This is a genomic window from Roseomonas chloroacetimidivorans (assembly GCF_049629625.1).
In the GTDB taxonomy this organism is placed as follows: domain Bacteria; phylum Pseudomonadota; class Alphaproteobacteria; order Acetobacterales; family Acetobacteraceae; genus Roseomonas; species Roseomonas chloroacetimidivorans.
Window position 1 is genome coordinate 1 of record NZ_JBNBZS010000034.1, and the last position, 55,275, is coordinate 55,275.

54 protein-coding genes and 1 pseudogene (1 of these 55 only partly in view) are annotated in these 55,275 nt (G+C 67.0%); 20 read left to right on the top strand and 35 right to left on the bottom strand.

What is annotated here, in order from left to right; genetic code table 11:
• A partial coding sequence (locus tag ACO1BU_RS21835) for a hypothetical protein (protein ID WP_424138086.1) occupies positions 1-644 on the bottom strand: 644 nt, incomplete at its 3' end.
• A gap of 229 nt (positions 645-873) precedes the next feature.
• On the opposite strand from ACO1BU_RS21835, the gene ACO1BU_RS21840 reads away from it, so the two are divergent.
• Together ACO1BU_RS21840 and ACO1BU_RS21845 are read left to right on the top strand one after the other, a co-directional pair.
• On the top strand, positions 874-1,509 hold the full coding sequence (locus tag ACO1BU_RS21840; RefSeq protein ID WP_424138087.1) for a nucleotide-binding protein: 636 nt from the start codon (positions 874-876) through the stop codon (positions 1,507-1,509).
• Positions 1,510-1,551: 42 nt separating this feature from the next.
• Positions 1,552-1,848: a hypothetical protein gene (locus tag ACO1BU_RS21845; protein ID WP_424138088.1), complete on the top strand. Its 297-nt coding sequence runs from the start codon at positions 1,552-1,554 to the stop codon at positions 1,846-1,848.
• Between the two features lie 385 nt (positions 1,849-2,233).
• Here ACO1BU_RS21845 and ACO1BU_RS21850 read toward each other — a convergent pair whose 3' ends face one another.
• Positions 2,234-3,157, bottom strand: a complete 924-nt coding sequence (locus ACO1BU_RS21850) for a replication protein RepA (RefSeq protein ID WP_424138089.1) — start codon at positions 3,155-3,157, stop codon at positions 2,234-2,236.
• Between the two features lie 327 nt (positions 3,158-3,484).
• On the opposite strand from ACO1BU_RS21850, the gene ACO1BU_RS21855 reads away from it, so the two are divergent.
• The 3 genes from ACO1BU_RS21855 to ACO1BU_RS21865 all read left to right on the top strand — a co-directional run bounded on the left by ACO1BU_RS21855 (position 3,485) and on the right by ACO1BU_RS21865 (position 5,179).
• Positions 3,485-3,697: a hypothetical protein gene (locus tag ACO1BU_RS21855; RefSeq protein ID WP_424138090.1), complete on the top strand. Its 213-nt coding sequence runs from the start codon at positions 3,485-3,487 to the stop codon at positions 3,695-3,697.
• A 320-nt stretch (positions 3,698-4,017) separates the two neighbouring features.
• Positions 4,018-4,311 (top strand): transposase, encoded by a 294-nt coding sequence (locus tag ACO1BU_RS21860; protein ID WP_424138091.1) that lies wholly within the window; start codon positions 4,018-4,020, stop codon positions 4,309-4,311.
• A 46-nt stretch (positions 4,312-4,357) separates the two neighbouring features.
• Positions 4,358-5,179: an IS3 family transposase gene (locus tag ACO1BU_RS21865; RefSeq protein WP_424138144.1), complete on the top strand. Its 822-nt coding sequence runs from the start codon at positions 4,358-4,360 to the stop codon at positions 5,177-5,179.
• A 447-nt stretch (positions 5,180-5,626) separates the two neighbouring features.
• Here the strand turns inward: ACO1BU_RS21865 and istB are convergent, their stop codons facing one another.
• The 5 genes from istB to ACO1BU_RS21890 form a co-directional block, all read right to left on the bottom strand.
• Positions 5,627-6,400 (bottom strand): IS21-like element helper ATPase IstB, encoded by a 774-nt coding sequence (istB, locus tag ACO1BU_RS21870; RefSeq protein ID WP_073140728.1) that lies wholly within the window; start codon positions 6,398-6,400, stop codon positions 5,627-5,629.
• A 17-nt stretch (positions 6,401-6,417) separates the two neighbouring features.
• Positions 6,418-7,959 carry an IS21 family transposase gene (gene istA / locus ACO1BU_RS21875; protein ID WP_424138092.1) on the bottom strand — a complete coding sequence of 514 codons (1,542 nt, stop codon included), beginning with the start codon at positions 7,957-7,959 and terminating at the stop codon, positions 6,418-6,420.
• Positions 7,960-8,134: 175 nt separating this feature from the next.
• Positions 8,135-9,358, bottom strand: a complete 1,224-nt coding sequence (locus ACO1BU_RS21880; protein WP_424138093.1) for an MFS transporter — start codon at positions 9,356-9,358, stop codon at positions 8,135-8,137.
• Positions 9,355-10,812: an FAD-dependent oxidoreductase gene (locus tag ACO1BU_RS21885; protein WP_424138094.1), complete on the bottom strand. Its 1,458-nt coding sequence runs from the start codon at positions 10,810-10,812 to the stop codon at positions 9,355-9,357. Before ACO1BU_RS21885 ends, ACO1BU_RS21880 begins: the two co-directional genes overlap by 4 nt.
• Positions 10,813-10,867: 55 nt before the next feature.
• The gene (locus tag ACO1BU_RS21890; protein ID WP_424138095.1) at positions 10,868-11,290 is read right to left on the bottom strand and encodes a PadR family transcriptional regulator; all 423 of its coding nucleotides are present in this window, start codon (positions 11,288-11,290) and stop codon (positions 10,868-10,870) included.
• 128 nt (positions 11,291-11,418) lie between these two features.
• Between ACO1BU_RS21890 and ACO1BU_RS21895 the strand changes: the two are divergent.
• The 4 genes and pseudogenes from ACO1BU_RS21895 to arsJ all read left to right on the top strand — a co-directional run.
• A pseudogene (locus tag ACO1BU_RS21895) lies at positions 11,419-11,595 on the top strand (ArsR/SmtB family transcription factor); the annotation flags it as partial.
• Positions 11,596-11,763: 168 nt separating this feature from the next.
• Positions 11,764-12,279 carry an arsenate reductase ArsC gene (locus tag ACO1BU_RS21900; protein ID WP_424138145.1) on the top strand — a complete coding sequence of 172 codons (516 nt, stop codon included), beginning with the start codon at positions 11,764-11,766 and terminating at the stop codon, positions 12,277-12,279.
• 1 nt (position 12,280) lies between these two features.
• Positions 12,281-13,324, top strand: coding sequence for an ArsJ-associated glyceraldehyde-3-phosphate dehydrogenase (locus ACO1BU_RS21905; RefSeq protein WP_424138096.1), 1,044 nt, complete (start codon positions 12,281-12,283; stop codon positions 13,322-13,324).
• On the top strand, positions 13,324-14,550 hold the full coding sequence (gene arsJ, locus ACO1BU_RS21910) for an organoarsenical effux MFS transporter ArsJ (RefSeq protein ID WP_424138097.1): 1,227 nt from the start codon (positions 13,324-13,326) through the stop codon (positions 14,548-14,550). Before ACO1BU_RS21905 ends, arsJ begins: the two co-directional genes overlap by 1 nt.
• 232 nt (positions 14,551-14,782) lie before the next feature.
• On the opposite strand, the gene ACO1BU_RS21915 is transcribed toward arsJ, so the two are convergent.
• From ACO1BU_RS21915 to cueR, 7 genes are all read right to left on the bottom strand, one after another.
• A complete protein-coding gene (locus tag ACO1BU_RS21915) occupies positions 14,783-15,097 on the bottom strand; it encodes a hypothetical protein (RefSeq protein ID WP_424138098.1) in 315 nt (104 codons plus the stop codon).
• A 176-nt stretch (positions 15,098-15,273) separates the two neighbouring features.
• On the bottom strand, positions 15,274-15,606 hold the full coding sequence (locus tag ACO1BU_RS21920) for a four-helix bundle copper-binding protein (RefSeq protein WP_424138099.1): 333 nt from the start codon (positions 15,604-15,606) through the stop codon (positions 15,274-15,276).
• Positions 15,607-16,039: 433 nt separating this feature from the next.
• Positions 16,040-16,927 (bottom strand): cation diffusion facilitator family transporter, encoded by an 888-nt coding sequence (locus ACO1BU_RS21925; RefSeq protein WP_424138100.1) that lies wholly within the window; start codon positions 16,925-16,927, stop codon positions 16,040-16,042.
• 10 nt (positions 16,928-16,937) lie between these two features.
• Positions 16,938-18,062 (bottom strand): nickel/cobalt efflux transporter, encoded by a 1,125-nt coding sequence (locus tag ACO1BU_RS21930; protein ID WP_424138101.1) that lies wholly within the window; start codon positions 18,060-18,062, stop codon positions 16,938-16,940.
• A 10-nt stretch (positions 18,063-18,072) separates the two neighbouring features.
• On the bottom strand, positions 18,073-18,351 hold the full coding sequence (locus ACO1BU_RS21935; RefSeq protein WP_424138102.1) for a metal/formaldehyde-sensitive transcriptional repressor: 279 nt from the start codon (positions 18,349-18,351) through the stop codon (positions 18,073-18,075).
• 193 nt (positions 18,352-18,544) lie between these two features.
• Positions 18,545-18,928: a DUF411 domain-containing protein gene (locus ACO1BU_RS21940; RefSeq protein WP_424138103.1), complete on the bottom strand. Its 384-nt coding sequence runs from the start codon at positions 18,926-18,928 to the stop codon at positions 18,545-18,547.
• Between the two features lie 83 nt (positions 18,929-19,011).
• A complete protein-coding gene (gene cueR / locus ACO1BU_RS21945) occupies positions 19,012-19,500 on the bottom strand; it encodes a Cu(I)-responsive transcriptional regulator (protein WP_424138104.1) in 489 nt (162 codons plus the stop codon).
• Positions 19,501-19,797: 297 nt separating this feature from the next.
• Between cueR and ACO1BU_RS21950 the strand changes: the two genes are divergently transcribed.
• On the top strand, positions 19,798-22,110 hold the full coding sequence (locus ACO1BU_RS21950) for a heavy metal translocating P-type ATPase (protein WP_424138105.1): 2,313 nt from the start codon (positions 19,798-19,800) through the stop codon (positions 22,108-22,110).
• Between the two features lie 53 nt (positions 22,111-22,163).
• On the opposite strand, the gene ACO1BU_RS21955 is transcribed toward ACO1BU_RS21950, so the two are convergent.
• Positions 22,164-22,565, bottom strand: a complete 402-nt coding sequence (locus ACO1BU_RS21955; RefSeq protein ID WP_424138106.1) for a hypothetical protein — start codon at positions 22,563-22,565, stop codon at positions 22,164-22,166.
• 318 nt (positions 22,566-22,883) lie between these two features.
• Between ACO1BU_RS21955 and ACO1BU_RS21960 the strand changes: the two genes are divergently transcribed.
• From ACO1BU_RS21960 to ACO1BU_RS22000, 9 genes are all read left to right on the top strand, one after another.
• Entirely contained in the window at positions 22,884-25,043 is a 2,160-nt protein-coding gene (locus ACO1BU_RS21960; protein WP_424138107.1) for a multicopper oxidase domain-containing protein, read from the top strand.
• Between the two features lie 5 nt (positions 25,044-25,048).
• A complete protein-coding gene (locus ACO1BU_RS21965) occupies positions 25,049-25,831 on the top strand; it encodes a copper resistance protein B (protein WP_424138108.1) in 783 nt (260 codons plus the stop codon).
• Between the two features lie 96 nt (positions 25,832-25,927).
• Entirely contained in the window at positions 25,928-26,662 is a 735-nt protein-coding gene (locus tag ACO1BU_RS21970; RefSeq protein WP_424138146.1) for a response regulator, read from the top strand.
• On the top strand, positions 26,659-28,032 hold the full coding sequence (locus ACO1BU_RS21975; protein ID WP_424138109.1) for a sensor histidine kinase: 1,374 nt from the start codon (positions 26,659-26,661) through the stop codon (positions 28,030-28,032). The genes ACO1BU_RS21970 and ACO1BU_RS21975 overlap by 4 nt, the downstream gene beginning before the upstream one ends.
• A gap of 140 nt (positions 28,033-28,172) precedes the next feature.
• On the top strand, positions 28,173-28,544 hold the full coding sequence (copM, locus tag ACO1BU_RS21980) for a CopM family metallochaperone (RefSeq protein WP_424138110.1): 372 nt from the start codon (positions 28,173-28,175) through the stop codon (positions 28,542-28,544).
• 74 nt (positions 28,545-28,618) lie between these two features.
• On the top strand, positions 28,619-29,128 hold the full coding sequence (locus ACO1BU_RS21985) for a DUF305 domain-containing protein (protein WP_424138111.1): 510 nt from the start codon (positions 28,619-28,621) through the stop codon (positions 29,126-29,128).
• A 117-nt stretch (positions 29,129-29,245) separates the two neighbouring features.
• On the top strand, positions 29,246-29,443 hold the full coding sequence (locus ACO1BU_RS21990) for a heavy-metal-associated domain-containing protein (RefSeq protein ID WP_424138112.1): 198 nt from the start codon (positions 29,246-29,248) through the stop codon (positions 29,441-29,443).
• A 122-nt stretch (positions 29,444-29,565) separates the two neighbouring features.
• Entirely contained in the window at positions 29,566-29,946 is a 381-nt protein-coding gene (locus tag ACO1BU_RS21995; protein WP_424138113.1) for a copper resistance CopC family protein, read from the top strand.
• Positions 29,943-30,830, top strand: coding sequence for a copper resistance D family protein (locus ACO1BU_RS22000; protein ID WP_424138114.1), 888 nt, complete (start codon positions 29,943-29,945; stop codon positions 30,828-30,830). The genes ACO1BU_RS21995 and ACO1BU_RS22000 overlap by 4 nt, the downstream gene beginning before the upstream one ends.
• A gap of 29 nt (positions 30,831-30,859) precedes the next feature.
• On the opposite strand, the gene ACO1BU_RS22005 is transcribed toward ACO1BU_RS22000, so the two are convergent.
• Together ACO1BU_RS22005 and ACO1BU_RS22010 are read right to left on the bottom strand one after the other, a co-directional pair.
• Positions 30,860-31,609, bottom strand: coding sequence for a class I SAM-dependent methyltransferase (locus ACO1BU_RS22005; protein ID WP_424138115.1), 750 nt, complete (start codon positions 31,607-31,609; stop codon positions 30,860-30,862).
• The gene (locus ACO1BU_RS22010) at positions 31,606-32,697 is read right to left on the bottom strand and encodes a GNAT family N-acetyltransferase (protein WP_424138116.1); all 1,092 of its coding nucleotides are present in this window, start codon (positions 32,695-32,697) and stop codon (positions 31,606-31,608) included. Before ACO1BU_RS22010 ends, ACO1BU_RS22005 begins: the two co-directional genes overlap by 4 nt.
• A 393-nt stretch (positions 32,698-33,090) precedes the next feature.
• Here ACO1BU_RS22010 and ACO1BU_RS22015 point away from each other — a divergent pair, with 393 nt between their 5' ends.
• Positions 33,091-34,536, top strand: a complete 1,446-nt coding sequence (locus ACO1BU_RS22015) for a calcium-binding protein (protein ID WP_424138117.1) — start codon at positions 33,091-33,093, stop codon at positions 34,534-34,536.
• Between the two features lie 83 nt (positions 34,537-34,619).
• On the opposite strand, the gene ACO1BU_RS22020 is transcribed toward ACO1BU_RS22015, so the two are convergent.
• The 18 genes from ACO1BU_RS22020 to ACO1BU_RS22105 all read right to left on the bottom strand — a co-directional run.
• Positions 34,620-35,057, bottom strand: coding sequence for a c-type cytochrome (locus ACO1BU_RS22020; protein ID WP_424138118.1), 438 nt, complete (start codon positions 35,055-35,057; stop codon positions 34,620-34,622).
• Positions 35,058-35,125: 68 nt separating this feature from the next.
• The gene (locus ACO1BU_RS22025; RefSeq protein WP_424138119.1) at positions 35,126-38,362 is read right to left on the bottom strand and encodes an efflux RND transporter permease subunit; all 3,237 of its coding nucleotides are present in this window, start codon (positions 38,360-38,362) and stop codon (positions 35,126-35,128) included.
• Positions 38,359-39,936: an efflux RND transporter periplasmic adaptor subunit gene (locus tag ACO1BU_RS22030; RefSeq protein WP_424138120.1), complete on the bottom strand. Its 1,578-nt coding sequence runs from the start codon at positions 39,934-39,936 to the stop codon at positions 38,359-38,361. The genes ACO1BU_RS22025 and ACO1BU_RS22030 overlap by 4 nt, the downstream gene beginning before the upstream one ends.
• Positions 39,933-41,255, bottom strand: a complete 1,323-nt coding sequence (locus tag ACO1BU_RS22035) for a TolC family protein (protein WP_424138121.1) — start codon at positions 41,253-41,255, stop codon at positions 39,933-39,935. The genes ACO1BU_RS22030 and ACO1BU_RS22035 overlap by 4 nt, the downstream gene beginning before the upstream one ends.
• 1 nt (position 41,256) lies before the next feature.
• Entirely contained in the window at positions 41,257-41,664 is a 408-nt protein-coding gene (locus tag ACO1BU_RS22040) for a FixH family protein (RefSeq protein ID WP_424138122.1), read from the bottom strand.
• Positions 41,665-41,834: 170 nt separating this feature from the next.
• Entirely contained in the window at positions 41,835-42,200 is a 366-nt protein-coding gene (locus tag ACO1BU_RS22045; RefSeq protein WP_424138123.1) for a hypothetical protein, read from the bottom strand.
• Positions 42,201-42,421: 221 nt separating this feature from the next.
• A protein-coding gene (locus tag ACO1BU_RS22050) for an IS630 family transposase (protein ID WP_424138124.1) occupies positions 42,422-43,482 on the bottom strand; the annotation gives its coding sequence in 2 pieces (ribosomal slippage) (positions 42,422-42,996 and positions 42,996-43,482; 1,062 coding nt in all).
• Positions 43,483-43,895: 413 nt separating this feature from the next.
• Positions 43,896-44,198 carry a hypothetical protein gene (locus ACO1BU_RS22055; protein WP_424138125.1) on the bottom strand — a complete coding sequence of 101 codons (303 nt, stop codon included), beginning with the start codon at positions 44,196-44,198 and terminating at the stop codon, positions 43,896-43,898.
• Positions 44,199-44,304: 106 nt separating this feature from the next.
• On the bottom strand, positions 44,305-44,577 hold the full coding sequence (locus ACO1BU_RS22060) for a hypothetical protein (protein ID WP_424138126.1): 273 nt from the start codon (positions 44,575-44,577) through the stop codon (positions 44,305-44,307).
• Positions 44,578-44,600: 23 nt separating this feature from the next.
• Positions 44,601-47,846 (bottom strand): efflux RND transporter permease subunit, encoded by a 3,246-nt coding sequence (locus ACO1BU_RS22065; protein ID WP_424138127.1) that lies wholly within the window; start codon positions 47,844-47,846, stop codon positions 44,601-44,603.
• Between the two features lie 13 nt (positions 47,847-47,859).
• Entirely contained in the window at positions 47,860-49,122 is a 1,263-nt protein-coding gene (locus ACO1BU_RS22070) for an efflux RND transporter periplasmic adaptor subunit (RefSeq protein WP_424138128.1), read from the bottom strand.
• Positions 49,122-50,426, bottom strand: a complete 1,305-nt coding sequence (locus tag ACO1BU_RS22075; RefSeq protein WP_424138129.1) for a TolC family protein — start codon at positions 50,424-50,426, stop codon at positions 49,122-49,124. Before ACO1BU_RS22075 ends, ACO1BU_RS22070 begins: the two co-directional genes overlap by 1 nt.
• An 86-nt stretch (positions 50,427-50,512) precedes the next feature.
• Positions 50,513-50,842 carry a hypothetical protein gene (locus tag ACO1BU_RS22080; protein ID WP_424138130.1) on the bottom strand — a complete coding sequence of 110 codons (330 nt, stop codon included), beginning with the start codon at positions 50,840-50,842 and terminating at the stop codon, positions 50,513-50,515.
• 190 nt (positions 50,843-51,032) lie between these two features.
• Positions 51,033-51,659: a cation diffusion facilitator family transporter gene (locus ACO1BU_RS22085; protein ID WP_424138131.1), complete on the bottom strand. Its 627-nt coding sequence runs from the start codon at positions 51,657-51,659 to the stop codon at positions 51,033-51,035.
• Between the two features lie 232 nt (positions 51,660-51,891).
• Complete coding sequence (locus ACO1BU_RS22090; RefSeq protein WP_424138132.1) at positions 51,892-52,791, bottom strand: MBL fold metallo-hydrolase; 900 nt, start codon at positions 52,789-52,791, stop codon at positions 51,892-51,894.
• 197 nt (positions 52,792-52,988) lie between these two features.
• Positions 52,989-53,726, bottom strand: a complete 738-nt coding sequence (locus ACO1BU_RS22095) for a cytochrome c biogenesis CcdA family protein (protein WP_481133231.1) — start codon at positions 53,724-53,726, stop codon at positions 52,989-52,991.
• 13 nt (positions 53,727-53,739) lie between these two features.
• A complete protein-coding gene (gene lspA / locus ACO1BU_RS22100; RefSeq protein WP_424138133.1) occupies positions 53,740-54,258 on the bottom strand; it encodes a signal peptidase II in 519 nt (172 codons plus the stop codon).
• Positions 54,251-55,275, bottom strand: the end of a protein-coding gene (locus ACO1BU_RS22105; RefSeq protein WP_424138134.1) for a heavy metal translocating P-type ATPase. It continues 1,099 nt past the right edge of the window; 1,025 of the gene's 2,124 nt are visible here — the last part of the coding sequence; its start codon lies beyond the right edge, outside the window; it ends in the stop codon at positions 54,251-54,253. The genes lspA and ACO1BU_RS22105 overlap by 8 nt, the downstream gene beginning before the upstream one ends.

A 55,275-nucleotide genomic window follows, 5' to 3' on the forward strand; every position in this document is an offset into this window, starting at 1 on the left:
CCGCCAACCGCCGCCGCGTGCTTCATCTCCGTCGCGCCGCAGCCGCGCTCGCCATTCTCGCCGCAGCGTAGGCTGGCAGCATCAGCCAGCCTGCGAGTGCACTTCTGGCGCGAGAGCTGACAGATCCCACCCACCGCACCAGCGTCTACAGGAACAACGGGCTCGAACAGGATCACCGGGGCATCAAGGGCCGGATCCGATGTATGCGCGGGTTCAAGAGCTTCATCTCGGCAGAGCGCTTCTGTCGCAGCTACGATGAACTTCGCAACCACTTCCGCCCTCGCCGCCGCTACAACCAGCATGTCCCCGCCAACCGCCGCCGCGTGCTTCATCTCCGTCGCGCCGCAGCCGCGCTCGCCATTCTCGCCGCAGCGTAGGCTGGCAGCATCAGCCAGCCTGCGAGTGCACTTCTGGCGCGAGAGCTGACAGATCCAGATATTCAGCGCCCGCATGGCCACGGCCTGGGTGACGGCGAGGTCGGCAAGGATGCGCTTGGCCTCGGCCGCGCGTAGGCCGCTCTTGATCATGCCGATCCGCTTGATCGGCTCGGCCCGGAACACCTCCACGTAGGACAGGGCCGATCCGACTGGCCGCCGCACCGCCCTGCGGCGCGGGCGGCTCACCGTGGCGTCCAGCTGCGACATCTCATCTGCTCCTTTGAGCAATACATAAGGCCAAATGAGCGGTGGTGCGAGGGGTTTCCCAGCTGCGGCTTGGTGACGTAATCCTCTTTCGAGCCGTAAAGATCGGCCACCTTGACGAACTACATACATACAGCTTGCAATACGACCAGTCTTCTAGATGAACATCCATGTTGACAAAGTTCCATAAAGATGGCTTGCCCTCTCCCGGCCTGCTGAAGGGGGTGCTGGTATGGACGTTGTGGTCGCCGCCTCAAGGAAGGGCGGCAGTGGGAAGACGACGGTTTGTAGACACCTTGCCGTCGAGGCCGAGCGCGCCGGGGATGGCCCTGCGGTCATCTTGGATGCCGATCCTATGGGCGGCCTTAGCGGCTGGTGGAATGCCCGGAAGGATGAGACCCCCCGCTTCGTGCCGTCCTCCCTGGACGACCTGCCCCGGACGCTAGCGGCGCTAGAGAAGAGCGGCGTCCCGTTGGTGTTCATCGACACGGCACCGGCCGCCGACGCCGATCTGCGCGCGGTGGTCTCCCACGCCTCGCTTGTTATCGTTCCCGTGCGGCCGTCCCCCGATGACCTCCGGGCAATCGGGAGCACGATCGACATCGTCGAGCGACTCGGGAAGCCTATGGTCTTCGTGGTTAACCAAGCGACCAAACGGGCGAACATCACGGGGCAGGCGGCCATCCGGCTCAGTCAACACGGTACTGTGGCACCCGCCATTGTCCATCACTCAGTCGCGTTTCCGGCGAGCGGAGTGGATGGCCGAACTGTACAGGAGGTGGACCCGAAGGGCACGCCGGCGGCTGAAGTCGCGGAGCTCTGGTCATACCTGCGCGCGCGCCTTGCTCGGCAGGCACCTGGGCAGTAGAGACGGCCAGCCATACAGCAAACAATACATATAGGTGTCTTCATGGCTACAAAGCCTGCTGACCTTTCCGCACTGGAGATCCCGCGTGTTGAAAAGGGCGCTGCGGTCCCGCTCGCTTCCAAGCCGGTCCCGGCGCCGGAGCCGCCCCCGCCGGCGGCCGTGCCCGCCACGGCGGAGATGCCGCTCGGTGAGGTCCGTGAGCCCAGCACCGCGGCCACCTTTCGGTTACCCATCAGCCTGCAAGAGCGCTTGCGCGAGGCGGCCCATCGGCGCCGCATCACAAAGACGGACATCGTGGAGCGCGCTCTCAACGAGTACCTGAAGGGCATGGGTTTCTAGGAGAGGGCGCCTGAACCTTCTGGTGCCGGCATCGCATTGCTAGATGTATGTATGCGCAGCAATCAATGCTAGCAGACATTCATAATGGACGTGTTGGACTCATGAAGGAATTGAGCCGCTGACGCTGGTGGAACACGCCGTCCTGGTAGGTGAGGACGTCGGCTAAGACAGCGTATGACTGCTGAACCGTCGCGGCTGAGGGCCAGCTTAGGGCTGAGTCCAGAGGACATCTACACGGCAAACAGAGCAGTCACGCCTCTCACCCCGAGGCACCGTCTCATCATGTTGCTGGATTTCTGTATGGCTGTATTGCAGTCAATAAGGACATCCATTCGGGCCTACGAGTGCATTGGACTGTTGAAGGACTTCCGTGGGCTGCGGTGGCCTACTTGATGCGCGGGGCGACCGGGGGCTTGGAGGGGTGCAGCAGCAGCCCGGTGTCGGTCACATCGATCCGGGCGTCCGGATAGACGGCCATCGCCAGCTTCAGGTTGTCGAGGAATCGCGCCCTGAAGTTGTCCAGTCTGTTGAAGGCGACGCCGAACTGGGGCTTGAGCGCCCGCCACGAAACGGGAGTCGGCGACTTCAAAGAGTGGAGCCTGTAGGCGGCCCATGCGTAGAGGTCCAAGGCCATGCTGTTGTTGTTGAGGGCGCGTATCGCGGCCTCTTCCAGCGGCACGGGGTGACGCCGGAGTTGTTCGAAGAAGCCCTCGCTGAGTCGGGCCTTCTCCGCAAAAAGAGAGCCCTGACCCGGTGCACCTTCCTCGTCCATGTCGACAAAGAAGGCCGTGTCCACAATGGTCTGCTGCATCATGCCTGCAGCGGCGCCGGTGCGGACGTGAAAGCTTAGCTTGCACATGGCCAAGCGCTCGGCTTGCTCACGCACTTGGTCGGCTGAGCGACCGCCGATGGGAACCCCGAGCCGCTTCATCCACTGCGTCAAATGGGCGCCGAGTTCTACCTCCCGACTCCCCGACTTTAGAGCCTCGGACTGGAGATAAAGTAGGATAAGTCGGGCGCGGCTTCCGAAGGGGACGCCCACATGCACGGGCTCGCCGCCAGGACCGGGACGCATGCCTGGCTCGACGACGAGGGTCACGCGTTCACCGCTGACCTGCCAGCCTTTGCTGTCTGGAAGACGTCGATGGGGTAGGGCGGCTTGGCACCATCCCGAGAACAGGTAGCCTACCCCCTGCTCCTCGTCGGATAAGTAGGCAGCGGCCGCCTCAACCTCGTTGCGCCCGAAGTCGTCGATCAGCAGCGTGGCCTGCTTCCCAGCTTCCTCAATGGCTTTGTGAACAGCGCCCATGGGTCGGGAATATGCAGTATAGGGGCTGCTTTGTCGCCTTGGGATTTTGAAGGGCCGGCTACTAGGGAAGCTATTTGAAAAACTACTTGTAGTTGGACCTTCAAGAATCCTGTGGGCAGTTCCGGCAAGCCTTTGACCTGGTACAACGCTTCCCAGGAGGGCCTCCTTCAAGAGTCCAACCCAAGCCCTTCAATAGTCCAACGGCGCCTGTGGGAACCAGGGCGCTGTCGACGTGTCGGAGGCATCCCGACTCGGGCCACCAAAGTTCCCACCTCATCCGTCGACGCAAGTGCAGCCAGAGACCCGCTCCCAAAGGATGATGGCTGGGTGCTGCGCCTCTTAACCCTCGAGCGAACCGGGATAGGGGAGCGGATAGCCGGCGTGCTGGACGGCCTTGCTCGCGGCGGGACGGGAGGCCCGGACTATGCCGCCGCTCTGGTCGCCACCCCCGATGGCGACTGCGCGGTCCTCGCGGACACCGCCAGGGGTGCCAGGCGTGTGGAGCGCATCCGTTCCGGGCTCAGCAGAGCAGGGCGCTGACCGGCTGGTCCTACGCCGCCCACCGGAAAAGCCAGCAGATCCAGGCACAACAGCCTTCTCTGGCCAGGTACACGGGCACGATAATCCTCCATTATCGTGCCTGAGGGGAAAGGCGAGGGGGATTGCCATCGAGGCGCCGGCCCGGGCAGACTGCGCGCGGGCGGGAGGATGGGCGCGGGGGCGCCGCCGCAGCCGGCCGAAGAGGGTAGGGTGTTGATTTGCGTTGAGATCTGACCCGGGAGTGGAGTGAACCCCTGGAGCTGGACCACTGGGGCACCCGGAACTGATACGCTGGCCGGACCTCCGATCAGGAGAAGGTCATGTCATCCCGAGGCCCCTATCGGCGTCACACGCCGCAGTTCAGGCTTCAGCTGTGCCACGAGATCCGCAGCGGTGCCATCGGGCGCCGTGATGCGGCCCGACACCATAACCTGTCGACCAACCTGCTCCAGCTCTGGCTGACCCAGTACGACCGGGGGGAACTCACCAACGAGGAGGCCGAGGCCTCGGTTATCGCGGAGTACGAGGCCAGGATCGCCGCGCTGGAGCGCAAGGTCGGCCAGCTCACGATGGAACTGGACTTGGCAAAAAAACGCCGCGCCTCCGCCTCGTGAGCGACAGCGAGACCTCATCGATCATCACCGGCCTCAGGCCTGCTCCATCCGACGGAAGTGCCAAGTGATCGGGTTGTCGCGTAGCAGCTACTACTACCAGGCCCAGGAACGCTCTGTCGCGTTGACGGACAGCGAGCTGGAGGAGCTCATCGGCACCGTCCAGGATGAGCTGCCCGGATACGGCTACCGCAGGGTGACGCAGGAACTCAGGCGACGGGGACACCTCATCAACCATAAGCGCATCGCCCGGGTGATGCGGACGAAGGGCATGGGGATCAAGCCACGACGGCGGCATGTGCGCACCACCGACAGCAGGCATGACAGCCCGATCTTCCCTAACCTCTACCAGAACGTCATCCCGGCCGAGCCGAACCGGGTATGGGTGGGCGACTTTACTTATATCCGGATCGCGTCGGGGTTCTGCTACCTGGCCGCCATCCTGGACGCCTGTAGCCGCAAGGTGGTTGGCTATGCCATCTCGCGCACCATCGACACCCCCCTGGCACTGGCTGCCCTGAGATCGGCCGTGCAGAGCCGCCACCCTCCGGCCGGATGCATCTTCCACACCGACCGCGGGTGCCAGTACGCCAGCGAGACCTACCGCCGGGCCCTGGCGGAAGCCGGGCTCCAGGGCTCGATGAGTTCCGTCGGCAACCCGTATCACAATGCACAGGCCGAGAGCTTCATGAAGACGCTCAAGGTCGAGGTCGAGGAGGTCTACATCGGCGGCTACGAGACGTTTCAGGACGTCGCGGAGCGTTTGCCGAGGTTCATCGAGGACGTCTACAACGCTAGGCGGCTCCACTCCGCCCTTGGCTACCAATCGCCCGACGAGTTCGAGAACCAACTGGTCCCGCACGTGGCTTAGTTCTGACCCGCCCGGTCCAGCCGCAGGGGTTCACTCCACCGGCGCCAAATCACCAGCGAGACCACCTCAAACGTGGTCGTTGGTGCCTTCCATGGGCTGATCCCGCGGATTTCAGACCCGATGGATGGCGGTCGGATTACCGACGGCTCAGTCCTGGCCCGGCCAGGCTGGCCCCCAGCCAAGCTCATCCGCTTCCTCGGCTCTCCGGACGAACTCCTACGCGGCGACGGCTGCGAGATGAGCCTTTACAGCACGCAGCGCGTCCTCGCGGCCCGTGTCGGGAATCGTTCACGAATCGGACGCGCCGAACCGCCCCTTCGCTAGATGCATATGAGCAGCGCCGCCCGCTAAGTGCGTATTCCAGTGATCGTGGGCAGCAGTTCCAGGCGATCGTGGGCACGAATTCCACGGCATCGTGGGCAGGCTTCATGCCGATTGGCTAATCGTTCAGGAAGGCTCTCTGGCGTCAAGCGTTTCGGTGGTCGTGGCGCGTCTGGCGGTGATGCGTCGCATGCTTTCGCCGCTGAGTTCGATGCGGTGGGCGTTGTGGACGAGGCGGTCCAGGATGGCGTCGGCCAGGGTTGGGCTGCCGATCACTGCGTGCCACTCCTCGACCGGCACCTGACTGGTGACGATGGTGGAGCTGCGCCCGTGGCGGTCTTCCAGGATCTCCAGCAGGGTTTCGCGTTCGGGTTGGGTCAGAACGGACAGGCCCCAATCGTCGAGCACCAGCAGTTCGACCCGGGCCAGAGCCTTGAGGGCCCGGCTGTGGCGGCCATCGCCACGGGCGATGGCCAGCGCCTCGAACAGCCTGGGCACGCGCTGGTAGAGCACGCGGCGGCCGTCGCGGCAGGCCTTGTGGGCGAGGGCGCAGGCCAGCCAGGATTTGCCGACGCCGGTCGGGCCGGTGACCAGCAGCCCCTCATGGCGGTCGATCCAGTCGCCGGCGACCAGCTTCTGGAACAGCGCCCGGTCGAGGCCGCGCGGGGTGCGCAGGTCGACGTCCTCGATGCTGGCATTGTGGCGGAGTGCCGCGTGTTTCAGGCGGGTTGTCAGGCGCCGGGTTTCCCGCTCGGCCGCCTCGCGGTCGACCAGCAGGCCAAGGCGCTCCTCGAAGGTCAGGGCGGCGATGTCGGGGGATCGTCGCTGGTCCTCAAAGCCCCTGGCCATGCCGGCCAGGCCGAGCGTGATCAGCCGCTCATGGGTGGGATGGACGAGCATGGGCTCTCCTCTGGGGGTCAGTGGAAGTAGCCGCCGCCACGGATGTTGCCGTGCAACGGGGGCGGCAGGCGGTCCGGCTCCTCTCCCAGGCAGGCCCGGTCGAGGCCGGTCTGGAGGATGGAGCGGATGGAGGTGACGGTGCGGGCGCGGATGCCGACGCCGCGGCCACAGGCCGCCTCGAGCCGCACGGCGCCATAGATCCGGGCCAGGCCGAGGATGCCGAGGCAGGTGCGGAAACCCTGCTCGGGGTGTGGCCGCGCCGCCATCACCGCCTCGCACAGCGCCGTGGTCGAAGGCCCGACCTTGCCGGCCTCCTCCAGCAGCCGCGCCGGCGTCCACTGGGCGTGGCGACGATGCGCGTTCGGCATGTGCTCGGGGATGGTGGTGTGGCCGCGCCGGTGCGGCACCCGGACATGGCTGGCCACGCGCTCGCCCTTGTGGAACACCTCAAGGGTCGCCTCACCGATGCGGAGGTCGACCAGCTGGCGGATCAGGCGGAACGGCACCGAGTACCAATGGCCGTCGGCCTCGACATGATAGTCCAGCCCGACCCGACAGCGTTTCCAACGAGCAAAGGCATAGGGCGGGGTCCGCAGGCCGCGGAGTGCCGGCGCATCCAGGCTGGCGAAAAGCTCTGCCCGGCTGGCGCCAAAGCCCCGCATGATCCGGGCATTCAGCTCCGCGGTCAGGATGGTGATGGCGGCATTGAGCTCCACCAGTGAGAGGAACCGCGCATGGCGCAGCCGCGCCATGATCCAGCGTTCCGCCAGCAGCACCGACTGCTCGACCTTGGCTTTGTCGCGCGGCTTGCCGGGCCGGGCCGGCAGGATGGTGGTGCCGTAGTACTCCGCCATCTCCAGGTAGGAGCGGTTCAGTCCCGGGTCATGCCGGTCGGGATTGGTGACGGCGGCCTTGAGATTGTCGCAGACCACGAACTTCGGCACGCCGCCCAGGGCAGCGAACAGGTTCCCATGCGCCCCCAGCCAGTCCGCCAGCCCCTCGCTCGCACGGGCCTCGGCAAAGACCAGGTTGGAAGCGCCCATGCAGGCGACGAACAGCTTGGCCTGCCAGACCTCGCCGCTGCCCGGGTCGACCACGCCCATAGTATCGCCGGCGAAGTCGACGAAAACCTTCTCGCCACCGACATGGCTCTGCCGCATGGTCGGCGAGACCTGACCTTTCCAGGCGTCATAGGCCTCGCAGAACCAGGAATAGCCGAAGCCGTCGGGATGTTGGGCCCGGTACTCCTGCCACAGCAGCGCCCGCGTCACCCCGCGCCGCCGCAACTCCCGCTCCACCCCAGCCCAGTCCGGCACGGCGCGGCTGGCCGCCTCCGGTGCCGGCGGCCCCGGGAACAACCGCCGCTCCAGCGCCGTGTCATCCAGCCCGGCCGGCAACGGCCAGGACAGCCCAGCCGCCCGGGCACGATAGACATAGGCAGCCACCGCTCCCTTGCTGATGCCAACCGCGGCCGCAAGGGTCCGGTCGCTCAGTCCAGCCTCGAACTTCAGACGCAGTACGTCGCGGATCCGTCGCATCGACAATCTCTCAGTAGGCATCAGGCAGACCCCGTTCAGAACGAGGTCCCTTAGCCGGCTCAGACTGTCGGCAATCCACCCCAGGCAACCCTCAACAGGGTGCCCACGATCCCGTGGAATCCGTGCCCACCATCCCGTGGAACCGCTGCCCACGATGCCGTGGAATCACTGCCCACCATCCCGTGGAATTCGCACGCTAAGCGCGCCGGAGAGCCACCGGTACCAGCGGCAGAACCAAGAGAATATTCAGGACAGCCCCGCCGAAGAGCACGCTCAGGGTGGCCGTCGAACCAAAGCCGTCCAGCAACCAAGCACCGATGGATGGCGAGGCTGCCTGGGCTACGAGTGTCGGCATGGCGATGCGTCCCATCAGGATCGCGTATCCCTCGCGGCCAAAGAGGGCCAGCGGCACCGTGCCGCGCGCGATGGAACGGATGCCGCTGCCCGCGCCGTACAGAACGATACCCGCACCAGCTGCCGTGATGTCACCAACCAGCATCCCCAGGCCAACCGCAACCAGCACAGTCGATGCCACCAGACTCCAGACAGGGTGGGCCTTGCGGCCGACCAGCATCTCCAGGATGCGCGCACCGACCTGGCTGGGGCCGATGAGGGCGCCAAGCGCGACAGCGACGGCCAAGCCGACACCGCGCGACTGCAGCAGCGTCAGCAGATGGACCGAGATGACGGTCATCACCACGGCCGCCAGCGTGAAACCCGCGGCCAGCAGAACGAAGGCCAAACGCTGCCCCGGCCTTATCTGCCCCGCGACAGTGCCGTCGCTCTTGGGAGCTTCGGAGGGCCGCCGCTCCTCTTTGGGCACGCCAACCAGGTAGAGGGGCAGGACGACCGCAAGGTGGATGGCCGCATAGGTCAGGCATGTACCGCGCCAGCCGACCTGCTCAACCAGAAAGGCGCTCAGCGGCCAGCAGACGGTGCTCGCGAACCCGCCGAACAGGGTCACATGAGTGATCGCACTGCGGGCGTCCTCGCCGTACAGGCGGCCGAGGGCCGAAAAGGCGGGATCGTAGAGCCCGGCCGCCATGCCGAGCCCAATGACAACCCATGCCATGACAAAAACGGGCAGGTTTGGTGCGAGGCCCAACATCAACAGTCCGGCCGCCAGCAAAACAGCGCTCGCGGCCAGGACGGGGCGGCCACCCTGTCCATGAATCAAGTGCCCGATGCGCGGAGACGCCAGCCCTGACACCAGCATCCCAACCGAAAGGGCGCCCATGATCCAGGTCAGCGACCAGCCGGTGTCGGCTGCGACCGGCCCGGCCAGGACGGCGAGCAGGTAGTAGGAGGAGCCCCAGGCGAGAATCTGGGCCGTACCGATGGCCGAGACGACCACCAGCCGCGAGGGGCTGGCAATCCCGCTCGCCGCAGTGCCGGCCGAGACCGTGTTGACCTGGCTCATTCGGCCGGCTCGACCTGGGCGGGCATCGGGCTAACAGCGCTCCCGCAGCAGGGCGCGTCACTGGCGAGCTCCGGCTTGGGAGGGCAACAGGCCCCTTGGGGTGTCTCCGGTGTGCAGCAAGCCGAAGTGGCGGCCGTTCCCTCCGGAAGCACGCGGCTGGCGCTGCAGACGCCGGTCTCGGGCAAGTCCAGTTCCACGCGCCGCGCCGCCTCCAAGTCACCCGCGAGGAACGCCGCGACGGAGCGAACCTGCTCGTAGCCGGTGGCCAGCAGGAAGGTCGGCGCGCGGCCGTAGCTGGCCATCCCGGCAAGGAAAAGCCCCGCGTCCGGTTGCACCAGCTCCTCGGCCCCGTGCGGCCGGACGGTGCCGCAGGAGTGCAGGTTCGGGTCAATCAGGGGTGCCAGAGGCCGCGGGCACTCAAGAGCGGGATCGAGGTCGAGGCGGGCCTCGCGGAGGATGTTGAGGTCAGGGCGCAACCCCGTCGCGACCACCATCTCGTCGGCCTTCACCGAGCCGCCTTCGGCGCTCATCACCCGCAGGGCGCCGTTGGGCTCGCGCTGAACCTCGTCGACGGAGAAGGGGGCGAGCAGCTCCACCGCGCCAATCTCGACGAGGCGGCGCAGGCGCTGGCCGAGGGCGCCGCGTTCAGGGAGCTGGTCGGCCGCGCCGCCGCCATAGGCCCTCGTCAGTTCTGCGCTCCGCGCCGCCCAAAGGACGGAGGTGCCAGGCGCTTGGTCGGCAAGGGTGGCGAGGTCGATGAGGGTTCCGATGGCCGAATGGCCGGAGCCGACAACCAGGACCCGCTTACCCGCATATCGAGCACGATTGGCGCCAAGGATGTCGGGCATGCCGTAGCGGATCCGATCGACTGCCTCGCCCTCGCCGATTGCAGGCAGGCCGGAGGCGCCTGCCGGGCTCGGCTTGCCCCATGTTCCGGACGCGACGACGACGGCGCGGGCAAGGATGCGGCCCTCCCTTCCTTGCGCATCCTCGAACCGCACCTCGAAGGGCTGTTCCTCTCGCCCAGCGTTCCGGACCTTGCCCGCACGAAGGCGGGCGATGCCGGTGACGCGCGTACTCAGCCGCAGACGAGCGGCAATCTCGGGCACGGCGGCGAGTGGTGCGAGGTAGCCCTCAACGAGGTCGCGGCCGGTCGGGAAGGCGTCGGCGTCCGGCGCCACCCATCCGTGTCGTTCCAGCAGGGCGCGCGCGGATTTGTCGATGTTGTACCGCCAGGGCGAGAACATGTGGACGTGCCCCCAGGCGAGCGGCGCCGTGCCGACGGAGGCTCCAGCCTCGAGGACGACTGGCTCCTGGCCACGCTCGAGCAACTGCGCCGCGGCGGCGAGGCCGACGGGACCGCCGCCGATCACAGCAATCGGAAGCGACGCGAGGTTTGGGGTGGCGCCTTCCGCTGCCGCGGAGCGTCGGTTGGTGGAGCAGCAGAAGCTCATCTCGCAACTTCCTCCTTAATGCCTAGGCGGGAGATGTATCGGGACAAATGGCGCTTCAACATTTGCAGCTGTCCTGCGACTTCCTGCGGGCCTCCGCGGCCAGACCGGTCTCGGTCAGAGCCTTGGTGGCGTCCATCCAGGCGCCCAGGCCGACCTTAAAGGCTTCCCGGCCCTTGTCGGTCAGCGTGTAAACCTTGCGCTCGCGGCCGGAGACCACCTCGGCCTCCGAGGTCACGTAACCCCCCTGCTCAAACTCCCTGAGCGTCGGATAGAGGGCGCCCTCGGATGGCGAGCAGCAGCCATTGGTGGTGCGCTCCACCGCCCGCGCGATGTCGTAGCCATGAGTTGGGCCGTCATGCAGCACCTGCAGGACGAAGAACCGGCTAAGCGCCATCTTGATCGTCCCTGCCCAGTAGGCCCGGTTCGTGAAGTCCGGAGAAGGACGGGAAACCGCCGTGAGAGCTGCTTTCGATGACATATCGAAAGACTATGCATCGACCATCGAGGCGTCAAGCGGGATGTCTTCTCAACATGACCGCAACGAATTCCGTGCCCTGACACCCAACTGTAACTCGTCATCGAGCACATTTCCATTTAACTGGAAACATGGATGAACGATCAGCGGCACAGGCACTCTCAGCACTTTCCCAGGAAACCCGCCTCGCGGTCTTACGGCTGCTGTTGTCCGCCGGACCAAGCGGCCTTCCTGCGGGCGAGGTTGCCGAGCGGACGAGCATTCCAGCCTCGACGGCTTCCTTCCACCTCAGCGCCCTGGAGCGCGCGGGCCTGACACAGTCCACGCGCCAAAGCCGACAGGTCATCCACGCCGTCCGGATGGTCGCTCTCCGCGACCTCATCGCATTCCTCACCGAAACCTGCTGCTCCGGACACCCGGAACTCTGCGGTGACCTCGCATGCCCAACGCCCGGCAATCCCAAGGAGAGCAGCCAAATGACCCCGGCCTACAACGTCCTGTTCCTGTGCACGCGGAACTCCGCGCGCTCGCTCATGGCCGAGGCCATCCTGGACAAGCTGGGCGACGATCGGTTCAGGGCCTACTCCGCCGGGTCAGACCCGGCGCCGCAACCCATGCCTGAGGTCATCGAGAAGCTGCAGGCGCTCGGGCATGACGTCTCCGGACTTCGCTGCAAGTCCTGGAACGAGTTCACGCATGACGACGCGCCCCGCATGGATTTCGTCATCGCTCTCTGCGACACCCTGCGCGGCCAGCACTGCCCCGACTTTGGCGACCAAGCCATCACCGCCTCCTGGCCACTGCCCGGCCCGGCCCAGTTCGCTGGGGGCACCACCGAGCGGGCGCTGCTGCTCAACGAGCTCTATGCCGGGCTGCACCGGCGCATCGGCATCTTCACCAGCCTTCCCATCGCCTCGCTGGACCGAATGTCTCTCCGGCACCGGCTGGACGACCTCGGCGAGGCTCCCATCTCCCTCGAGGGGAACCGCTGAGATGCGGGTCGGCATCAACGGCATGGGCCGCATCGGACGCCTGGCGCTTCGCGCGGCCCTGGGCGGCGTGTTCCGGGAAGACGACGACCCTCGCGCGGGCAATCGGCTCGATATCGTCCACCTGAACGAACTCAAGGGCGGCGCCGAGGCGACCGCCCACCTCCTCGAGTTCGACAGCATCCATGGCCGCTGGCGCGAGCGGATCGGGGCGGAGGACGACCGGGCCATCACCATCGGCAACCGCCGCATCGGCTTCACCACCGAGGCCGCGCCGGCGGACGTGCCCTGGGGCGACCTCGGCTGCGACATCGTCCTGGAGTGCACCGGCAAGTTCCTCAAGCAGGAACAGCTCCAGGGCTATTTCGACCGGGGCGTGAAGCGGGTCATCGTCGCAGCCCCCGTGAAGGACGGGTCGGCCATGAACGTGGTCGTCGGCGTCAACCACGACAGCTACGACCCGGACCAGCATCGTCTGCTGACGGCCGCTTCCTGCACCACGAATTGCCTGGCGCCGGTGGTGAAGGTCGTCCACGAGGCCCTCGGAATCCGCCATGGGCAGATCACCACCATCCACGACCCGACGAACACCAACGTCGTGGTGGACGCTCCACACAAGGACCTTCGGCGGGCGCGCTCGGCGATGCTATCCCTCCAGCCAACGACGACGGGCAGCGCGACCGCCATCTCGCTCATCTACCCTGAGCTGAAGGGCCGCCTGAACGGCCACGCCGTCCGGGCGCCGGTCCTGAATGCCTCGCTGACGGACGCCGTCTTCGAACTCCAGCGCCCGACGACCGAGGCCGAGGTGAACGAGCTGTTCCGCGCGGCCGCCGCCGGGCCGCTCGCCGGCATCCTCGGCTTCGAGACGCGGCCCCTGGTGTCGGCCGACTATGCCAACGACACCCGCAGCGCGATCGTGGACGGGCCGAGCACCATGGTGACCGACGAGACGCTGCTGAAGGTCTACGCCTGGTACGACAACGAGATGGGCTACGCCTGCCGGATGGTGGACCTGGCCAACATCGTCATCGAGCGCGGCGCCTGATGTCCGCCGCCCGCAACTACCTCACCGTGACCGGCGCCTACTGGGGCTTCACGCTCACGGACGGTGCGCTGCGGATGCTGGTGCTGCTGCACTTCTACCAACTCGGCTACACGCCCTTCATGCTCGCCTTCCTGTTCCTTCTCTACGAGGCGGCGGGCATCTTTGCGAACTTCGGCGGAGGCTGGCTCGCCACGCGCTTCGGCATCCCGCGCATGCTCTCGATCGGCCTCGGCCTGCAGATCTGCGGGCTACTCATGCTCTCTGCCCTCGATCCGGACTGGGGTGCCGCCACCTCGGTGGCCTGGGTCGTGGCGGCCCAGGGCATCTCCGGCGTGGCCAAGGACCTGACCAAGACCGCGTCGAAGTCCGCCATCAAGGCGACCTCGCAGCAGGGCGCCGGGCAGCTGTTCCGCTGGGTGGCCTGGTTCACCGGCTCCAAGAACGCCATGAAGGGCTTCGGCTTCTTCCTGGGGGGCTTCCTGCTGCAGGTGGCCGGGTTCCAACCGGCTCTCTGGCTGTTGGCGGGCCTGCTAGCCGTCATCCTGGCGGGCGTCACGCTCGGCCTGCCGCAGGCGCTGGGCAAGGCCAAGGCATCAAAGAGCTTCAAGGAGCTCATGGCCAAGAGCCGGGGCGTGAACCTGCTGGCAGGCGCCCGCATCTTCATGTTCGGCTCCCGCGACGTCTGGTTCGTCGTCGGCCTGCCGGTCTTTCTCTACAGCCAGGGTTGGCACTTCGTGGGCGTGGCGACCTTCCTGGCCGCCTGGACCATCGGATACGGCGGCGTGCAGGCGTTGGCACCGTCGGTGATCCGGCGCAGCCCGGACGGGCTGTCCCGCGAAGTTCCGGAGGCGCGGCTCTGGGCCGCGGCGCTAGCCGCCATCCCTATCGCCCTCGGTATCCTGCTGGCCGTGCCTGGTATCGGGCGCCCCGACCTAGTCGTTGTGGTGGGGCTGGCGGTGTTCGGCTTCGCCTTTGCCGTGAACTCGTCCCTGCACTCCTACCTCATCCTCGCCTACGCGGGCTCGGAGAAGGCGGCCGAGGACGTCGGTTTCTACTACGCGGCCAACGCCGCCGGGCGCCTGTTCGGCATCCTGCTGTCCGGCATACTGGCCCAGCATGGTGGGCTGGAGGCTTGCCTCTGGGGTTCGGCCGCGATGCTGGTCGCCTGCATGGCGCTGACCTTCCTACTGCCTCCCGAGGCGGAGGCGCGCCGGGCGGCGGCATAACCGCGCCCGTCACCCTCCAAGAGACCTGAAGTGGCCATCAGGATCTACCACAATCCGGCCTGCAGAACGTCCTGTAACGTCCACCCGCGCCTAGGGAGTGCCGATCTCGCGCATCCTGTCCTCAGGTAACAACCCCGTTTTCACCTTGAGACCGAGCGCGCCAGCGATGGCCTGCCCTGTGGGGAGCACCCGGCCCGTATTTCCAGGCGCCCCTTTTAGAGTTCCGCTAAGCTCAGCTGCCGGAGCCGCCCTGCATGGACGGGTCCTGGATCCCCGGGACACCAGCCTGAGGGTCATCCGGGCCATGCTGATGGGGCTTGGTCGGATGCGGGGCGGCCGCGAAGGCGGACATGCCGGGCGAGCCAGCACCCTGGTCGATGGTCAGGCCGTTCGGCGCTCGTGCGCTCGGCGCCGTGTTGACGTAGCCGGCCTGCTGCGCAGATGCGGTCCCGGACGCCATAATAGCCGCGAGCATGAGGGCGGCGACGCCTCCGAAGGACCAAGTGCGTGTGGAACGGAAAGACGGATGCGTGGTGTGGACAGGCATTTGAACCTCCTTGGTTGAGCGGCCAGCGTTGCTCGCCGATGCAGCCAAGATAGGGGACGTGCATTGCAGGAGCCTTCCCAGAAGGCGACAAGATATTTCGTGGGTGCCGGTCATATCCGGCGCCCCGTTACTGCGGCGGCAGCCCCGCGGTGAGCGGGGCCGTCGCCGCATCGACTTCAGGCGGCCATCGCGCGGCAGGACGCGGCGCACTTCCGGCACTGCTCCGCACACGCCTCCATGCCGCCGACTTGGTCGCAACTCCTGGCGCACTCCTCGCAGATCTCCGCGCACTCGGCACACGTGTGCTTATGGTGATGGGTGCCAATCAGCATCATGTTCGCCGAGGTCTGGCAGATCTCGGCGCAAGCCATCATCAGCTTGAAGTGCGCGGGCTCTACATGCTTGCCGCCCTGCTCCAAGCAATGGCTCATGGCCATTCCCAGACAGGTGCTGTGGCAGCGCAGGCACTCCTCAATGCAGGCCTGCATCTCGGGGGACATCTGGTGCATGGCATTTCTCCCATGGTGATGACGCCTCATGAGACAGCGAAGGCGGCGCCGGGCGATTCCGCTGTCCGCAGCCGATACCTGGCCTCCCGCGGCTGGGAAGGCGGCTGGCACCAGCCCGTCTCTCACTGAAACAACAGCGGCCAGCTCAGAGGGTGCTGAATACCGAAGAAAACGCTGAACGCGGTCGACCTCTCGAAGAAGCCGGTGCCGATGCTTCCGGACCGGACTGTCCTGTGGCGTCAGCTGGTAGCTGGCGCTCCCTCAGCCATGCTCTCCGCCCGACCATCGCCCGCTTCGGCCAAGGCATGCAAGCCAATCCGGGCCATTGCTCCGGAGCTTGTCTGAAGCGTCGCGAAAGCAGCCGCAGGTGGCCGGCGGCGAGCCATACTGCGGGATGTATCCGCAGAAAGCTTGAGGCGGGCGTACCCGTGCCTCAAAGCACCAGCACACCGTTGTGCTTGGCTTTGCCCTCCGGTTCGACGTGGACGGTGATCACCGCCTCGCCGACCTCCTCTCGCAGCGCCTGCTCCAGGCGGTCGCAGATATCATGGGCGTCCGCGACGGCCATGCGGGCCGGGACGACCAGGTGGAACTCGATGAAGGTCACGTGCCCCGAAGTCCGGGTGCGCAGGTCATGCGCCTCCAGTGCACCCTCTGCGGTGGTGGAGATGATCCGGCGGATGCCACCCAGCACCTTCGGGTCCACGGCCTTGTCCATGAGGGCGCCCACCGACTCCCGGACCATCCCAAACCCGGCCCAGATGATGTTCAGGGCGACAATCCCCGCCAGGGCGGGATCCAGCCAAAGCCAGCCGGTAACCGGCACCAGCGCGAAGCCCGCCAGCACCCCGGCCGACGTCCAGACATCGGTCATCACGTGCTTGCCGCTCGCCAGGATGGCGGGGGAGCGCCAAGCCCGGCCGGAGCGGATGAGGTAGGCCGCCCAGATCCCGTTGAGCACGCTGGCCGCGCCGTTGATCGCCATGCCCAGGAGAGGCGCGTCCGGCGGGGCGGGATGCGCCCAGGCGCCGTAAACCTCGTGCAGGATGGCGGCCGCCGCAGCGAGCACCATCACGCCTTCGAACACGGCCGAGAAGTATTCCGCCTTCTGATGCCCGTAAGGGTGATCTGCGTCGGCAGGCACGGCGCTGATGCGCAGCGCCACCAGCGCCGTGCAGGCCGCCACCACGTTGATGATGGTCTCCAGGGCATCCGAGTAGAGGGCGACGCTGCCCGTCACCCACCAAGCCCCGAGCTTCAACCCCAGGGCCGCCAGGGCGACGGCGAGACTGCCCCAGGCAGCCTTCACGGTACGGCTCACGTCGGGCGCCTTACAGGCTGCCGGGCGGCAAGGCCGACCAGCCACTCCAGCCGATGTAGAGGCCGACGAGCATGATGAGGGCGGCCGATACATAGGGCGCCCGGCGGGCGACGCGATCGAAGAGGCCCGACCAGCGCCGCTCCGCATGGCGCATCCCGATGGCTGCCGCAACGCCGACCGAGACCATCACGACGGCGAGGCCGACCGAGAAGCAGAGCACCAGGGTGGCGCCGAGGCTGAACTGCTGTAGCTGCAGGCAGAGCAGCAGGACGGTGATGGCCGCGGGGCAAGGAATGAGGCCGCCGGTTAGGCCGAAGAGGATGATCTGCCAGGTGGTGACCTGACGGCTGGCGAAACGGCGCCGGATGTCCTCGGCATGCGCCCGCTCATGGGCGTCCTGAAAGCCTGATCCCGACACGTCCAGCCCTTCGTGACTATGGTCGTGGTGGTGGCCGTGGGCGTGCTCCCGGAACGCGACGTCGTACTCATGCGCATGGCCGCCATGGGCGAGGCGCACCCGCGCGTCGAATTCGTGCGGCTCGGGGATCTCCTCGAGAGATTCGAGATAGCCGCCGCGGTCTGCGAAGGCGAAAGGCTGCCGGGCGCCGTCCGGGCGGATGGTCTCGACCGTGACTTCGCTGGCCCGCCAGCTGTGGCTGCCCTCGAAACGGACGCGCCAGCGGGGCGGTACGCCGTCCTCGAACACCTCCAGCGCCATCACGCCGTGGCCGGTGTCGATGCGCCGGACCTCGTCGCCATGGTGGTGATGATCGTGGTCGTGCTCGTGGTGCTGATCGCGCCAGGTTCGCCACAGCATCCAGGCCGCCACGCCCACGACAATCACGGCCGAGGCGAGCTGGAAGTAGGGCTCGGAAGTCTCGACGTCGAAGCTGCTGGCGTAGTGCAGTCCGGTAAGGGCGACTACCCAGACGACGAGCGTGTGGGACAGCGCCGCCGACAGACCGAGCAGGACAGCCTGGGACACGCTGCCCCGGATGGCGACGATAAAGGCCGCCATCATCGTCTTGGAGTGACCCGGCTCAAGCCCGTGCAGAGCACCGAGCAAGATGGCGGAGGGAATGAACAGCCAGGCGTGGGCCGCGCCCTGCTGCAGCAGGTCTGAGAAGGAGGTCATGTCGAGGTGCTTACTTGAGGTAGGTGCGGACGACCTCGAGCAGTTGCTCGGTGGCCTCCTCGTCGAGGGCGCCCGGATGCTTCTCCGGGTCGACCAGGTGATGCCGGACGTGGTCCTCGACCACCTCGGCCATCAGTCCGGCCGTGGCGCCGCGGACGGCCGCGAGCAGGTGCATCACCCGCTCGCATCCCGCCTCAGTCTCAAGGGCACGCTCGATCGCCTCGACCTGTCCCCGGATGCGCCGCACACGGCCCAGCAGCTTCTGTTTCTCACGGACTGTATGAGTCATGCCAGCTCAGATAGTATAGGGGGACACCCTATACCAGAGCCTCGGCGGCGTAGCAGGCTGGCCTGAACACGGCTGCCAGCACACCGCCGCGGCTGCGGCCATCAGGTTCTCTTAATCTCCGGCAGACCTACGGCCCGTCGTGCTGAGGCCCAACCCATGGGGTTCGGTGGCGGCTGCCGCCCGGCCCCAATGGCTAATGCCGCGCCCATAGCCGGTCGCCCCCGGATGCGCCGAACAGGACGACCTCGTAAGGCGTGCCGGGGATGTCCATGCCTGGCGAGGACGGCGGCATCCCCGGGGCTGCCAGCCCCTTGGCGCGCGGCCGTTCGGCGAGCAGGCGGCGCACATCGGCAGCTGGGACATGCCCCTCGATCACGTAGCCGCCAATGATGGCTGTATGGCAGGACTGGAGGGCGTCCGGCACTCCATTGGCGGTCTTGACCGCCTGGAGGTCGGTCACGTCGTGCGCGGTGGCCTCGAAGCCCGCCTCACGCATGTGCCGGACCCAGCCCTCGCAGCAGCCGCACGTCGGATCCTTCCAGACCTCGATCGCCGGGCCCTGAGCTGCCTGAGCCATGCCGACGGGCACGAATATCGCTGCCAGCCCCAGCCGAAGTACCGAGCGCCTGTCCGCTCGGTTCTGAATGGTTTGATCGCCCATTACATGAGTCCCTGAATGGTTCGAAGTGTTCTGGTGCTTGGCGCCTGGCGCCGCATCTTGGACTGTCCGGCCGCGTGGTATGGGGCGGCGTGACCCTGACCGCCCTCCGCTATCTCATCGAGAATAGGGCACTCCGGCCGGTGATCGCCGTGGCATGCCTCAACCATCCCCTCGAGCGCCTCGCACATCCGGGTCATCTCGGCGATCTTGGCCCTGAGCTCCGCCGTGTGCTCGGTCGCAATCCGCTTCACGTCCGCACTCGCCCTGCCCTCGTCCTGCCAAAGGCCGATGAGCTGCTTGATGCGTTCAAGCGGGAGCCCGAGGTCACGCGCCCTTCGGACAAAGCGTAATGTCCTGACGTCCTGCTCCGAATAGGTGCGGTAGCCCGCTTCCGTCCGGCCCGCCGCTGGAAGGATGCCGATGCTCTCGTAATATCTGAGCATCTTGGCGGAGACGCCGGACGCCTTGGACGCCTGTCCGATGTTCATGATGGCCTCCATCCCGGGGACCAGCCCCGATGCTAACCGCAATTGTCCGCCTTCCCACTATGGGAAGGTCAAGCTCCATCCACGGCGCCCCTAAGCGGTAAGGCTTGAACCTTCCGACCGAGGGAAAGCCCTTGACCTTGCCATAATGGGAAACCCTAAGTTCCCGGGCTCCTGTGCAACACGGGCCCGTCTGACGCGGCCCGAACCGGGGCGGCAATGATGAGCGGTCAGCACTCCAGTCACGGCCACGGCCACCAGCACGGACCTGGTTGCCACCACGACCACAGCCACGGCGCCATGGCGGCGGACGACGGGCGCGTCACCGACCCGGTCTGCGGAATGAAGGTGGATCCGGCCACCTCCAAGCACCGCCTGGAGCATGGCGGAACGACCTTCCACTTCTGCTCAGCCGGATGCCGGACGAAATTCGAGGCGGATCCTGACAAATACCTGAAGCCGGAGAAGGCAGCCGCACCGACGGCGGTGCCAAAGGGGGCCATTTACACCTGCCCCATGCACCCGGAGATCCGCCAGCAGGGTCCGGGCAACTGCCCCATCTGCGGAATGGCTCTGGAGCCGCTGGAGGTGACGGCCGAGGCCGCCCCGAACCACGAGTTGGCGGACATGACCCGGCGGTTCTGGATCGGCCTGGCCCTGACCATCCCCATCGTCATCCTGGAGATGGGCGCCCACATCCCCGGTCTCGGTCTCCATCAACTGGTGTCGCCCAGAACCTCGGTCTGGATCCAGTTCCTGCTGGGAACACCGGTGGTGCTCTGGGCGGGCTGGCCGTTCTTCGTGCGCGGCTGGCAGTCGGTGGTGAACCGCAGCCTCAACATGTTCACCCTCATCGCCCTCGGGACTGGCGCCGCCTACCTTTACAGCCTGGTCGCGACCTTCGCGCCTGGGGCATTCCCAGAGGGCTTCCGGGGCATGGACGGCACGGTGGCCGTCTACTTCGAAGCGGCGGCCGTCATCACTGTCCTTGTCCTGCTCGGGCAGGTGCTGGAGTTGCGCGCCCGCGAGCAGACGGGCGGCGCCATCCGCGCCCTGCTCAACATGGCCCCCAAGGCCGCCCGCCGCCTCAAGGAAACCGGCGAAGATGAGGAGATCCCGCTGGCTGACGTTCAGGTCGGCGACCGCCTGCGCGTCCGGCCGGGTGAAAGCGTGCCGGTGGATGGCGAGGTGCTCGAGGGCGGCGGCGCCGTGGACGAGTCCATGGTCACCGGCGAATCCCTCCCGGTCGAGAAGCAGACCGGCTCCAAGGTCATTGGTGGCACGGTCAACGGCACCGGCTCCCTGGTGATGCGGGCCGACAAGGTCGGCTCCGACACCATGCTCTCGCGCATCGTGGCGATGGTCGCCGAGGCCCAGCGCAGCCGGGCGCCCATCCAGCGCATGGCCGACCAGGTGTCCGGCTATTTCGTCCCGGCCGTCATTGCCATTGCGGTGTTGGCCTTCATCGCCTGGGCCGTCTGGGGCCCCTCTCCCGCGCTCTCCTATGGGCTGATCGCCGCCGTCTCGGTGCTGATCATCGCCTGCCCCTGCGCGCTGGGCCTGGCGACGCCCATGAGCATCATGGTCGGTGTCGGTAAGGGCGCGGGGGCCGGGGTGCTCATCAAGTCCGCCGAGGCGCTGGAGCACATGGAGAAGGTCGACACGCTTGTCGTGGACAAGACCGGCACCCTGACCGAGGGCAAGCCCAAGGTGGTGGCGGTGGTCCCGGGACCGGGGCTGACCGAGGCCGAGGTGCTGCCCCTGGCGGCCAGCCTGGAGCGCTCGAGCGAGCACCCGCTGGCCGCGGCCATCGTCGCCGCGGCGCGCGAACGCGGCGTCGAGATACAGGAACCCGCCGACTTCGCCTCGATCACGGGCAAGGGTGTCACCGGCACGGTCAGCGGGCGCTGGGTAGCGCTGGGCAGCGCGCGACTGATGCAGGAGCTCCGGGTGAACCTGGGCGACCTGGCGGCCAAGGCAGACGAGCTACGGCGCGAGGGCGGCACCGCACTTTTCCTTGCCGTGGACGGCAAGCCGGGCGGCGTCATCGCTGTGGCCGATCCCATCAAGCAGACCACGCCTTCCGCCCTGCAAAGCCTACGGAGCGCTGGGATCAAAATCGTCATGCTGACGGGCGACAACCAGACGACCGCCGGGGCCGTAGCCCGGAAGCTCGGTATCGATGAGTTCCAGGGCGACGTCCTGCCCGAAGACAAGCACCGCATCGTCCGGGAACTCCGGGCGCAGGGGAAGGTCGTCGCGATGGCGGGCGACGGGGTGAACGACGCCCCGGCACTGGCCGAGGCCGATGTCGGCATCGCCATGGGCACGGGCACGGATGTCGCCATGCAGAGCGCGGGCGTGACGCTGGTCAAAGGTGACCTCGCGGGGATCGCGCGCGCCAGGACCTTGAGCCGGGCCACCATGCGCAACATCCGGCAGAACCTGTTCCTAGCCTTCGTCTATAATGTTCTCGGCGTACCGCTGGCGGCGGGCGTGCTCTACCCGTTCCTCGGCATCCTGCTCAGCCCCATCGTTGCCGCGCTGGCGATGGCGTTGAGCTCCGTCTCCGTCATCGGCAACGCCTTGCGGCTGCGGGCTGTCAAGCTTTGATGCGGCTTGGACATGGGAATGGGGGCGGTCTAGCGCCCCCATTCCCGCGTTTATCAGTGCCGGTGGGCGCCGCCGGACGAGGTGCCGCCTTGCGACTGCATCTGGTTGCAGTGCGCCATCATGGCCTGCATGTCCGGCGACATCCGCGTCCCGCGGCTCGCGTCGGCCTGCATCTGCCTGCAGTGCTCCATCATCTGCTGCATGTTCATGCCGGACATGTTGTGTCCCTGCATGCCGGAGTGGCTCATCCCCTGCATGCTCGCGCTGTCCGGACGCTGTGTGGCGGAGCTGGGCTGCGTCGTCGAGCGGCCCGCGGGCTGCACGGGAAGTTCGGCGGAGGTGGGCGCCGAAGCCTGCGGCGTAGCGGCCTGAGGCGCGCATGCTGCAGCAGTGAGCGCGAGACCTAGTCCAACCACGAGACGAGCGGTCCAGCTGCGATGAGAAGCGGGGTTCATGCTTCCTCCTTGTTGCCACGCCACCCCGAACCGGGCTGGCGGATAGAGTGGAATTCCCGTGTCCGGCGGGACGCCCCTGCCGGCGGCAGGGTGCAGACGCAACCTACAAGCTTCGCCCCGGACCGTCGTTGCCGGAGGGCCAGTTCAATTCTTACGTTTTATTGCCGCGAGCACTCCATGATTGATGAAGCGGGCGTGACGGTCGATATCGAGTTGCCATTCACGACGCCTGCAGGCTGCGTCATCCCGGCTCAGGTTTGCGCGAACCAATGCGCTCCAGATGCCCGGGCAACTTTGCATTAAGGGGAGCAACCGATCATGGCTGAGGTCTCGTTGTCGCGGCGCAGGATGCTGACCGCTGGCATCGCCGCGGTCGCAGCTCCCGCCCTTTCAGGCGGCGCTCTGGCTCAGCCAAGCATCGGGCGCGCGATGCCTCGCGAGTTCAACCTTGCCGTCGAGCATGTCTCGCTGAACATCACCGGACGAGCCCGTCCGGCCATTGCGGTCAATCGCACGGTTCCGGCTCCCGTCCTTCGCTTCCGCGAAGGCGAGGAGGTGGTGATCAACGTCGCCAACCGACTGCGGGAGGAGACCTCGATCCATTGGCACGGCCTCATCCTGCCCAGCGGCCAGGATGGCGTGCCAGGCATCAGCGATGGCTTCCAAGGCATCGCGGCAGGGCAGACGCACCAGTACCGATTCCCGCTCGTGCAGTCCGGCACCTACTGGTACCACAGCCACTCGGGGACGCAGGAGCAGGCGGGCTTTTACGGCCCGCTGATCATCGACCCGGCCCGTCCTGACCCCTTCGGCTACGACCGCGACTACATCATCCAGCTCTCCGACTGGACCGATGAGAACCCGCATCGTGTCATCCAGAACCTCAAGCGCGACCCCGGCTACTACAACTACAACAAGCGGACCGCGGCGAGCCTCGCAGGTGAGCTGGCCCGCGCCCCGAACGGTGAGGCTCGCACCGCGATCATCCGCGACCGGATGATGTGGGGCGACATGCGGATGGACCCGACCGACATCGAGGATGTCACGGGCTATACCTTCCTGGTCAACGGCCGGACGCCGCAGCAGAACTTCACCGCCGTGTACCGACCGGGGGAGACCGTCCGGCTGCGCTTCATCAACTCCGGCGCCATGAGCCACTTCGACGTCCGCATCCCTGGCCTCGAGATGACGGTGGTGCAGGCGCATGGGAACAACGTCCAGCCCGTGGCCATCGACGAGTTCCGTATCGCGCCCGCGGAGACCTTCGACGTGCTCGTGCGGCCCACCGCCGGACGTCAGTTCCAGATCCTCGCTGAGTCCATGGGGCGCCAGGGCTTTGCCAGCGCCAGCCTCGCGACGCAGGACGGACTGCCGATGCTGGCCCTGCCGCCGCACCGGGAGCGGCCGCTTCTGACCATGGCGGACATGGGCGGCAACTACGGCCCCAAGGGCCTCGACCGTGGCACCCTTCGACCCGAGGTGGACCGGCCTGGCCAGATCGCCCCCATGGATTCCATGGGCGGCATGGACCACTCAGGCATGTCCGGGATGTCCGGCATGAACCACGGTGGCGCTCAAGGCAGCATGCCCGGCATGGACCATTCGAACATGCCGGGGATGGATCACTCCAACATGCCCGGGATGAACCGCACTGCACCCCCCTCGGCGCCGAGGGCAGGTGGCAGCCGGGCTCCTACCGCCCGGCCGAGCGTTCCGCCCGCCATGGACCACTCGAACATGCCGGGCATGGATCACTCGACCATGGATCACTCGACCATGCCGGGAATGGGCCAGCCACAGCGTGGGCAGCCGGCGCAGCCGCAGAGGCCCCAGGGTCGCCAAAACCAGCAGCCTTCCCCCAGGCGCGACCAGCGCGGGGCAGCTCCGGCCACGCCGGACCACTCGGCGATGGGTCACGGCGCGCCGGGCACGGGCCAGGTCGGCCAAGTGGACACCTCGGCGGCCAACGCCCATGCAGGCCATGGCGGAATGGCGCCGCCCGATCCTTTCGCGGTGAATACCGGAGCTCCTCCGGGCACCCGCGTGCTCACCTATCGGCACCTTCGGGCACTCTCGAATCCCTATCCGGTGCGCGAGCCGAACCGGATCATCGAGGTGCGCCTCACCGGCAACATGGAGCGCTACTTCTGGGCCATCAACGGCAACCGCTTCAGCGAGGCCCAGCCGATCGTCCTGAACCTCGGCGAGCGCGTGCGGATGCGCTTCATCAACGAGACGATGATGAGCCACCCGATGCACCTGCATGGCGTCTGGATGCAGCCGCAGGTCGGCAACGGCGCCCAGAATCCGCTGCTGCACACCGTCAGCGTCAGGCCCGGCAGCACGCTCGACGTGGACGTGGAGGCGGATGCCGAGGGCGGCTGGGCCTTCCACTGCCACATGCTGATGCACATGGAGACGGGGATGATGCGGAAGGTCGAGATCCGGCGGCAGCCGCGCGTCGCGTCGGCCGGTTGATGATCATGGAGTTCACATCAGTGCGCCGCTCGTCCCAGTTCGCTGTCCCGGTCCTCCTCGGCTTGTTCGGAGCCGGCGAGGCCGTCGCGCAGCAGGCCGCCTCGCAGAATGCGGCCCATGATCCCGGTGCGCACGCCGCCTCGTCCCACGAGCTGTATTACGGTGCAGTTCTCTTCGAGAAGCTGGAGTGGGGCGTCGGCCTGGACGGCTCACCGAATGTCGCTCGCTGGGACGGGCAGGCCTGGTACGGCACGGACTACGACAAGATCTGGCTGAAATCCCAGGGCGAGCTGGAACGCGGGCGACGGGCGGAGAATGCCGAGATCCAGCTGCTCTACTCTCGCCTCCTCGGCTACTACTGGGACTTCCAGGCGGGCGTGCGCTATGACCCGCGCCCGCGCCCTGACCGCACCTATGGGGTGATCGGGATCCAGGGTCTCGCACCCGGCCTCTTCGAGATCGATCTGCAGGGCTTTGTCAGCGAGAAGGGCGACGTCTCCGCGCGTCTCGAGGTGTCCTACGACCTCTACATCACCCAGCGGCTGGTCCTGCAGCCCAATGCGGAGATCAACGTCGCGGCGCAGCGGGTGCCGGAGCTCGGGGTCAACAGCGGCCTGAACGACATCGAGGCGGGCCTGCGCCTCCGCTACGAGTTCACCCGCGAGATCGCGCCCTATATCGGCGTGAACTACACCCGCCGCTTTGGCGAAGCGGCCAAGTACGCCCGAGCTGAAGGGGGAAGGGCAGAGTCGGTCGAGTTCGTCTCCGGTATCCGGCTCTACTTCTGAGCGGAGGCCAAGCATGAAAGCCGGCCGGTCCTGCCGATCCCGCTCCGGAGCGGCACCTTGATCGAGCGGCCCCCCGCGCCCGCCGCCCTGCCTCCGATGTCCGGTGAGGGGCGGCATGTTCTGGTCGTCGAGGACGACGAGGAACTGCGCAAGCTCCTTCTCACTCTGCTCCGCCGGAGCGGCTTCCGCGCGAGCGGCGCCCGCGACGGCACCGAGATGCGCCGGCTCCTGGGTTCTGCGCCGGTCGATCTCGTCTTGCTCGACGTCATGCTGCCTGGCCGGTCCGGGTTCGAGCTTTGCCGGGATCTGCGGGCCGAGGGTCGTGTTCCGGTCATCCTTCTTACCGCCCTCGCCGAGGCGTCGGACCGCGTGGTGGGGCTGGAGCTCGGGGCGGACGACTTCGTCGTGAAGCCGGCCGATCCGAGGGAGCTGGTTGCCCGTATCCGCGCTGTCCTTCGACGTGTTGGCGGGCCTGAGGAAGGCCCCGGGAGCGACGGTCATGAGGTGGCGCGCTTTGCCGGGTGGTCCTTGGACACTCGGCGGCGCGAGTTGCTGCGGCCTGACGGTGTGGTCGTCGAGCTGACCAGTGGCGAGTATGATCTCCTTCTGGCCTTTGTTGAACGACCGCAGCGCATCCTGACGCGCGACCAGCTTCTGGATCTCGCCCGCAACCGCCCCTACGGGGGGCTAGACCGGTCGATGGATGTTCAAATCAGCCGGCTTCGCGCCAAGCTCGGCTCGCGGCCCCATGAGGATGGGGAACCCGGCCTGATCAAAACGGTACGGAGCGTGGGCTATATGCTATCGAGCCCGGTGGGGTGGTCAGCATGACCCGTCTCCTGCCCCAGTCGCTCGCCGCTCGTACCCTGGCGGCCCTCACGATCGGGTTCGCCATCCTCTTCGCGGCCATGGTGGGCGTCCACGATATCCTCTTGCGGCAGGCGGTAGAGCGCGGGACGGAAGAACTGCTGGCCCAAAGACTGGCGACCTTGATGGATGCCGTTGCAGCGGCGCCTCCGGCTGACCGGGACCGGGTTGCCCATGCTCTGTCGCGGCCGGACCTGGAGGTGCACTGGCGGCAGGATCCGGCGCCCACGCCTGAGCACCCCTCCGAGGAGGAGTGGACGTCCGTTGCCGCCCGGACGAGGGCGTTGAGCGGTCTCGCGAGCGAGGTACGGGTGCGCCCCGGCCGCCACGACAGTACCTCCGATCGCATCGTGAACATCGGCGCCATGGCGCGCCTGGCAGACGGCTCATGGCTCGATGTCGAGTTGGCCTCCTTCAACGTGCTGTCGGCCGATCAGGGTATGCTTCACGCCTACGCAGCAGCGATCGGCTTGGCTCTTCTCCTGGCGGTGGGCTTTGCCGCCCGCTCGGTTTCAGCGCCAGTCTCGGCCCTGGCGAGAACCGTCTCCCGAATGGACCTCGAGCAGGATCTTCCAGTCCTGCCGGCTTCCGGGCCCCGAGAAGTACGGCAGTTGGCGGAGGCGCTGAATGATATGGCCGCCCGTACCCGGGACGCCTTTCGCCAGCGGACCTTGGCCCTTGGGGCGCTCTCGCATGACCTGATGTCTCCCATTGCCCGGCTACGACTGCGGGCGGAGGACCTCCCGTATGAGGCTCGGGCGTCAATTCGCCGGGACTTGGCGGAGATGGAGACGATGGTCTCTGATGTCCTCGCCTACCTCCGGGGAGGCCATGCTGGCGAGGCCATCCAGCCGTTCGACGTTGCCGCGCTGGTGCGCACCGTGGCGGACGAGTTCACTGACGCGGGAACACCCATCAAGGAGGGGTGGATAGACGAGGATGCGGTTGTTTCTGGCCGCCGGGTGGCGATCAAACGTGCCCTGACGAACCTCATCACGAACGCTCTTCGGCATGGGCATGATCCCTGGGTCGATGTCGAAGCCCGGGGTGATTGGGTTCTGGTGCGCGTCGGCGATCACGGGCCCGGCATCCCTGCAGAGGACCTGCCGAGGGTGACAGAGCCGTTCTTCCGGGGCGACAGGGCGCGAACGGCAGGAGGTGGCAGCGGCCTTGGCCTATCAACCGCACGGGCCATTGCTGAAGGCCATGGCGGCAGCCTCACAATCCATAGCGTACCGGGCGATGGTGTGGTGGTCACCCTTCGGCTTCCGCGGAAAGCCGCTGGTGATGGAAAGCGGCGCCGCCGGAAACAAAACGATGTAATTGCCTCGTGACCGGACTGTTGGTCTGAGACGTTGGAGGACGGGTGGCTGGAAGCCATCCATGAAAATGCCGCGAAAGCCCGTCTCTGTCCGGATCACCGCCGCACCAACGGCCGGAGAAGCTTGGGCTGGTGATGAAGGATAAGCACCCGATGCTGACGATAGCCCGTCTCGCCAAGATCGCCGCAGCCATTGCCCTGGCCGCTCCATTCCTGTGGGGCGGGCCAGCGGCCGCCCAGGGCACCAGCCACTCGTCGGCGCATCAAGGCGCCGCGGCGGGATACCACGCAGCGATGGAGAAGATGAATCGGGACATGGCCGCCGAGACTCCGTCCGGCAACGCGGACCGGGATTTCGCGAGCATGATGGCGAAGCATCATCAGGCTGCCATCGACATGGCGCGAGTGGAGCTCGAACATGGGCGCGACGCGGAAATGCGGCGGACTGCTCAGGAAATCATCGAGAAGCAGCAGAAGGAGATTGCCGATCTGAGAGCCTGGATGTCACGGCACCCTGCCCGCTAGGTGAGGATATCGGGCCGGGACACCTCGGATCCTCGGCCGCACGGCGGGCCGATCGCCCATGCAAGGAAGCCGCAATGAGCTATGCCCGCTTCGGCGCAATGATCCTGACATCGACAGTCGTCATGTTCGGGCTCATGTACCTCAACACCTACGCCTTCGAGCATGTGTTCTACAGTCAGACGCGGACCTGGATGGCGCTCCTCATGGGCGCCACGATGGCCGTCATCATGATGCTGTTTATGCTCAAGATGTACCACGACAAGCGTGTGAACCTGGCGATCATCATCGGCAGCATGGTGGTGTTCGCGGCCTCCCTCTTCCTGGTGCGTAGCCAGGCGACCGTCGGCGACGTCGCCTATATGAAGGCGATGATCCCTCACCATTCCATCGCGATCATGACGAGCGAGCGAGCCCACATCCGCGACCCGCGCGTCCGACACCTGGCCAACCAGATCATCGAAGCGCAAGTCCGCGAGATATCCGAAATGAAGCAGCTGATCTTAGAACTCGAGCGAAGCCCAACCGCGTCTGACGCCCCTGACCTGGCACCGCGCGTGGCGGGCACCGACGTCCAGGCGCGGTGAGCATGCGCCCTACCCTGGCGTCCTTTTCGCCCGCGTCAGACCGTCCGCTCCCGCCCTTGACCTTACCACAATGGGAAGCCCCATCTCCTCGACTTCGTTGAGGAGATGGAAGCAACCATGCGCTTCGTCGTCGAGAACATGCATTGCGGGGGCTGCGCCAAGGGCGTGACTGCAACCGTCAAAGAGGCCGACCCGTCGGCACAGGTCGAGGTCCAGATCGACAAGAAGGAGATCTTGGTCAGCGGCGGCCGCCTCGGAAGCGAGGCTCTTCGGAGCACTCTGCAGGCCGCGGGCTGGAAGGCCAGCGCCGCCTGATGCGGGCTGCGGCAACAAATTGGTGCGTAATTGCCGCTGCCCCGAACCGGCCCCCCGCGTATTTATCCTGCATGGCTTCCGCGGCGCTCACAGCCTTCGGAAGGCCCTGCACTGGAGAGACCATGCTTTCACGATCCGCCCTTGTCCGGCGCGGTGTGTTTGCCGCCGCCATAGCCGTCCTGCTGGCCCCTGGGGCGGTGTCCGCCCACGCGATGCTTCATTCCTCCGACCCTGCCGACGGTGCGACCCTGAACGCGTCGCCGCGCGCACTGCACCTGATGTTCACCGAGGATTGCCGCGTCACGACACTGCGCCTGCTCGATGAAGCCGGCAAAGAGCACCAGGTTCGCCGTGAAGGCGGACGTGCGGCATCGAGCAAGGCGACCGCCACAGTGGCCGCGCCCCTACCGCCCGGTGCCTACCGGGTCGAGTGGCGTGCCATGGGTGATGATGGGCACGTCATGAGTGGGGCGGTGCGCTTCGCCGTGAACGCCGCCCGGTGATCCTGGAGTGGTTCGGGCCGGAGCCGGATCTGCTCCGGGGTGTCTCCGCGGCATGGCGCATCTTTTATTACGCGTCCTGCCTCGGGGCGGCCGGGTTGGCCTTGTTTGCCATGGGCTTCGGGAAGTCACAGCAGCCCCGGGATGCCGCCGACTGCCGCAGGCTGACCCTGGTTATGGTAACGCTAGGGTTGGTCTCCAGCCTTATCTGGCTGGCTACACAGGTCACCTTGGCGTCGGATGGAGCTCCGCTCGATACCGAGGTCTGGAGCATGATGCTGACCTCGCGCCCCGGCATCTCCGTCGCCATTGCCTGGGCAGGCCTGATCGCTGTGGCCTTGGCAGCCTGGATGGGACCTGGGAGCATACCAGTGGGTGCCGCGGGCATCCTGGCGGTCGCTGCCAGCTTCACCGCGATCGGTCATACGACGCAGCACCAGCCTCGATGGCTGCTGGCAGCGGTCCTTGTGGTTCATCTCCTGGCGGTCGCCTTTTGGGCGGGAAGCCTGTGGCCGCTTGCGCTGGCCTCCAGGCGTGGCGGGCCGGAAGCGGCCCGGCTGGTGGAGGGTTGGGCGCGGGCCGCCGCATGGATCGTGAGTGGCCTGATCCTGGCGGGGGCACTGCTGGCGTGGCTTCTTGTCGGGCGCCTGGATGCTCTGGTGACCACGGCCTATGGATGGGCCCTCATGACCAAGGTGGCACTGGTGGGCATCCTGCTCGGCTTTGCTGCCTGGCACCGGTTCCGGCTGACGCCCGCCCTCGCCACGAACACCCCTGGGGCGGGCCGACGCCTCGCCGTCTCCATCTATTGGGAGATCGCCGTCATGATGCTGGTGTTCTGGGCCGTAGCGGAGATGACCTCGACTAGTCCCCAGGGCGAGGGCTAGTCGGTCTCACCGCATCGCATATCCGACAGTCACTGCGATCCACAAGTTCCGCTCTCGTCGGAAGCGGCACTGGGCCGGTAGAAGGCAATGTGGATCGGAGTGCTCAGGCGGCACGCTAAATGATAGGGCTGAGCTAGCTGAAACGACTCAACCCAACCGGCCGCGTCGAACACTTCTCTGTATTTAGGGTTGTAGTAAACGAAGTAGATTTTGAATCCCGCCCGAAATCGCTGTCGGGCCTGTTCTAGAACAGCCTCCAGGACAGGCGGACCAAAGGGATTATACATAAAAATCACGAGGTTGGACATGGGCAGCTCAAACTGAGCTGCGTCCGCGTTGTGGACCGAGATTTTTGGACACGGCGGCTGCGAGTGGCGCAGCATGGTGTTGATGTTGTTCTGCGCTTCCTCGTGAAGCATCGGTGAGAACTCAACGCCGACCACCTGCCTGAATGGATGCCGAGAGGCGTAGAACAGTGTTCTGCCTTTGCCGACGCCGAGGTCGACGAAGCTGTACTCGGCAAAATCCAGCCTCAGCGCCCTTAAACTCAACATTAGGACATGGCCGGCTGTCGGCTCATAGCGGAACCGGGAGTCCGGCAAGCCCAGCTTCTCGCCCAGGATCACTCCGAACGTGTTGGCGCCTAACAGTTTATCGAGGCGCTTGTCCGCGACTGACGTGACCGCTTTGTGCACGCTGATCGACACGATGAGGCGGGCGGTTTCCGCTACGCCATTCTCACGGAGCGATCGCCCTACTCTCCTCGCCACCATCATCATGCACCCGCTAAAGCAGGTACTTTAGCCCCCCTCGCCTTCCAGCCGGCTCGGAACCGTTGGGCAGCCATCCAGGCGTCGGACATGATGCACCGACTGCTTCTGAAACCACGCGGGTAGTATCGTATCGTGCTGTGGGGCCGCTTCTGGATTCCCCAGAAATCATTCCAGGCGGCGACGAGGCCCAGGAACTCGAGACCAGCGAGACCTTCCTTGCAGGCATGTTGGATGGTTTCGTAAGTCAGAAGCATACCGGGAGAGCACTGATGCAGGCTCTCGTTGTAGGCGATCTTCAGTTCCCACAGCCAATTGTCGTGCTGGATCGCCATGCGAGCAGCGGCATCCACACCCGCGATCGAGAGAAAGAACATCCTTAGCTTGCCTTGGGCGGCGAGAGTGCGTGCATATGGCCGGAAGAAGCTCTCTTTCCCGGATAAAAGGATCGCTGATCCTGCGCTGCCCTTCCAACCCGATGCCTCGAGTTGAAGAAACCGGCCCATATAGGCGTCAACGTCGTCCAACGCCGGACTTGCTGCCTCCACCACCACTGGACCCATACGTTCAGCGCGGCGCCGCTTCCGCCGTAGGTCGGCCCGCCGCGTGCTGGAAAGACGCTGGTTGAAGGCTCCGAATCCGTCGCTGAGAGAGATATAGGGGCTCGTCCCGCCGTCTCGGCCAATCAGCACGTCGCCCAGACGCGAGACATCCCGCAGGGTCTGCTCTTCTGCTTGACCTGCAGCAACCCGCGATAGAAGTAGAGGATGCCGACTTTCGCGAACGGCGTGCATCACTTCACGCAGCGCATCTTGGCTTCTGAACAAGAAGCCATAGGGCTCGTGCAGATCGCGGCCTATGGCCTGTAATCGATGAACTCCAGCGTGGTGGACACGCTCAAGCGGCGCAATCGCAGTGATCTTCCCCTGCTCGGATGCCACGAAGATCATCGGCGTTCGGTCTCGTAGATCCATCCCGAGGCAGGCAGAGAAGAACTCGTGGCGGAGCAGAGGAGAACGCGAGCACGCTGCGAGCTGGTTCCACTCACTCTGCTGGGACTCGAACTCGCTAACTGTTTCAATTACTCGGATGGTCATTAGGCCCTCCCCTTTGTTCTTGAAGGTCCTCCACTGCATGGCCCGCTTTATTGGGTGTCCCAGACATCGCAGTCCTCATCGCCAAACACAGATCAAGCGGCCCCAGATTGAGGCAATGGAGAACTTCTTCGTTGTTGTTGCTGATGCGCAGCTTCTGCAGCAGTACGCGGAGCGTTTCCTCGATCGCTCTTCCTGATGGCGTACTAAGATCGGCTCTAAGCCTATTCATTGTTCATACGGAATGGGAACGCGCCAGACGCTCCGCATCTACATCATTTTGTTTCAAGCCAATCTGCGACTTTCCTGGCCCGTTTTCCGTGGCCGGCCGCCGTGGCGAGAACTTGGGATTCTGCCTTTCAGGCCGGCGCGTTTCCATCGCACAGGAAAACCGTCATGGCGCATAATCCGCAGCACTACGGGCTGAGCAGCGGCCGCGACTTCCAGAAGGCGTTCGGTGACTACGACCTGCGCATTGGACAGGCACACTTCGACTTCTTCTCCGGGTCGGACGCCATGGACGTTCAATTCGGCCGGGCGAACACGGATGTGCTTCTCGGGAATACCCAGAACGATGACCTGCTCGGAGGACGTGGAAGTGACATCCTCGTCGGTGATGCGGGTATGGATCATATGGATGGGGGCAAGGGCAACGACCTCCTGATCGGCGGAGACGACGCCGACGGGCTCCACGGCTCGGACGGCCGTGACTACCTCAGCGAAGGGGTAGGCCACGGCGATCTCGAGGGCGGTGCCGGCAACGACATGCTCTCTGGTGGGCTGGGCGGCGACGCGTTCATCGTTGACCCCACCAGCGGCCACGACATCGTTGTCGACTTCCAGGCTGGGCCTGGCATGCTCGACCACATCGCGTTCCGCGACATCACGCCCGAGGAACTGACATTCCAGGACACGGCTGCTGGCGTGAAAATCAGCTGGAACAATGGTGACGGCTCAGTGCTGCTGGCCGGTATCGAGAAGGCCGATCTCGCCCAGGACGATTTCATGTTCGCGGACGACCGTTACCTGCTTCAGCCGACCAGCGCTGATGCAAACCATGTCTCTGCGACCAGCTTCGCCAAGGATGAGGGCTTCAACCTCTCCGCGCCGGACATCACTGACGGCACGACGCCCACCACCACCATCCACTTCGACGAATTCAATGTGCAGATCGGATCCGCGCAGGCGGATGCCTTCGCAGGCACGGACGCGCGCGACTTCTACTTCGGGCTCGAGGGAGATGACCGGCTTTCAGGCGCCGCTGAGGACGACAACCTGACCGGCGACGCCGGGAACGACACCCTCGACGGTGGTATGGGCCAGGACCACCTGGTGGGCGGTGCCGGGGATGATGAACTCCTCGGGGGTGACCAGGCCGACAACCTCATGGGCGAGGACGGGAAGGACACCCTGTACGCCGGCGCCGGCCACGACATGCTTGAGGGCGGTGGCGGTGACGATGTCCTGAACGGCGGTGACGGGGCCGACGCGTTCATTGTGTCGCCCGACAGCGGCAACGACGTGGTCACAGGTGGCTTCGATGCCGGCCCCGGGGCATTCGACCACATCGCCTTCCGAGACATCACGCCCGATGAGGTCACGGTGGCTGACACGACTGCCGGAGTGCTGGTCAGCTGGACCACGGACCAGGGGGCCGGATCCCTGTTGCTCGAAGGCCTGACGAAGAGCGAAATGGCGCAGGACGACTTCATGTTCAATGCGGATGCGGGCGCAAGCGGGGCTTTCGTGAACGATCCCGCCATAACGGATGAGGGCTCGCTGTACCTCTTCCGGGACGGAAGCACGACCGCTGACGCACAGCAAGACTACCTACTCTCCTAGTCCTCTCCCGGCCTTAATTCTCGGAGGTCGGCGAAGACAGCCATGCGGGCCGGGGACCAAGGCGCGGCTTGGTCCCCGGCCCGTCACCCAGAGTTCTCCTTCCAGGAACGGCTCTGGCGCTCCTGCAAGGCACGCTCGCGATCCGGCCAGGTGCTCTTGATGAACGCCAAGACCGCTCGGATTTCGATGTCCGTCAGAACACCGCCGAAGCCCGGCATGTCGCTTTCATAGCCGCCCCCCACGACCGCCGACGTGCCGTCCCGGGTGATGCGGAGCAAAACGGCATCGGGATGGTGCCAAGTATGGCCCGATGCGTCGTGCGGGGGCGCCGGGAGCCTGCCATCAGCCCTGCGCGATTGCCAAGCTGGCTGGCCTTCCAGGTTGCCCCCATGGCACTGCGCACACTGTTCGCCATAGATGCGATGCCCCAGGGCGACCTGAACCGGATCACCGGGGTCGATTGCGGCCGGGTCAGAGACCGCCCGATCGCGCCAAAGCAATAGCGCGGCAGCGATCACCATCGCCGCGAACAGGCTGGCGGCCCCGGCAGTCAGCCACTTTCGCCGCCATGGACTTCGGCTCGGCTCCCTCACCGCTTGCCCTCCGCCCGGCCAGGGGCGGCGCCACTGCCCAACATTATGGGCGCCGTCATCGCGCGATGGCCCCCGTCTGCCGCGCCAAGGGCTGCCGGAGTCCGCGCTGCCGCTCGCTCGGCCCGCGGCAGCGGCCAACCCTTGAGCAGGCCGTAGATGGCCGGGATCACGAGAAGGGTCAGCACGGTTGAGGAGACCATGCCGCCGACCATCGGGACGGCGATACGCTGCATGAGCTCCGAGCCGGTGCCGGTGCTCCAGAGGATCGGCAGCAGCCCCGCCATGATGGCCGTCACCGTCATCATCTTCGGCCGCACGCGCTCGACAGCACCTTCCATGATGGCAAGCCGCAAGTCCTCCCGCGTCAGCGGCCTCCCATGGATGCGGCAGCGTTCACGCGCCTGGACCAGCGCATGGTCCAGATAGATCAGCATGATGACGCCGGTTTCCGCCGCCACTCCGGCCAGCGCGATGAACCCGACCGCGACGGCAACGGACATGTTGAATTGCATCAAGAACATGAGCCAGACGCCGCCAACGAGGGCGAAGGGCACCGAAAGCATGACAATGAGGGTCTCAGTGAGCCGTCCGAAGTTCAGATAGAGCAGCACGAAGATGATGAGCAGGGTGACCGGCACGACGATGGCCAACTTCGCCTTGGCGCGCTGCATGTACTCGAACTGGCCGCTCCACTCGACGTGGTATCCAGGGGGCATTCGCACCTTTTCGGCGACCGCCCGCTGCGCGTCAGCCACGTAGCCGCCAATGTCGCGGCCGTGCATGTCGACATAGACGTAGTTCACCAGCTGCGCGTTCTCGGTCCGGATCGTCGGTGGGCCGCGTTTCAGGTTGACGGTGGCCAGCTGCCCGAGTGGGACGGCGGCGCCCTGCATGTTCTGCACGAGGACCTGGGTCGCGATTCCTTGTGGGTCGTTGCGCAGGCCGCGCGGGTAGCGGACGTTGACCGTGTAGCGGGCGCGGCCCTCGACTGTGGTGGTGACCGGCTCTCCGCCGAGCGCCGTGGCAATGGTCTCCTGGAGGTCGCCGACGGTCAGGCCGTAGCGGGCCAATGCCGACCGATCCGGCTCGACCTCAAGGTAGTAGCCGCCCTCGACGCGCTCCGCGAAGGCGCTGGTCGTGCCGGGCACCGCCCGCACTGCGGCCTCCACCTCGCGCGAGAGGCGGTCGATGCCCGCGAGGTCCGGGCCGTAGACCTTCACACCGACCGGGGTGCGGATCCCGGTCGAGAGCATGTCGGTGCGGGCCTTAATGGGCATGGTCCAGGCGTTGCTGACCCCCGGCATCCGGAGCGCCGCGTCCATCTCCGCGATCAAGGAATCGACTGAGACGCCCGGACGCCATTCGGCTTCCGGCTTGAGATTGATGATGGTCTCGAACATCTCCGTCGGTGCCGGGTCAGTTGCCGTCGCCGCGCGGCCCGCCTTGCCGTAGACGCTCGCCACCTCAGGGAAGCTCCGGATGACCCGGTTTTGGGTCTGCAGGAGCTCGGCCGCCTTGGTGACAGACAGGCCGGGCAGGCTGACCGGCATATACATCAGCGTCCCCTCGTTCAGCGTCGGCATGAACTCACTGCCGAGCCGGGCCAGGGGCCAAGCGGTCGCGCCGATCGCGATGATCGCAACCAGGATGGTCAGCGTCTTGGCCCGGAGGACGCCCGCGATCAGGGGGCGGTAGAGCCAGATGAGCAGCCGGTTCACCGGGTTCCGGCGCTCGGGCATAATCCGACCGCGGATGAACAGCAGCATCAACACCGGCACCAGGGTCACCGACAGCAGGGCACCGCCCGCCATGGCGAAGGTCTTGGTGAAGGCGAGCGGCCGGAACATGCGGCCCTCCTGGTCCTCCAGTGTGAAGACCGGCAGGAAGGACACGGTGATGATGGCCAGGCTGAAGAACAGCGCCGGGCCCACCTCGACGGCCGCTTCCGTCAGCACCTGGACGCGGGGCGCCCCCGGCTCCGCCTGCTCAAGCCGCTTATGGGCGTTTTCAATCATCACGATGGCTGCATCCACCATGGCGCCGAGGGCGATAGCGATGCCGCCCAAGGACATGATGTTTGAACTCAAGCCGAGCAGGTGCAGCAGGGCCATGGCGATGAGTACGCCGACCGGCAGCATCAGGATGGCCACGAGGGCGCTGCGGACGTGCAAAAGGAAAACGACGCAGACCACCGCGACGATGAGGCTTTCCTCCACGAGCGTGTGCTTCAGGGTCTCGATGGCGCGGCCGATGAGGTCGGAGCGGTCGTAGACAGAGGAAACGGTCACCCCCTCAGGCAGGCTGCCCGCGACCTCCGCCAACCGCCGCTTGACGCTGTCGATGACTGTGAGCGCGTTCTGGCCCTCGCGCTGGAGCGCGATGCCGCTGACCACCTCGCCCTCGCCATTCAGCTCGGCGATGCCGCGACGTTCCTCGGGACCGAGCTCGACCCGGGCAACGTCCCGCAACAGGACGGGGACCCCGTTCTGCATGGTGAGGGCAATTTGCTCGATGTCTGAGGTGCCCCGCAGATAGCCGCGCCCACGGACCAGGTACTCCGTCTCTGACATTTCGACCGAGCGGCCGCCGACGTCGCGGTTACTGGCGCGGATGGCCTCGGTAACTCGCGAGAGCGGGATGCGGTAGGCCTGGAGGCGCTGGGGGTCCACGACGACCTGGTACTGCTGGACGAAGCCGCCGACGCTGGCGACCTCGGCGACGCCGTTTGCCCGGGCAAGCTGGTAGCGGAGGAACCAGTCCTGGATGGACCGCAGCTCGGCCAAGGTGCGCTGCGCCCCCGTAACAACATACTGGTAGACCCAGCCCACGCCGGTGGCGTCTGGTCCCAGCGAGGGCGTCACCCCCTCAGGGAGGCGCCGCGCGGCCTGGCTGAGATACTCGAGCACCCGGGAGCGGGCCCAGTACAGGTCGGTGCCGTCCTCGAAAACCACGTAGACGAAGGATGAGCCGAAGAAGGAGAAGCCGCGGACCGTCTTCGACCGCGGAACCGTCAGGAGGGCCGTGGTCAAGGGATAGGTCACCTGGTCCTCGACCACCTGCGGCGCCTGTCCGGGGTAGTCGGTGTAGACGATGACCTGGACGTCGGAGAGGTCCGGGACGGCGTCGAGCGGGGTGTTGCGCACCGCCCAGACCCCGGTTCCGATGACGAACAGCGTGGCGAGTAGCACCAGGAAAGGGTTCGCAGCCGACCAGCGGATGACGCGGGCGATCATCGCGGCTGTTCCTGCCCAGGAGTGGGAGCCGGGGGCGCGGCGAAGGCCTGCAGTGCCGCCCGCAGATTGCTCTCGGCGTCGATCAGGAAGTTGGCGCCGACCACAACCCGCTCCCCTGCCCCGACCCCTTGCCGGATTTCGACCCGGCCATCGGCCCTGCGGCCGGTCGCCACTGTGCGGGGCTCATAGCGCCCAGGGGTGCGCTCCACGAGAACGACCTGCCGGGTGCCGCTGTCGAGCACTGCGGAGTCCGGCACGGCGACCACAGGCGCGGTGCCCAGGGGCGCCGCGATCTCCACGGTCGCGTACATGTCGGGCTTGAGCAGACTCTCCGGGTTGGGGATCTCGATCCGCACCCGGGCCGTGCGCGTGGCCGCGTTCAGTGTCGGGTAGACGAAGGTGACCTTCCCCGTGAACCGGCGGTCCGGATAGGCCGTCAAGGCGATGCTGGCCTCCTGCCCAGGGCCGATAAGGCCCAGGTCCTGCTCGAAGACGTCGGCAAGCAGCCAGACGGTCGAGAGGTCACCGATGCGGAAGAGCGTCTCGCCGGGCGCGAAGCGCATGCCCTGCAGCGCGGCCTTCTCCAGGACCACGCCATCCATGGGCGAGGTCAGCGTCAGCGCGCGACCAACTGTGCCGGTGCGCTGGAGACGGGCAATCTCATCCGCAGGCAGGTCGAAGTTGCGCAGCCGCTCCAGGGCGGCCGCGGCGACGCCCCCGCCCATCCGGCGGGCGATGACGTACTCCTGCTCGGCGAGCGCCAGGTCGGGGCTGTAAACTTCGAATAACGGCTGGCCGCGGCGCACCGGTTGCCCGGTCTCGTTGACCAGCAGCCGCTGGATCCAGCCCTCGAAGCGCGGGGCAACGACCACGAGACGGCGCTCGTCGACGGCGATGGCGCCGACTGCGCGGATGGAGCGGGTCAGCGCGCGCTCGATCGCCGGCTCGGTGCGGACGCCGAGCATCTGAACGCGTTCAGGGCTGACAGTGACGGTCCCGGCGGGCTGGTTGGCCTCGTCCTCGTAGACGGGGATGTAGTCCATGCCCATCGAATCCTTCTTGGGCACTGGCGAGGTGTCCGGCAGACCCATCGGGTTGCGGTAGTAGACAATCCGGCCGCGACCCGCCGGTGCCGTCGACGCGGGTGCTGATACCGGTTGGGGCGCCCCGCCCGCATCCTCGTAGACAGGGAAGAAGTCGCGTCCCTCGGCGGTTTTCCTTGGTGCAGGGGAGTACGCGGGCTTGCCGGATGGGTCCTGGTAATAGAGCGGCTGGCGCGCTGGTTCTGGTGCGGCGGCTGGTGCGGGCGCAGATGGCGCCTGCTCGTCCTCCTCATAGACCGGAACGTAGTCGCGGCCCTGCGCGTCCTTTTTCGGGGTCGGCGAGAAGTCCGGCCCGCCCGAGGGATCCCTGTAGTAGAGCGGCTGACGCGCGGGAGATGCGGTCTGCGCCGTGGCTAACCCGACGACGGCGACAGGTAGATGACCAGCTAGCCAATGGCCGCCGGCCCCGGCCGTGGCCGTGGCCACCGCAAGGACAGCCCCCGAAGTGAGGAGGATGCGGCGCCCGGTCACAGTTCACCCCCGACCAAGCGCTCGATCGTCGCCCGTTGACGCTGCCCGTCGAATTCGGCGGAAAGGAGCTGCAGGCGGAACTCGGTCAGGTCGTTCTGCGCCCGCAGGACGGTTGCCAAGTCCACCTTGCCGAAGCCGTACCCAGCCGTCCCGGAGCGCACAAGCGCCTCGGCCTGCGGCAGGAGCTGGCGCCGAATCAGATCTACGGTCCGGCGGCTTCCCTCGGCTCCTGCCGCGGCATCCGCCAAGTCCCCCCTGATCTGCTGCTCGCGGGCCTCAAGCCGTGCTCGGGCGGCTCCGGCCTGTGCTCCTGCTTCCCGCGTCTGCGCCTCTCGCAGACCCCATTGGAGCGGGACCTTCATCCCGATCCATGCTTGGTAGCCGGTCGGCCCATAGCTTCCGCGGTCAATGGCTGCGGCGCCCACGGCCACGTCGGGATACCAGTTCCTCTCGGTCAGGGTCCGGTTGGTCTCGGCCCCCTGGACAGCGGCGGCATCCGCGGCCAGCGCCGGGTTGGCGCGCCGCGCACGGTCTACCAACCGGCCGACCTCCAGCGTGCGGGCATCAGGCAGTGGCGGGAGCCGCTCGGGCGGCGCAAGAGGCGCATCGGCCGGACGGTTCAGGAGCGCGTTTAGCTGCCCTTGCGCACTCCTGAGAGAAGCCTCGAGCCGCAGGATCTCGGCGGCCACACGGGTGGTCTCGACCTCGGCCCGAAACACCTCCTGCTGCTCGCTGCGGCCCTGAGCGTAACGTTCCCGGGCGACCTGGGCGATACTTTGAACCGTCCGGCGCTGATCAGCCGCCCGCCGAACGGCCTGATGAGACGTGTAATAGCGGGCGAAGGCGACCTTGACCCGTTCGAGCAGCTCGGCCTCCGCGGCCTGGGCCTGCGCCGCCATCTGCCCGGCCTCGGCACGGGCAACCTGCCGCCGCAAGTCGCGCCTTCCCCAGAGCGGGAACTCCTGCTCGAAGCTGTAGATCATCATGTTCTGCCGGGGCCCGGAGTTCCGGGGCATCTCGTCCGACATCACGCGGACCGTCGGGTCGGGAAACGACCCGGCGATCTGCACGCGAGCTTGGGCAGCCGCGGTGTCGAGTGCGCGGGCGGCGAGTTCGGGACTGAGTTGGCGCGCAGCACCAAGGACGCTCTCCAGCGTGGCGCCGGGGAGTGATCCTCCCGAGGCCCGCTGTGCCGATGTGGACTGGCTATGGCCAGGCCCCGCCAGGAGCGCGAGCGTCAGACCAAGCGCGAGGGCCGTACCGGGCTTACGCCCGGCACGCCATGGGGCCGTTGAGGCCCCCCATATCTGGCGCGGCATCTCATCGAGCCGCGCTGAAGGTGACCGTGGCGCGCACCGTTTCCGGCTCGCCCTGGACCTTGGCGCTCAATGTGAGCGCCCAATTTCCGGCCATGCCTGTGTCGACCTGGAACCGGTAGGTGCCCGGCTGCTGGCCCGCCTGCGGGGCGACGTTGCCCGTCATGGTGGGCATGCCCGCGGGCGCCATGTCAGCCTTGGTCTGGAAGATGACAGCGTCCGGCACCGGCCTACCGTCCGACACTCGGACGAGGCGGACAGTGACATCCGTCTTGCCAGGGCCAGCGGCCCGGGCGTTGGCGAGCTCGAAGCGGTAATCGTTAGCGGCGGCGAAGGCGCCGGGGGCGAGGAAAGTGGCCGCGAGGGCAGTGCCGGTGCCGAGCACGACGGCGCGCAAGAACGTGGAAAACACCGTTGAATCCCATTCCATGGGCCGCCCGCACCTATTGGCGAGCGGCTGAGTTCGTCTGGAGGAATCCCGCTCGCTTCCGATGGCAACCAGAACGCTGAGGCATTGGCCACAGGCAAACGGACGCGCGGAAGAGCGAGAGTGAATCGCGATTGCCCCGAGGGGCATGCGGCTCAGACGAAGTGGATGGGAGGGCCGATGAAGGGCTCGGGCGTGATGCCCTCAGGAAGGCCGGACGCACTCCAGTATGAAATCCGGTCCCAGACAAGACGCTCGGCCATGCGCATAGGCAGCGCAGGAAGAGCGACCGTAAAGATACAACCTAGATCAACCACGCAGCCAGGGACCTGGTCGTTGCAAGGAGGCGCTGAAGTGTCGTGACACGGCGTCGCGGCATCATTCCCGCCGCCTTGGTCAGTCATCATGGCCATACGCATACCGTCCGCCTTCGCGGACGGCAGGTTCTGCACCAGACCTGCGCCGAGCAGGGCGCAAATCGTGATGACAGCAATAACCAGCCTGGCGAGGCGGGAGGACATCACAACACCTTAGCCTCGAATCAGTGCGAATTGAAGGCGCTCGTAACTCAGACTGTCCATGCAGGTGCCACATCGCGGGCGGCGAGGAGATAAGCGCCGAGCTAGCACCAACACACTCACCAAGGTGGCCAGCATCTCGCCAGTGCCAAACCTCGAGCTTTGATGCTAGCCCCAAACTACTTTCATGTTGCGGTATCATAAAACACCTTATACCAACCGCCTCAGGTTTTGACCTGCGCCCAGGGGCGGCGTGTGATGGAGGCGATCTGCTCGGGCGTGCTCATCAGCGTGGACCAGGCGTGACAGCATGCGTCGACAATGGCGTCGTAGCTTTCCCACACGCGATGGCTGAGCAGGTTCTGGCGTAGGAACTCCCAGACGTTCTCCAACGGGTTCAACTCCGGTGCGTAGCGCGGCAGCGGCAGCAGGCTGATGTTCTCGGGCAGGTGCAGCCTGGGTGAGGTGTGCCAGCCTGCGCCGTCGAGCACGAGAACGGCGTGCGCGCCCTTGCTCACGCAGCGGCTGATCTCGGCCAGGTGGATGTTCATGGCCTCCACATTGACGTCCGGCAGCACGACAGCGGCCCCGACGGCGCGCTCGGGACAGACTGCACCGAAGAGCCAGGCCCAGGTATAGCGGTGATCGCGCACGGCACGTGGGCGCGTGCCCCGCTTCGCCCATATCCGTGTCAGCGTGCCCTGCTGGCCGACACGGGCCTCGTCCATGAACCAGACCTCAAGGGGTGTGCCGGGGGCGACCTCGCTGACGGCCTCCTTCACCCGATCAGTGAAGCCCCCCTAAAGGCCGCTTGCGCGGCCGGGTCGCTCTGCGGGTGCTGTGGCCGGACCGACAGGCGGCGGAAGCGCAGCCTGGTCAGGAGCTTGCCAACCGTGCGCTCATGCAGGCTGACCCGGAACTCGCTCCTGATCCGCTCCTGCAGATCGCGGCAGCGCCAGCGCACGACGCCATCGCGCTCCAGTTCCGGCCCTTCCTCGACCCAGCGGGCGACCAGAGCCTCCTGCTCGCTTGAGAGCCGTGGAGCCGGGCCCGGAGCACGGCGGTTCATCAGCCCGGCTGTCCCCTCGGCGTTGTAGCGGTGCACCCAGTCGCGAAGCGTCTGACGGTCCATGCCACAACTCTTGGCCGCTTCTTCGCGCGAGTGCCCCTCCAGCACCAGCGCGATCGCCAGCATCCGGCGCGCCGCGTCTGCATCACGGCTCCGGGCCGCTGACCTCCGGAGTTCGGCAGCCGATAGATCCTGCCGCGTGATCGCCAAGGCCATCCCAACCTCCCGAACCAACCGCCGGAAGGAGCGAATCACATCCGCAGCACGGGTGGGATCACATCCGAGTCAGCAACCAAGGCGACTGGTATTAGCGTGGCTGCGGTCGGGGGCCTGACCGCGACCACGCCGCGGCGCGCTGAATTGAGCGGCTGATCAACGAACGAGGAGCCCGTGACATGGGCGAACCGGGTGCCGGGACATTCCGGCGCCCTCCGTGGAGAGACGGGAGAGCAGCGGCGCGGACTTGGCTTGCGCCGTGGCGTCCGCCATGGAGCCGCGAACGAAGAATGGTTCGGATCAGCCCCTTGTGGCTGCCTGAAGCACGTCAACAATGCCGTAGCGGCTCATAAATGGTGGTCCGGCCTATTCAGCATTAACGAGGCGGTGGGCTGACGCCCGGTGCCGCTCCATCAAGGATTTGGATGGATTTGGATGCACTCGCTCCCAGGAGGCTGCCTTCCCAGTTCCGAAAGGCAGAGGGCCAACGCACCATCCTTGACCAGGTGGTAGGCGAAGGTCCGGGTGCTGTAGGACACCGCCGCAATCTGCCAGCCCTCGGCGACCAAGCGCGGAAGCGACTGGGTGAGCGGTACGCTGTGCACCGGCGCGAACGGGACGTCGTATTCCTGCGGGGCCGCAGGCGCCTGGGCCGAGGCACCCTGGACCGAAGCGATCCACAAGGCGCCGACGGCGAGAAAGGATTTCAGGGTCATGGGACCACCTCATCGGGTTAAGGGGGACGGCTAGCCGCCCGCACCGGCGCGTGCCCCTGCGGCCGCCGATGCCCGCACGGGGCACCGACGACCGCGGGGGAACGTCTCAGAACCTCGCCTGCCCGCTACGGCCGCCCGGGTTCTTGATCTGCAGCGTGATCGGCGTCCCCCGGGTGACAGGGCTCGACGCCGTGCCGGTCAGCGTGTTCTCCGCTCCCGGGGTGAGCTGGACGACCTGGCGTGACTGGCCGGACCCGACCAGGGCCGAGGCCGTGTACCCGGCCGCAGGAACCGGCTTCCCAGCCTCGTCATAGAGGTGGACGGTGAGCGTGCGCTCCGCGGACAGGAGTTCGGCGTGAATTCCGACGACGTCCTGCATGCGGCCGCTCCCCGGGGTTTCGGTCACTCGGCTGGGGCGGGTCGTGCCCCGGCCGGGATTCCTTCGCTCGCCGCGGGCGCGTGGACGCGGCCGAAGCGGACGTAGAGGGCGGGCAGCACCAGCAGGGTGAGCAGCGTCGCGCTGATCAGCCCGCCGATGACGACGGTCGCCAACGGCTTCTGGACCTCGGCACCGGCGCCAGTCGCGATAGCCATGGGGACGAAGCCCAGCGACGCGACGAGCGCCGTCATGGCCACCGGCCGGAGCCGGGTCATGGCGCCCTGGAACACCGCGTCCCGCAGGGACAGATGACCCTGCTCCATCAGGCCCCGGATGGACGTCGCCATCACCAACCCGTTCAGCACCGCGACGCCGGACAGGGCGATGAAGCCGACTGCGGCCGGAACCGAGAAGGGCATGTCGCGAAGCCAGAGGGCCAGCAGCCCACCTGAGAGGGCGAGCGGCACGCCGGTGAACACCAGGATGGCGTCCCGCACGGAACCGAGGGCCGCGTAGAGCAGGACGATGATCAGCAGGAAGCAGGCGGGCACCACGACACTCAGCCGTTCCCGGGCCTTGGCCAGGTTCTCGAACTGGCCGCCCCAGGTGATGGTATAACCGGGCGGCAGCTGCACCTCGCGCTCCACCCGCGCCTGCGCCTCGGCGACAATGGAGCCGATATCCCGCCCGCGGGCGTTCGCCTGGACCACGACGCGGCGCCGCCCCTGCTCGCGGCTGATCTGGTTCGGGCCCTCAACCACCCGGAGCGTCGCCAGCTGCTGCAGGGGCACCGACGCCGCGGGACGCCCCGCCACGGGCGGCAGCGGCACCGGCAGGCTTCGGAGGGTTTCGAAGTTGCCGCGTTGGGCTTCAGGCAGGCGAACCACGATGGCGAAGCGCCGGTCGCCCTCGTAGACCATCCCGGCCTCGCGGCCCCCGACCGCGGTCGAAATCACGGCCTGCACGTCGGCGACGCTGAGCCCGCGCCGGGCGACCTCGGCCCGGTTCACCGTGATCTCCAGGAAGGGCAGGCCGGTCGCCTGCTCCACCTTCACGTCCTCCGCGCCCTCTATGCCGTTCAGGATCTGAGAAATCTGCCCGGCGGCCTGAAGCATCGGGCCGTACTCGTCACCGAACACCTTCACGGCCAGGTCACCGCGCACGCCCGCCAGCAGCTCGTTGAAGCGCATCTGGATGGGCTGGGTGAACTCAAATGCGTTGCCGGGGATGCCCGCGACCGACCGCTCGATGCGGCGGACCACCTCGTCCTTCGGCAGGGACGGATCCGGCCACTCGGCGCGGGGCTTGAGGATGATGAAGGTGTCCGAGACGTTGGGCGGCATCGGGTCCGACGCCACGTCGGCCGTACCGGTCTTGGAGTAGATGACCTGCACCTCCGGCAGCCGCGAGATGCGACGCTCCAACACGGACTGCATGGCCTGCGACTGCTGCAGCGAGGTGCTGGGGATGCGCATGGCATGCATGGCGACATTGCCCTCGTCCAGTGTCGGGATGAACTCCTGCCCGAGCCGCGAGAACAGGCTGAGGGAGCCCACGAACAGCAGGGCACCCACCGTGATGACGAGGACCGGCGCGCGCAGCGCCCAGCCGATGGCGGGCGCATAGAGCCGCTTCATGCCCCGGACGATCCAGACGTCCTTCTCCTGCACTCGGCCCGTGATCCAGATGGCAATCAGCGCAGGCACCAGGGTCAGGGAGAGCACGAAGGCGAAGGCCAGGGCGATGATGACGGTCAGCGCCATGGGCATGAACATCTTGCCCTCGACGCCTGTGAAGGTGAGGAGCGGAGCGTAGACGAGGATGATGATGGCCTGGCCGTAGAGCGAGGGCCGGATCATCTCCTTCGCGCTCTCGGCGACGGTCCGGAGCCGCTCCTCCAGCGTGAGGCCGCGGCCCTTCTCGTGCTGGCGCTCGGCCAGGTGCCGCAGGCTGTTCTCGGTGATGATGACGGCGCCGTCCACGATGAGGCCGAAGTCGAGGGCGCCCAGGCTCATCAGGTTGGCCGAGATGCCGCCCCGGACCATGCCGAAGGCGGTGAGCAGCATGGTCACCGGGATAGCCAGGGCGGTGATGACGGCCGCCCGGATGTTGCCCAGCATCAGGAACAGGATGGCCACGACGAGGAGCGCGCCCTCGCCGAGGTTCTTGGCCACCGTGTGGATGGTGGAGTCCACGAGGATGCCGCGGTCCAGCACAACAGCCGCCTCGATGCCCCGAGGCAGGATGCGTTTGAGATCGTCCACCCTCTTGTGGACGGCGGCCGCGACGGTCCGGCTGTTCTCGCCGACCAACATCAAGGCGGTGCCGACCACCATCTCCTGGCCATTGCCGCTCGCGCTTCCGGTGCGCGGCGCCTGGCCAGTCGTCACGCGCGCCACGTCGCGCAGCAGGATCGGTACGCCCTCGCGGGTCGCGACAACCACCTGCTCCAATTCGGCGACGCTGGTCACCCGCCCTCCCGAGCGGACCACCAGGCCCTCGCCGCCGCGCTCGACGTAGCCCGCACCGGTGCTGACGTTGTTGCGCTCGACGGCCGAAGTCAGGTCGCTGAAGCTCAGGCCGAGGCCGATGAGCCGCGCGGTGTCGGGCTGGACCACGTACTGCTTGGTGTAGCCGCCGATGGCGTCCACCCCCGCGATGCCCGGCACGTTCCGGAGCTGCGGGCGGATGATCCAGTCCTGGACGGTGCGAAGGTAGGTGGCGCGCTCGGCCTCGGTGGTCAGGCGCTCGCGCTCGGGCGTCAGGTAGGTTCCGTCCGCCTGCCAGCCCGGCGTGCCATCGGGGACGATGTCACCCTGCTTCCGCTCGGCGAAGCGGACCGTCCACATCGTGACCTCGCCCAGGCCGGTCGACACCGGGCCCAGGCGCGGTTCGACACCCTCCGGCATGGCTTCCCGGGCCTCGATGAGCCGCTCGAGGACCTGCTGGCGGGCGAAGTAGATGTCGGTGCTCTCGGTGAACACCGCGGTGACCTGGCTGAAGCCGTTGCGGGAGATGGAGCGCGTGCTTTCCAGCCCCGGGATGCCTGCCAGGGCGGTCTCGATCGGGAAGGTGACCTGCTTCTCGATCTCGTAAGGCGAGAGCGAGGGCGCGAGGGTGTTGATCTGCGCCTGGTTGTTGGTGATGTCCGGGGTCGCGTCGATGGGCAGCCGGGTCAGCGACCAGGCCCCGATAACGGCCGCGATGAGCGCCAGCAGCACCACGGTCCAGCGGTTGCGGACGGAGAAGTCGAGGATGGGTCCGATCATGTCCGGGTGCTCCTCAGTGCGCGTGCCCGGCTTCGGACTTGCTGAGTTCGGCCCGGAGCACGAAGGCGTTGCCCACCGCGACCTCGGTGCCCTCGTCGAGGCCGAAAATGACCTCATAGGAAGTGGCGTCCTCGCGCCCGACCTCGACCTCGCGCAGCTCGAACCCCTCATCGTTCCGCACGAAGACGACCTTCCTGCCCTCAACCTCCTGCACGGCATCGCGGGGCACCAGCACGTCCACCGGCTGCTCGGCGGTCGCGAGGTGGGCGGTGACGAAGCCCCCCGCCTGCCATTTGCCGTCGGTGTTGGGGATCTCCGCCACGGCGCGGGCGGAACGCGTCTCCTGGTCGAGGACCGGGCTCAGGAAGACCACCTTTCCTTCCGTGCGCGCGTCACCCTCGCCGGAGACCATGACCGTCTGGCCCTGGCGAACCATGGGCAGGTCGCGTGGCGGGACGGACATCTCGACCCAGAGCACCGAGAGGTCGGCCACAGAGAAGACCTCGGCATCGGCGGCAACTGACGCCCCCAGGACCGCGTTCCGGGCGGTCACCCGGCCCGCAATGGGTGCCCGGAGCTCCAGGCGCCGCAGCGCGGCGGCTGGCTGGCGCGCCAGGGCGGCGATCTCCTCCTCGGACAGACCAAAGGCCGCCAGCCTGGCGCGGCCGAGGTCGACCTTGATGCGAGCCTCCTCTGCCGCCGCCCGGGCCTGGAGGAACTCCTGCTCGGCCGAGATCTTTTGCCGCCAGAGGCGGGTCTCGCGAGCGAGGGTGGTCTCCGCGAGCGCGGCGCTCCGCGTGGCGGCGAGGAACTCACCCTTGGCGTCCGCCACCTCGCGGCTCTCCAACACCGCCATCACGTCACCCTTCTGGACTTCCTCGCCCAGGCTCTTCCGGACCTCGGCCACGATGCCGCCTAGACGAGCAGTGACCCGCGCCTGCCGGTCCTGGCTCGCGGCGAGGATGCCGGGCACCGAGGTGCGGCTCACCAGGGCGCCGCCGCGGATCGGGGCAACCAGGATGCCAGCCGCCTCGACCTGCTCGGCCGTCATGGCGATGTGGCCTTCCTCGCCGTGCTCCTCCCCCTCGGCGTGACCGTGCCCGTGGCCATGGCCGCCACCCTTGGGGGCTGCGGCGGGCCCCGTGGGACCAGCGCCGACGGCCGATGACACCGGCAGGCCAACGAGGCTCCGGGCGGTTTGGGGAATGACCGGGAAGGCGGTGGCAAGAGCCAGACCGCCGAGGGCGGCACCGGCCATGAGGGTCATGCGGAGCATCACCGGGCACTCCCGTTGGACGGGCTGGAAGGGAGCTGGCCGCGCAGGCGCTCGACGGCGGCGCGGCGGGTGTGGAATTCGCGGTAGGCATCGACGAGCTGGGCGCGGGCGTCGGAGAGGGCGCGCTGGGCGTCGAGGACCTCCAGGAAGGAGAACTTGCCCTCGGCGAAGCCGCCCGACGCGGAGCGCGCGGCCTGCTCGGCCGCCGGAAGGGCCGTGCGCCGGAGGCTCTGGGCGGTCCGCCAGGCCAGGGCTGTGCGCTGCTCGGCCGAGACCAGGGCCGCTGCAAGGGCCGACCGGCCCCGTTCGGCTTCCGCTTCGGCCCGGAGGAGCTCGGCCTGCGCCCTGGCGATTCCGCCCTGGTTGCGGTCGTAGATCGGCAGCGGGATGGAGGCGCCCGCCACGAAGGCGGTCTCCCCGGTGTCCCCGAAACGGCGCACGTCTCCCGAGACGGTCACGTCCGGCACGGCCGTGGCACGCTGGAGGGTGAGGTTGGAGCGCTGCTGCGCAACGGCACCGTCGAGGCGTGCCAGGTCAGGGTTTCCGGCAAGGCGGGCGAGCGGGTCGGCCGGGGTCGGGCGCCCGGGCGCCGGGCCGACGTCGTCGAACCAGGGCTGGCGCGGCGCGAGTTCGACCCGGGGCACCCCGATGAACACGGCGAGGTCGGCAAGGGCGATCTCGAGGTCCCGCTGCGCCCGCTCAGCCGCGATTTCGGCAGTGGCCCGGACGACCTCCGCCCTCTCCGCCTGCAGCGGCGCGTCCCGCCCTGCCTCGACCCGCCCCCTGGCGGCCCGAAGCGTCTCCGAGGCCAGTCGCGCACGCTCCCGCTCAACGCCGACGAGGCGGGAGGCGGCCTCGGCGGTGGCGAGCGCGCTCACCACCTCCCGCGCCAGATCCATTCTCGCCCCCGCGAAGTCGACGTCGGCGAGCTCACCGCTGCGGGCCGCGAGGTCCATCCGCGCCGACCGCTTGCCGCCGAGCTCGATCCTTTGGGCGATGCCGATCGTCGTCTCCAGGGCGCGCCCGCCGCGGTATTCGCCGCGGCCACCGACGCCGCCGAAGTTCTCGAAGGTGCTGCGAAGTTCTGGATTCGGGCGCAGGCGCGCCTGGAGGGCGTCGGAGCGCACTGCTTGCTGGGTCGCCCCGGCGCCGCGGAGCGCGGGCGAGAAGGTCAGCGCCGCCTCAACGGCTTGCCGGGGGGAGATGAGCGTGACCGACCCGGCAGGCGCGCGGGCATCCTGCCCAAGTGCCATGGCCGGGATGGCGGCCAGAGACGCCATCAGCCAGAAAGTTTTGAATCTCATGGAAGTACCTAGCGTTGCGGACCGCTTACGGACCGGTGGCAGGCCCCTTCAGGGCAGCCGAACCGGCCAACGAAAGAGACGGGTCGCTAGGCGCGAGGTGGCTTTGTTGGGAATTCCAACACGCCAGACAGCAGGACGCGTGTCGGCAACGGCGTGGGCATGATTTGGCGCCCGGTCTCATCTGGAAAACCAGCGACGACCTCAGGCGACAGTGGGGTTACCTTGCTGCAAACGTGGTGCGCAGCATGGCAGGGAAGCGTGTCCGGCTCCAATGGGGGATCGTTGGAACCGTCGCTCAATGCCAGCACCTCAATCTGGCCGGCACGGCCAAGCCCTGTCTCCAGGGACAGGTCAGCCGGGCAGCCCATCGGGCACATCGTCGTCAGGAGCATGAACACGCACAACAGCGCCGCCATCCCGCGACGGCAGGCAGCAGCAACTGGCGATGTCAGCCCGGCATACATTCAGCCCGGGGCTCTACTAGATCCGGAATCGGCTGTCACGCGTTGCAGCATATCCTGATGTAACTGCGCGGGTTGTCCTCATCGATCAGAGAGACTGGGCCCGCATGCCCATCTCACACAGGAAGATCTCGCCAAGGCAATCCTATCCACCATGGGCCGCTGAACCTAGGTCAGCCTGAGCATCGCGAATGATCGACCATGCCGATTGCAGGAAGAGGCCGGCAATGACGAATGCCACCACAAGGTCCGGCCAGGCCGTACCGGTCCACCAGACGAGGCCCGCTGCGACCACCACGGCCAGATTGCCGATGGCGTCGTTGCGGCTGAACAGCCAGACGGCCCGGACGTTGGCGTCGCCCTCCCGGTGCGGGATGAGCACCGCCGCGGCGGCGACGTTGACCACCAGGGCGACGATGGCGAAGAGGCCCATCAGCCCGGCTTCGGGCTGGTTCAGCACCAGCACCCGGTAGCCGGTGGTGGCGAGCACGCCCAAGCCGAGCACGGCGAGGAACAGGCCCTGGATGAGGGCGGAGCGGGCGCGCCAGGCGAGGCTCCAGCCGATGGCCAGCAGGCCGAGGAAGCTGATCAGGCCGTCGCCGAGGAAGTCGAGGGCGTCCGCCTTGAGCGCCTGGCTGCCGGAGATGAAGCCGCCAACCATCTCAACCAGGCCGTAGCCGACGTTGAGGCCGACCACGATCCAGAGCGCCCGGCAATAGGCGGGCGTGATATGGGCGAGGTTCTTGGGCAGGTCGTCATCGTCGTCGCTCATCCGGTGCTCCCGAGCCAAGAACGGACCGATGCGTTTATGGGGTGCTGGATCTGAAATAGCGGACCTTCGCGGCGCCCATGGCCATCAAGATGTCGCTTGCTACGAGGTGGCGGGCGCCTTCCGTACATTGGAAGGACCTCAGCACCGCCACCCAGATGCACGGCCCAAGATGACCGTGAGCTCAATGCCGGGATCGCTGGCCGCTTCCGAGTGGCCGTCCAAAACCGCCCGGTCATTCTGCGTCCACTGTCCTGGCAGCGCTCGTCCGAAAGCGGTCAATCGGCAGCTTCAGGTATGAGGTGCCATTCGCTTCGGGCTTCGGCAGACGTCCGCCGCGGAGGTTCACTTGCAATGCGAAGAGCATCATCGCTGGCAGAGGAAGCGTTCGATCGCGCTCCTCCCGCAGCCGAACGAACCCGTCCTCTCCACCGCTGTCCCGTAGGTGAATGTTGGTTGCCTGCTGCTCCGCTACGGTGGACTCCCAACGCGGTTCGCGCCCGCCCGGACGGTAATCGTGGCCGGTGAAGAGGCGTGTCGTCGGTGGCAATGCGAGGATGCTCTGGATGCTGCGGTACAAGGCCCGCGCGTCACCGCCAGGGAAGTCGGCTCGTGCCGTGCCCGCATCCGGCATGAAGAGGGTGTCATGCACGAATGCGGCGTCGCCAACGACGTAGGTGACCGAGGCCGCGGTGTGGCCTGGGGAGAACATCACCCTCACTTCCAAGGCGCCAAGATTGAAGCGGTGACCATCTGCAAACATGTGGTCCCAATAGTCGCGCTCACGAGCTTGGAGATCGGGGATGTTATAGATGTCCGACCAGATCGCCTGAACTGCGAGGGTCTGTTCGCCAATACCTGTTGGCACGCCAAGGCGCTCGCCCAGGTAGGCAACGGCAGAAAGGTGGTCAGCATGTGGGTGGGTGTCGAGCGCCCATTCCGGGATCAATCCGCGCTCCTGGATATAGTTAGCAATCTCGTCGGCTGGCTGGGTCGCAAGGCTGCATGAATTGCGGTCGAAGCCCAACAAGGGGTCGATAACCGCGCATTTCCTTGTTTGCGGATCCGCCACGACGTAGGAGACGCTTCCGGTCTGATCGTCGTAAAAGCCTTGTACGATCGCCTGAGACGGCATTCTGTTCTCCCTGTTGTTGCGCGCTGTCGCCGAAGCCGCGATAGCAGCCAACCTTGGGACACCGAGCACGATGTCTTTCGGCCAATGGCGCCCCCGACGAGGGCCGAGAAGCGCTGAACCCAGCCGGGCGGAGTGGTATCCTTCGCGGTGTGGCTGACAGCGCATTAGGCGCGCTTCTTAGAAAACCACTGCGCCGCTCATCCAATGCTCCCGAGCCAGGGGAAGAGTTGGAGCATCAGGATGGCGAAGTCGGTCAGGTGGCCGGTAATCATCGCCACCCCCATCGCCACCATGACGCCGCCCGCCACGATCTGAAGAACGCGGCCGAGGCGCCGCAGGCTTCGGAACGGGCCGCGCAGGAAGGCGTCGGCGAAGGCGGCCACCAGCAGGAAGGGCACGCCCAGCCCGGCCGCGTAGGTGGCCAGGAGCGCAATTCCGAGGTGGCTGATCTCGCTGGTGGCGGTCAGCGCCAGGATGGCGCCGAGAACCGGCCCAATGCAGGGCGTCCAGCCGAAGGCGAAGGCCAGCCCGAGCACGTAGGCGGAGAGCGGCGTGCCGCCGCTGAGCGTCGGCATGAAGCGAAGGTCGCGCTGCAGCGGCATCAGCCGCAGGACGCCCGCAGTCATCAGGCCGAACAGGATGACCACCACCCCGCCCACGATCCCGGCCTCGTAGCGGTAGCGCAGCAGGGCCTGGCTGAGCGCCGAGGCGCCCGCGCCCATCGCCACGAAGACAGTCGCGAAGCCCAGGACGAAGCAAAGGCCGAGGCCGACCGTGGCGAGGCGACCGGGCGTAGCGCGATCGGCGGCGACCGAGCGACCGGCGACATAGGAGACGTAGCCGGGCACCAGCGGCAGCACACAGGGCGAGAGGAACGAGACCATCCCCGCCAGGAAGGCGGTCAGGAGGCCGGACATCTGGAGGAGCGGGTTCACGGCTGTCCCGTCCTCAGGGTCGCGCCGCGGAAGTCGGCGCGCCCGCAGGTTCGCTCCGCCCGCCGACGAGGAGCAGGAACGCGACGCCGACGAAGATCGCGGTGTCGGCGAGGTTGAAGGCCGGCCAGTGGTAGCCAGCCACGTGGAAGTCCAGGAAGTCCGTCACGGCGCCGTGCCGCAGCCGGTCGACGACGTTGCCCAGGGCGCCTCCGGCGATGAGGCCGACCGAGGCCGCCATCTCCGTGCGCCGGTCGCGCGTCGTCCAGACGACGAGGCCCGCGATGACAGCGAGCGCGAGGCAGGACAGGAGCCAGGGCGTCGCGGGGTGGTCTGCCGACAGCAGGCCGAAGCTGACGCCCCGGTTCCATCCCAGCACGAGGTTGAAGAAGGGGGTGACAGGGATGACGCGGGGCGGATCCATGAGATGGGTCAGCACCCACCACTTCGTCGCCTGATCCATCGCGAAGGCCAGCGCGGCCGTCGCCGCGCTCCAGGTCCAGGCGAGACGCGCTCTGGGCAGCCCCTCAGCCATGGGCCACGCCCTTGAAGCGGTATCCGAGCAGACGCAGGGCGTTGAGGGTCACCAGCACCGTGGCGCCGGTGTCGGCCAGCACGGCGGGCCAGAGGCCGGTGATGCCGACCACCGTCGTCACCAGGAAGACCGCCTTCAGGCCGAGGGCGATGGCCACGTTCTGGTGGATGTTGGCCAGGGTGGCGCGCGACAGCCCGACCAGGGCGGCCACGTCCATGACGCGGCTGTTCAGCAGCGCGGCGTCAGCAGTCTCCAGGGCCACGTCGGTCCCGCCGCCCATGGCGATGCCGACCGAGGCGGCGGCGAGCGCGGGCGCGTCGTTGATGCCGTCGCCTACCATGGCCACGGGTGCCTGCGCCTTGAGGGCGCCGATCTCGCGCAGCTTATCCTCGGGTAGCAGGCCCGCCTGCACCCTGAGGCCGAGGGTCCCGGCTATGGCCTGTCCCGTCCGAATGTTATCGCCCGTCAGCATGACAGATTGGACGCCCAGGGCGTCCAGCGCCCGGATGCCCGCCGCGGCGTCAGCCCGCGGCTGGTCACGCACCGCGATCAGGCCGGTATGGGCGCCGTCCACGGAGACGATGACCACCGTCTTCCCTTGACCTTCCCATTCCGCAATCGACCTTTCTGCGTCTCCTGGGAGTGACGCCTGCTCGGCCGAATAAGAGGGTGATCCGACCGTCACGCGCTTACCGGTGACGACGGCCTCCACGGCTTTGCCCGGGATAGCCCGGGCATCCTTGGCCGGGCGCAGCGGGATACCGTCTGCCTCCGCCCGCTCCAGGATGGCGCGGCCAAGGGGATGGCTGGAGCCATTCTCCACGGCGGCGGCGAGGCCGAGCATGGTCCGCTCCGAGCCAGAAAGGGCGAGGACATCGGTGACGCGCGGGCGGCCCTCGGTCAGGGTACCGGTCTTGTCGAAAGCGACAGTGCGGATCCGGCCGATGGTCTCTAGGGCACCGCCCCCCTTCACCAGCAGGCCCCGCCGGGTGCCGACGGCGAGGCCGGAGGCAATGG

What these genes read in the sequence shown, in the direction of transcription:
- ACO1BU_RS21840 (WP_424138087.1), top strand. Translation starts at nt 874, where the DNA reads ATGGACGTTGTGGTCGCCGCCTCAAGGAAGGGCGGCAGTGGGAAGACG.
- ACO1BU_RS21885 (WP_424138094.1), bottom strand. Translation starts at nt 10,812, where the DNA reads ATGAGCTTCTGCTGCTCCACCAACCGACGCTCCGCGGCAGCGGAAGGC.
- ACO1BU_RS21880 (WP_424138093.1), bottom strand. Translation starts at nt 9,358, where the DNA reads ATGAGCCAGGTCAACACGGTCTCGGCCGGCACTGCGGCGAGCGGGATT.
- ACO1BU_RS21995 (WP_424138113.1), top strand. Translation starts at nt 29,566, where the DNA reads ATGCTTTCACGATCCGCCCTTGTCCGGCGCGGTGTGTTTGCCGCCGCC.
- ACO1BU_RS21905 (WP_424138096.1), top strand. Translation starts at nt 12,281, where the DNA reads ATGCGGGTCGGCATCAACGGCATGGGCCGCATCGGACGCCTGGCGCTT.
- ACO1BU_RS21975 (WP_424138109.1), top strand. Translation starts at nt 26,659, where the DNA reads ATGACCCGTCTCCTGCCCCAGTCGCTCGCCGCTCGTACCCTGGCGGCC.
- ACO1BU_RS22070 (WP_424138128.1), bottom strand. Translation starts at nt 49,122, where the DNA reads ATGCTCCGCATGACCCTCATGGCCGGTGCCGCCCTCGGCGGTCTGGCT.
- ACO1BU_RS21960 (WP_424138107.1), top strand. Translation starts at nt 22,884, where the DNA reads ATGGCTGAGGTCTCGTTGTCGCGGCGCAGGATGCTGACCGCTGGCATC.
- ACO1BU_RS21850 (WP_424138089.1), bottom strand. Translation starts at nt 3,157, where the DNA reads ATGGGCGCTGTTCACAAAGCCATTGAGGAAGCTGGGAAGCAGGCCACG.
- ACO1BU_RS22010 (WP_424138116.1), bottom strand. Translation starts at nt 32,697, where the DNA reads ATGACCATCCGAGTAATTGAAACAGTTAGCGAGTTCGAGTCCCAGCAG.
- ACO1BU_RS21930 (WP_424138101.1), bottom strand. Translation starts at nt 18,062, where the DNA reads ATGACCTCCTTCTCAGACCTGCTGCAGCAGGGCGCGGCCCACGCCTGG.
- ACO1BU_RS21845 (WP_424138088.1), top strand. Translation starts at nt 1,552, where the DNA reads ATGGCTACAAAGCCTGCTGACCTTTCCGCACTGGAGATCCCGCGTGTT.
- ACO1BU_RS21970 (WP_424138146.1), top strand. Translation starts at nt 25,928, where the DNA reads ATGTCCGGTGAGGGGCGGCATGTTCTGGTCGTCGAGGACGACGAGGAA.
- ACO1BU_RS21965 (WP_424138108.1), top strand. Translation starts at nt 25,049, where the DNA reads ATGGAGTTCACATCAGTGCGCCGCTCGTCCCAGTTCGCTGTCCCGGTC.
- copM (WP_424138110.1), top strand. Translation starts at nt 28,173, where the DNA reads ATGCTGACGATAGCCCGTCTCGCCAAGATCGCCGCAGCCATTGCCCTG.
- istA (WP_424138092.1), bottom strand. Translation starts at nt 7,959, where the DNA reads ATGCCTACTGAGAGATTGTCGATGCGACGGATCCGCGACGTACTGCGT.
- ACO1BU_RS21940 (WP_424138103.1), bottom strand. Translation starts at nt 18,928, where the DNA reads ATGGCTCAGGCAGCTCAGGGCCCGGCGATCGAGGTCTGGAAGGATCCG.
- ACO1BU_RS21900 (WP_424138145.1), top strand. Translation starts at nt 11,764, where the DNA reads ATGACCCCGGCCTACAACGTCCTGTTCCTGTGCACGCGGAACTCCGCG.
- ACO1BU_RS22075 (WP_424138129.1), bottom strand. Translation starts at nt 50,426, where the DNA reads ATGAGATTCAAAACTTTCTGGCTGATGGCGTCTCTGGCCGCCATCCCG.
- ACO1BU_RS22065 (WP_424138127.1), bottom strand. Translation starts at nt 47,846, where the DNA reads ATGATCGGACCCATCCTCGACTTCTCCGTCCGCAACCGCTGGACCGTG.
- ACO1BU_RS22025 (WP_424138119.1), bottom strand. Translation starts at nt 38,362, where the DNA reads ATGATCGCCCGCGTCATCCGCTGGTCGGCTGCGAACCCTTTCCTGGTG.
- ACO1BU_RS21935 (WP_424138102.1), bottom strand. Translation starts at nt 18,351, where the DNA reads ATGACTCATACAGTCCGTGAGAAACAGAAGCTGCTGGGCCGTGTGCGG.
- ACO1BU_RS21950 (WP_424138105.1), top strand. Translation starts at nt 19,798, where the DNA reads ATGGCGGCGGACGACGGGCGCGTCACCGACCCGGTCTGCGGAATGAAG.
- ACO1BU_RS21990 (WP_424138112.1), top strand. Translation starts at nt 29,246, where the DNA reads ATGCGCTTCGTCGTCGAGAACATGCATTGCGGGGGCTGCGCCAAGGGC.
- ACO1BU_RS21860 (WP_424138091.1), top strand. Translation starts at nt 4,018, where the DNA reads ATGTCATCCCGAGGCCCCTATCGGCGTCACACGCCGCAGTTCAGGCTT.
- lspA (WP_424138133.1), bottom strand. Translation starts at nt 54,258, where the DNA reads ATGGCTGAGGGGCTGCCCAGAGCGCGTCTCGCCTGGACCTGGAGCGCG.
- ACO1BU_RS21915 (WP_424138098.1), bottom strand. Translation starts at nt 15,097, where the DNA reads ATGCCTGTCCACACCACGCATCCGTCTTTCCGTTCCACACGCACTTGG.
- ACO1BU_RS21890 (WP_424138095.1), bottom strand. Translation starts at nt 11,290, where the DNA reads ATGTCATCGAAAGCAGCTCTCACGGCGGTTTCCCGTCCTTCTCCGGAC.
- arsJ (WP_424138097.1), top strand. Translation starts at nt 13,324, where the DNA reads ATGTCCGCCGCCCGCAACTACCTCACCGTGACCGGCGCCTACTGGGGC.
- ACO1BU_RS22060 (WP_424138126.1), bottom strand. Translation starts at nt 44,577, where the DNA reads ATGCAGGACGTCGTCGGAATTCACGCCGAACTCCTGTCCGCGGAGCGC.
- ACO1BU_RS22035 (WP_424138121.1), bottom strand. Translation starts at nt 41,255, where the DNA reads ATGCCGCGCCAGATATGGGGGGCCTCAACGGCCCCATGGCGTGCCGGG.
- ACO1BU_RS22020 (WP_424138118.1), bottom strand. Translation starts at nt 35,057, where the DNA reads ATGGTGATCGCTGCCGCGCTATTGCTTTGGCGCGATCGGGCGGTCTCT.
- ACO1BU_RS22090 (WP_424138132.1), bottom strand. Translation starts at nt 52,791, where the DNA reads ATGCCGTCTCAGGCGATCGTACAAGGCTTTTACGACGATCAGACCGGA.
- istB (WP_073140728.1), bottom strand. Translation starts at nt 6,400, where the DNA reads ATGCTCGTCCATCCCACCCATGAGCGGCTGATCACGCTCGGCCTGGCC.
- ACO1BU_RS22055 (WP_424138125.1), bottom strand. Translation starts at nt 44,198, where the DNA reads ATGACCCTGAAATCCTTTCTCGCCGTCGGCGCCTTGTGGATCGCTTCG.
- ACO1BU_RS22085 (WP_424138131.1), bottom strand. Translation starts at nt 51,659, where the DNA reads ATGAGCGACGACGATGACGACCTGCCCAAGAACCTCGCCCATATCACG.
- ACO1BU_RS21920 (WP_424138099.1), bottom strand. Translation starts at nt 15,606, where the DNA reads ATGCACCAGATGTCCCCCGAGATGCAGGCCTGCATTGAGGAGTGCCTG.
- ACO1BU_RS21985 (WP_424138111.1), top strand. Translation starts at nt 28,619, where the DNA reads ATGAGCTATGCCCGCTTCGGCGCAATGATCCTGACATCGACAGTCGTC.
- ACO1BU_RS22005 (WP_424138115.1), bottom strand. Translation starts at nt 31,609, where the DNA reads ATGATGATGGTGGCGAGGAGAGTAGGGCGATCGCTCCGTGAGAATGGC.
- ACO1BU_RS21955 (WP_424138106.1), bottom strand. Translation starts at nt 22,565, where the DNA reads ATGAACCCCGCTTCTCATCGCAGCTGGACCGCTCGTCTCGTGGTTGGA.
- ACO1BU_RS22015 (WP_424138117.1), top strand. Translation starts at nt 33,091, where the DNA reads ATGGCGCATAATCCGCAGCACTACGGGCTGAGCAGCGGCCGCGACTTC.
- ACO1BU_RS22080 (WP_424138130.1), bottom strand. Translation starts at nt 50,842, where the DNA reads ATGGCGGCGCTGTTGTGCGTGTTCATGCTCCTGACGACGATGTGCCCG.
- cueR (WP_424138104.1), bottom strand. Translation starts at nt 19,500, where the DNA reads ATGAACATCGGACAGGCGTCCAAGGCGTCCGGCGTCTCCGCCAAGATG.
- ACO1BU_RS22045 (WP_424138123.1), bottom strand. Translation starts at nt 42,200, where the DNA reads ATGTCCTCCCGCCTCGCCAGGCTGGTTATTGCTGTCATCACGATTTGC.